Genomic DNA, 57535 nt, shown 5'->3' with positions numbered 1-57535 from the left:
GGGAAGTTTGGCATAAGCGCGAAGTGATTCAAATTATGATCTGCGGTCTGTTTTTAATTTTAAACTGGGTCTATCTCTTTAAAACGATCGAATATTCAGGCGTCACCATCGCCATTTCGCTCTACCATCTTGCGCCGGTCATCGTGCTCTTTTTGGGGGCATTTATCTATAAAGAATCGCTCACTCTGCCCGTTGTGCTCGCGATGCTCTTCTGTTTTATCGGCATTATTGCGATCGCTCTTGATAAACCAAGTGGCGGCGTTCAGACAGAATTTTTGTCAAAAGGGATTATCTGGGGTATTCTCTCAGCTGTTTTTTATGCGCTTTTAACCTTGACGGGAAAAGGCATTCATAAGATGAGCGCCTATGCCACAACGCTTCTGCAAGTGATGCTTGGCGTTGCAATTCTTAGCCCTTTTGTGGATTTTTCCGCTTTTCATGATCTCACTGCAAGCAATTGGGCCTACATTACCGTCACCGGCTTTTTGCATACCGGCATTGTGTTTTACCTCTTCTTTGCGAGCATTCGTGAATTATCAACGCAAACCATCTCAATTCTCGTCTTTTTAGATCCACTCGTGGCGATCTTTATGGATCTCTTTATTACCGGATTTATGCCCTCTTTCTACCAGTGGATCGGCGTATTACTGATCTTTGGCGGAATGGCGCTTACCCTACTTCCGAAACGCTACGGGCAATAAAATCATAAATTTAAGAACTTAAGAATTTCAGACAAACAAAAAGCTATTCTCTCTAATAGATGAATAGCTTTTTTCATTCGCGCCGTTATTATTTCGATTGACCTGTCCTAAAGAGGATTTACAGGGACTCTTAAATCTCAAAATAATAGAGAAGATACGCGATCACAATCACGGTAAGCACAGCGCCTAATACCACAGCTGTATACTTTAAAAATTGCATTCTACACTCCCTACAATGCAAGGTGCCGCTTTATACCATGCGCACGCTTGCTGATTTAATGTCTAAATTTATTGAGACCCTATTGTACCCTGCTCTTCCTCGTTTTTAAAGGAAAAATCGTTTCTAAATGAAAGCGATTCCCATTTATTCATTGACTCTTTGCCCTGCCCAAACTACAATTACTCCATAAAACGACATCTGTAGTCATACTGTAAAAGGAGTGCTTATGGCCGCCGATCTAAAAATCGACATTACCGATTCTGAATGGGAAATTATGCGCGTGCTCTGGACACAAAAAGAGTGCACCAGCAACGATGTGATCCGCATTTTAAAAGAGAAGATGAACTGGCAACCAACCACCATTAAAACCCTGCTCGCCCGCCTGGTAAAAAAGGATCTCGTCGGCACTGAAAAAGAGGGAAATCGCTATCGTTATCGCCCGCTTGTGTCAGAATCTGAATCGTGGGAAGCGGCAACGGATTCGCTGTTTGAGCATATTTGCGCGCAGAAAATGGGCCGGAAAATTGCCTCGATGATTCGCGCCTCAAAACTCTCGTTTGCCGATATTGAGATGCTTGAAGAGACGCTTAAAAAGAAACGCCAAAGCGCCGTTGCCGCCATTGATTGCGATTGTACGCCAGGGCAATGCGGCTGCGAGCCCGGAACCTGTAGCGCAACGCAGACGATCGAGCCCCCTAAATCCATTAATTAAGGAGACCCCATGAGCCAAACAACGACTCCCCAAAAAACCGTCAGCGCGGATGAGCGTATTCGTCTCAACGTGATCGGTATGACCTGCACCAACTGCTCTGCCGGCGTTGAACGTGTCCTCAATCGTGATAAAGGCGTAGAAAAAGCCTCGGTCAGCTTTGCCAATAAACGCGCCATGGTCTCGTTTGATTCCACTAAAACCGACATCGACACCCTGATTAAACGCATTCAACGGGCAGGATTTGACGCCATTGTCGATGATGAGTTTCACCGTGAAGAGATGGAAGCGGCGCAAAAAGCCTCCCTCCAAAAACTGCAAAATAGACTCATTATCAGTGCCCTTTTAAGCGCACCAATGCTTCTTGGGATGATCTTCCAAATGCTCGGCAGTAACGCGGGCTGGGTCAATTTCGTCCACACGCCTTGGGTTCAATTGCTCCTCACAACGCCCGTTCAATTTTGGATCGGTTCGCGTTTTTATAAAGGCGCCTACACCTCCCTTAAAAATCGCTCGCCCAATATGGATGTACTCGTTGCCCTTGGCACCACCGCCGCGTTTCTCTACAGTTTTTATAATGGGTTTCTCGGCGGCAATCCGCACCATCTCTACTTTGAAAGTTCCGCGGTCATTATCACCCTAATTTTACTCGGGAATTTCTTTGAAGAGCGAGCCAAAAGTCGCACTGGCGCGGCCATTAAAGAGCTGATGGAGCTCCAAGCAAAAACGGCGATTCGTATTGATGCAGAGGGGAATGAGAGCGAGATCGCCATTGAAGAAGTGGTAATTGGTGATCTTCTGCTAGTTCATCCGGGAAAAAATATTCCCGTCGATGGCGTTGTGGTCAAAGGTCACTCCACCATTGATGAAAGCATGCTAACCGGCGAATCAATCCCGGTTGAAAAAGGGGTTGAGAGCGAGGTGTTTAGCGGAACGATCAACCAGAGCGGCATTATCACGCTTCGCGCCACCAAACTTGGCCATGAAAGTACGCTCGCGCGCATTATTAAGATGGTAGAAGAAGCGCAAGGAAGCCAAGCGCCCATTCAAAAAATCGCCGATCGCGTTTCAGCAATCTTTGTCCCGACCGTAGTCACTATCGCACTCTTAACGCTCGTTATAACATGGTTTATCACGCACGATTCCGCTAAAGCGATTATGCATAGCGTTGCGGTATTAGTGATTGCTTGCCCTTGCGCGCTCGGTCTTGCGACGCCGACCGCCATTATGGTAGGAACGGGGCTTGGCGCTCGCAACGGGATTTTAATTAAAAATGGCGAAGCCCTTGAGCGAGTCTCAAAAACTAATGCGCTCATCTTAGATAAAACCGGCACCATTACCGAAGGCCAGCCTGAAGTGACCGATTTTATCGCACTTAATACAACCTCCGAGCAAGAAGCGTTAACCATTTTAACCGCGCTTGAGCGTAACTCAGAGCACCCCCTTGGGAAAGCGATCTATCGCTACGGATCGGCTCAATGTGACTCCCTTCCGGAGGTGAGTAATTTTAATGCGCTCGTCGGATCGGGCATTGAGGGAACTATTGACGGAAAACGCTACTTTGTCGGCTCGCCTCGCTTTATGGCCGAACAGTCGATCAATCTTAACGCACACGAAATGGCGCAAAATGAGCTTGAAGCGATGGGAAAAACCGTCATGCTGTTAAGCAGTGAAACCGAATTAATCGCAATGGTTGCTGTGGCTGACCAAGTCAAAGCCCGCTCAAAAGAGGCGATTGCTTCTCTTATGGCTCGAGGAATCGAGGTCTATATGATGACCGGCGATAACAAGCGCACCGCAGAGAAAATTGGCGCCGATGTTGGGCTCGATTCCAGCCATATTTTTGCCGAAGTATTGCCGGAAGATAAAGCGGCGCACGTTGAAGCTCTGCAAGCAGCGGGGAAAAACGTGGCCATGGTGGGCGATGGGATGAATGACGCGCCTGCGCTAGCGCAAGCCGATACCGGCATTGCCATGGGAACCGGAACAGATATTGCGATCGAAAGCGCCGACATCACCATTATGAATGGCGATCTTATTAATCTCAATCGCATGCTCAATCTCTCCCATCTCACCATGCAAAAGATTAAGCAAAATCTCTTCTGGGCGTTTATCTATAACTCCATTGGGATTCCCTTTGCGGCGCTCGGGTTCTTAAGCCCGATTGTCGCCGGTGCTGCGATGGCCTTTAGCTCGGTCTCCGTGGTCACCAATAGTCTTCTCCTCAATCGAAAAAAGATTTAGCCTAGAAATCGTAAAATTATTTAAACGCCCTCATCATGAGGGCTTTTTTGCTCAAAAAGCATGCGGTATTTTTTAACGAAAATCTTATAATAAATGTGAATAGCGTTTAGCGTTAATGACAATAAAAATCCATACAAATAATAATACACCTTGAGAGCTTCATTATGACTGATACCAAAACGTACTTACAAACCCTACTCAATCATGAAATTCCGTTAACCCATGCCCTTGGAATCGAAGTGGAATCGTGGCGCGACAGCCGTCTTACCCTGAATCTCCCCCTTAAACCGAATATGAATCACATGAGCACTGCCTTCGGTGGAAGCATCTACTGCGCAGGCGTTATTGCCGGCTGGAGCTGGGTGCATCTCTATCTAAAATCCCATGACATTACCGAGCCACATATCGTCGTGCATCACGCTCATATCGATTACCATCTCCCCGTTAAAGCCAATGCGCTTGCAGTCTGTAATCCCCCTGAGAGTAAAACACTTGAGAAGTTTACCAAGGTATTTAAACGCTATCAAAAGGGACGTTTAGAGCTTGTTACCACCATCGAGGTAGATGGCGAGATTGCCGCGACCTTTACCGGACAATTTGCCGTTTATTGTGATTAATAAGTGATTCAATTATTGCGGGCATAAAAAAAGACACCCCGGAGGGTGTCAAATAACGATCGTTAAATTGAACGATCGGGGAGGAAAATAATCTCCTATAGTGTAGGAGAGTTTCATCATTTATTTGTGAAAATTTTCAACAGCCCCGATATTTATCGTAAATGACGCATCAATTGATGCCATCAATTAGTCATTCGTTAAGCCGTCACCTCAAAATAATCGACGATCATTTGAAAGTTTCTCCGACCCATCCATTCGTTCACATCAAGCTTAAAGGCACAATGAACACGCCTTGCATTATCGACGATTTGATGAGCTTGGAAAAAGGCGATCGCATCGAAAATCTCACCAAATTGCGGGTGTTTCAACGTCATTTTAATGTGCTGATCTTTTAAAATGCGATAGTTCATCAATTCAAATTCCGCATCAAAACAGGGCTCGGGAAATTCTTGTCCCCACGGAAATGCAAGCCGAAGCTGATCGGCAATCCGCGTGCTATAGGCTTCTATCGGAAGCTCGCCATCACTGTAGATCACCTGGTTAAAGGTCTCATCGCTCACAAAGCGCGACACCTCCTCCTCAAGTGATTCACGAAACTCATCAAAATGGCGCTCAAGGAGCGATAATCCCGCCGCCATCGCATGCCCACCAAAACTTAAAATCATACCCTGATGTTTTTGTGCCACATTGCTTAAAATATCGCGAATATGGAGACCTTTAATGGAGCGCCCCGAGCCTTTTAAAACGCCCTCATCATCATAGGCAAAGATAAAGGTCGGACGGAAATATTGCTCTTTAATGCGCGAGGCAACAATCCCGGTAACGCCCTGATGCCAGCTCTCATCATAGAGTGCGATACTATTGGGAAGCGTCTCTTCTTTGAGTTTCAATGTCGATAAAATCACATCGGCCCGTTCGCGGGTCTCCCCTTCAATCTGCCGGCGCGCTTGGTTTAATTCATAGAGCTCAAAGGCATATTTTCGCGCAGTGGGATAGTCATTGGCGAGCAGACATTCAATGCCGATCGTCATATCATCAAGACGCCCTGCCGCATTTAAAAGTGGCGCAAGCCCAAATCCGATATCACTCGTTGAGAGCGAATCACGATCTTTCGAGGAGGCTTCAATCAGCGCATTAATCCCATGAATCGTGCGACCATGACGAATCCGCGCGAGTCCCTGCTGGACAAGGCGTCGATTATTGGCATCCAGTGGCACCAGGTCCGCAACGGTGCCGAGCGCGACAATATCGAGATATTTACCTAAATTGGGCGGATTTTCACCAAAATACCCCTCTTCATGAAGCCGTGCCCGCACACTTAACAGGAGATAATAGATCACCCCAACGCCCGCAAGCGCTTTACTTTCAAAGGGGTCGCCCTCTAAATTGGGATTCACAATCGCGTCTGCCTCGGGAAGCGTTTCTGGAGGTAAATGGTGATCGGTAACAATCACCTTCATTCCAAGGGATTTCGCAAGCGCCACCCCTTCAATATTCGAGATCCCGTTATCAACCGTAATTAAAAGATCCGGAACCTTATCATAGGCGAGTTTATTGACGATACTGCGGGATAAGCCATACCCATCAAATACGCGATGCGGCACTACATAACGGATATTTCGGTGCCCAAATTCATGGAAAATCCGCATCGATAACGCAATGCTCGTCGCACCATCGACATCATAATCGCCCACCATCACAATCTCTTGATTCTCTTTAATCGCAGTGACCACGAGATCGGTGGCTTTTTCAATATTTAAGAGTGAATGGAACGGTAAAAGATGGCGAAGCCCGAGATCAAAATCCTCTTTTGAGGTGAGTGGACGGCGCTGTAAGATGGTGTTAATAAAATCAGGATAGAGCTCGGATTGAAGCGAATGCTTCGGCTCACGACGAATAATTTTCATAGATACGATTTAAATGGAGGTCAAAATAGAAGTCAAAATATTAACGATGAGTAAAATGATAGCTGACTTTAGGACGGCGCAGGCTAAATCTAAAATTAAATCTCCGCTCATATTGGTATCGGCATCCTAATCCATCATCAATAATGAGGCGCCCTACGGTTTTATTTTCAACTGCCCGCATCACTGGTTCAAGATATTTCGCAATTAGGCGCTCACGGGCCGCTTCCCACAGCGAAAAACGCTCATAGGAGAGCTCGTGCAGGAGCGTATCATCAATAATGCAGATATGTTTATGATTTTCAATCATCTGATCGATATCGGCAAGCCCAACGTCCAGATCAAAATAGGCCAACCCTAAATGCTCCGCAAGTCCGCGATAGATCGGGTTTTGCGCAAAGATTGCCGTGTAGTGATAATCTTTTACGAGCGGGATCGTGCCGCGATTTCCCCAAGGCCAAATGTATTGAATCGGTTCTTTTTGGTGCTGATTGAGCGGTAAATTTTGGAGCCAATTGCGCGCTTCTTTAAAACGCAATTGCCATAACGGCGCATCACTGCCTGATAGGCCAATTGTCCGTAAACTACGATCTTGAATCAACCAAGGAACCGTTGACGAAACGTCCGCATAATCCCCAAGTGAGAGATACCAGTCCCCCTCTTTGGTAATGATGGAATCTTCCGCAAAGGAGAACTCAGCCGCAAACGCACCAGCGATTTCGTGGACAATTTTAGGGTTAAAGTTAATCCGATTATGCCGATTAAGCAGGCTTAATTTAAACCAATCAGTGGTTTTAGAGCGAAACCCAATCCCACGAATTCCATACCATGCCCACGGCACCTGATCAGAGATGCTAAAAAGCTCCGTTAACGTCGCTTGAAATGATGCAAATGGAATCGTTTCATTGAATGGCTTAACCGTTTTCGATGAACGACTAATAATCTTATCGAGTGATGAGTTCGAACTGTAATTTTCCAGCAACGGCTTCCAGTCAGCATCTAAAATTCCGCTAAATCCTGGCAATAAGAAAAAAAGAGTCGGCTTCATACTTATTTTTCAATAATAAAAGTGTAGATTCCATTTACTTCAGACAGCTCTACAAGTGTGGAAGTTGTACGACTCAAATACGCTTTGAAATCGATCTCGGCATGAGCATCGGTTGCGAGAACTTTAATGCGCTCGCCCTCCGCCATATCACGCAGTGCTTGTTTGGTTTTCAAGATCGGCATTGGACAATTTAAGCCTGTTAAATCAAGTTCTTTCACGCTTGTATTTGCTCCATTAAAATCACCCCTGCATTTTTCGGCAGCGGATGAGGTCATCTGTCGTCAATTTATATAATGTAATTAAAATAATTGAGTCATCGTATCATAAAAAGTGTACGCCATCACGATTGCATCTTCCCGCTTTTCTGTTTCCGTCGGATAATAATTTTTCCGTAAACCTATCTCATTAAAGCCACGTTTTTCATAGAGTTTTATCGCTGGAATATTGGATTTTCGCACCTCTAAGATCATCATCGAGATCGGCGCATTTTTTGCGCTTTGTAAGAGATAATCGAGCAAAAAGCCACCATAGCCACGCCCCTGAAAAACGGGGTCTACTGCAATATTAAGCAGGTGTAATTCATCGGCAATCTGCGATAAGAGCGCAAACCCCACGATTCCCTCTGTATGACTTTTCAAGACAACTTTCGCCCCTTGAAAATGCATCGCAGCATCAAATGTTTTCTGATCCCACGGCACTACATGCGCCGCCTGCTCAATGCGATAAATTTGATCGAGATCATCTTTATTAATAGCAAACACTTGAAGTGCACCATCGTCACTTTCAAAGAGCAGCTCCTCTTTGTTTGATTCTCTCGCTGCATCACTTGAGTCCATCATGCGAGTGCTCCTTTAATGCGTTTTAATTGTCGCCAACTCGCCGCTTTTAGACGAATATTTTGCGAAATAAGTTCAGGTCTTGAAAGTAAATATGTTGGATACTGCTTACCGCCTAATTCAAGTGCTTGAGGGCGTGAGGCGAGCTGATCATAGGGAATCTCTTTAGAGAGTAAATTCCGCGCAACATCGCGCCCAACGAGCACAATCACTTGCGGATTAATTGTTTCAAGCTCTGCAATTAGATGCGTTTGGCAGCGCTCTTTTTCGCCCTCACTTACCGGCGACAGTTGCGCAGGCATGCATTTTACAAAGGGCGTGATATAGAGCGATTCAAGTGGCAGATCAATGGCTGAAAACAGCTTGGCAAAAAATGCACGATCCTGCTTAATAATCACTTCCCCCGCCACCGCTTCACTTCGAAGGGGCGCATCGGTAATGATAAAAACTCCGCCCTCGCCACTGCCAAAACCCACCACCGGTTGTGGGCGCGTTAAATGAAGCTCACACGCGGTGCAATCATGAATTGCTTGTTCAAGATCCGATAAGTTCTCTTTTGGTGGCAGAATAAACCGTTTAGGCGGATCGATCAACGCCTCTAATGAGACCGTTACCACCGAATCATCTCCCTCCTCGATCACTTGATTAGAGAGTACATGCGCCTTACCAATCTCTACTTTCATCTGCTCCGCAATAGAATATTGAGGCTGCGCGTTAGACTGAGATTGCGACGATAACGCCGACGGCTCCACTGCTGGCTCATTATTTCCCAAAGAGGCCATAATTGCGCGTACACTTTGCGGTGCGCCTCTTGATTCACTCGGACTATATGACGAACCCTGCGATTCACCAAGCTGACCATGCTCACCATACTGACCATAGGGATCTTGCAATTGCTTGGCACTTTGACGCATCTCACGATATTCCACCGCAAGCGTTTCAGCTTCTTCACGGCCATACCAAAGCGGTATCCCCATCGCATTAAGATAACGATATTGCTCTAACGGATCGTAAGGTGTCATCTCAATCTCATCCATCTCATCCATCTCGCTCTGCTCAGCTAAATAATCAGGCATTATGACCGATTACGACGCTTTAATTGCGCACGACGATAACAACGGCACCCCATATAAACAGGGCCTGAAAATCCATAAATCAACATAGTTAAAAAGAGTGTTTTTGCTGGAGATGCCAATAAAAATCCGCTATAGACGACAACGGGGATCAGTGCAAAAAACTTCACCTGTTTATTCATATTGATGGTTTTAAAGCTGTAAAACTTCACATTAGAAACCATCATCAGCGCCGTATATACCGTTAAAATAAGCGCTACATATTCCATCTGTTCGCCGGTTAATCCCACCGCCATAGAAAACCATACAAGGCCCACCACGATCGCTGCCGCCGTTGGACTTGGCATCCCGACAAAGAAACGTTTATCAACGCTCCCAATCTGCACATTAAAGCGCGCTAAACGTAACGCCGCACAGGCAAGATAGAGATAGACCGCAAACCAGGAAAAATTCGCCACAATCTTAATTGTCGCATCATTCATTAACCCTTTAAGCGACCATTCATAGATAATAATCGCCGGCGCAACGCCAAAGGAGATCAAGTCCGAGAGCGAATCATACTGCTCGCCAAAGGCACTTGAGGTATTTGTCCAGCGTGCAACGCGTCCATCCATTCCATCGAAAATCATAGCGATAAAGACCAGCATCGACGCTTTAATATAGTATCCATCCAGCGCTAATAAAATCGCCGAGAAGCCTGATAAAAGCGCTGCTGTGGTAATTAAATTAGGTAAAATATAGATAGCATTACCTTTGGGTTTATTTGTGTGTTCTGACATAATAAATCGTACTGAAATTCCGAAAATGGGAGGAGTGATTAGTATAAGGGCTCTCGCTTGATATTTAAAGCGCGAACCTTTATCTTACTACACTTCGGCCTCTTCTTTACTACTTGCGAGTCAAACTTTATGTCAAAACCGATCGTCTCTTTAATTTTAGCCATGTCTGAAAATCGCACCATTGGGGATAATAATGCACTTCCTTGGCATCTTCCCGATGATCTTAAGTTTTTTAAAGCGCACACTACCGGCAAAACCGTCATTATGGGGCGTAAAACCTTCGACTCGATCGGCAAACCGCTTCCCAAACGCACCAATATTGTGCTCTCTCGCAATGAAAAACGTGAGATTCCCGGCACGATCTGGGTCTCCTCGATTGAGGAAGCCCTTGAATATGCAAAAAATGATGACGAGGTGATGATTATGGGCGGCGCGAATCTCTATAAGCAGGCGCTTCCCTATATGGATCGCCTCTACTTAACGCGCGTTGATGCGGTGATTGAGGGCGATACGCAGATGCCCGAAATTGATCTAACCGGGGCAACCCTCACCTTTGAAGAGCATCATCAGAAAGATGAGCGCCATGCCCATGAATTTACCTTCCAAATTTGGGATTTTAATCGTGCTTAAATTTAAGTAAATATTAAAACATTAATCCATCAGACAATACAAAAAAGCTCCAACTCGATCATGATCCGTTGGAGCTTTTTGTATCAATTCAATAATTACATACTAATGCATTACATCAAACGCGCTTAGTCGATCGCTTTTGCGAGCTTCTCAGCTAAACCGGTGTATGTGCCAGGCGTTAACGCTTTGAGTTCTTTTTTCGCATCGGCAGAGAGTTCGAGTGAATCGATAAATTCATCTAATTGTGGTTTGGTGATGCGTTTACCACGCGTGAATTTTTTGAGACGCTCGTATGGACGATCGATTCCGTCACGGCGCATGACCGTTTGAACTGCTTCACCCAATACTTCGACGTTTGCGTTTAAGTCTGCCATAAGCGCTTCTTCGTTCACTTCAAGTTTTGAGTGACCGCGGAGTAAGCTCTTATAACCAATGAGTGAATAGCCAAATGCTGAGCCTAAGCTACGTAGCACCGTTGAGTCACTTAAGTCACGTTGCATACGTGAAATAGGAAGTTTTTCCGCAAAGTGATTGAAAAGTGCATTGGCAACGCCTAAGTTTCCTTCTGCGTTTTCAAAGTCGATCGGGTTAACTTTGTGAGGCATTGTAGATGATCCCACTTCATCGGCGATCATTTTTTGGGTGAAGAAATGATGGCTAATGTAGTTCCATGCGTCACGCGCCCAGTCGATGTAGATGGTGTTGATGCGCGCCATAATGTCACAAAATTCTGCGATATAGTCGTGGCATTCGATCTGCGTTGAGTATGGGTTAAAAGTTAAGCCTAAATCGTTTTCGATAAAGTCTTGAGCAAAGCCTTCCCAATTAAAATCAGGATAGACCACTTTGTGCGCGTTATAGTTACCCACCGCACCGTTGATTTTACCTAGGTATTCTTGCGCTGCGAGCTGCTTCATTTGACGGCGAAGGCGATAGATTACGTTGGCGATCTCTTTACCTAATGTGGTTGGCGTTGCAGCTTGTCCGTGTGTGCGTGAAAGCATTGGGACAGAGGCATTGTCGTGCGCCATTTTTTTAAGTGAATCGATCACTTCTTCAAGCTCAGGAAGCACGATTTCATTGATCGTTTCTTTAAACATTAAGCCGTATGAAAGGTTGTTAATGTCTTCTGAGGTACAGGTAAAGTGAACAAATTCTGATGATGCCGTTAACTCATCATTACCGTGCGCTTTAACGCGATTTTTGATCCAGTATTCAACCGCTTTCACGTCGTGGTTTGTTTCGCGCTCGATCTCTTTAACTTCCATCGCATCATTTGGTGAAAAGTTTTTCGCAAGATCGATTAAGAATGCTTTTGCATCATCACTAAAGTTAGGAATCTCTTTGAAATGGGGCTCTTCAGCGAGTTTGATGAGCCATTTGATCTCAACAAATACGCGGAATTTGATTAAACCATACTCGCTCACCTCGAGGGCTAACGCTTTTGTACGGTTCGCATATCGCCCATCAAGAGGTGATACAGCTAAAATTGAATTGATACTCATTACATCTCCTTTACTTATGACTCAAAATGTCCACTTTAGACGTGAGCACAGCTGACAAAAATAATCCCCAACCAATAATAAAGAGTAGACCACCTATGGGGGTAATGTAACCTACGTTTTTAACTTGAATTAGACCGATCGTATAGAGGCTTCCCGAAAAACAGAGCGTCCCTAGAATAAAGGCGATCCCCGCCATTTTCAGCAGGCGACGATTCGATAAAAAGACCATCAACATGCCCGTTAAAATGATCGCAATCCCATGAAACATCTGATATTGAACGCCGGTATGCCACACTGGCAGTTTCGCCCCTAAATGTGGCGCTAACGCGTGCGCGCCAAACGCCCCTAAAATAACGGCAAGGAGTGAAAAAATTGCTCCGATTGAGATTAAACCTTTCATAGCCTTCCTTCTGTTTTTCTTCTCTATTAACGTGCTTTCTGCCTTAACCGGCCCAAAACTAATCAATTAATGCTGCGATCAAATCCGCCGTTGGGCGCGCAATTACGGCCTTTTTACCATTAGACACGATCGGACGCTGTAAAACGCGCGGATTTTCCGCAATAAAGATAAATTTCTCCGGCGCCGAAAGCGAATGCCATGAGCCTTCAATCACTTTAAATTCATCTTCACCCATGCGCACCATCGCATCAAGATCGCCCCCAATTAAGGTATAGAGCGCTTGAATATCGTCTGCCGTGAGCGTTCCTTCGAGATAATTGACCGTTGTAAATTCAATCCCATTTGAAATTAAAAACTCACGCGCCGCACGCGATTTTGAGCAATCACCGTTGTAATAGATCGTCCACATGATCGAGATTCCTTCTAATATTTGATTCTATTTACTAAATTAACAATTATTTAATCTATCTTTAAATTATAACGTATTTTGCTGGCCAATTTCAGCCTATGCAACGGTTTTAGGTGGCGGCGCATGATAAAGCCAACCGCGCCCTGCTTGGCACGATGCCTTAATTGCCGTTTCTTCTGCTTCATTACTGATGGAGAGCCCAAATCCGGCATTTAAATCCGCATCTTGTAGAGGCCATTTTGTGCCTGTAAGCGTAACGCCCGTTAAATCTTGCAGTGGCAAAATACTGATGAGATCACCTTTTTGAGCAGGAAAAGTATGGGAAGAATCGGTAAGCGTTTCTAGAAATTGAATGCCGTCAGAATAGATAAAATGCGTGGCTGAATATTGGAGCGGCAGCATTAAGAGCGCCATTTGATGATCGAGCCGCCCGCCCATACCGCCGAGCATAATAATGGAGTTAAATCCGCGCCGAATCGCTTCGCTTATGGCAAGTTCAGTATCAACTTCCGACTTTTCTCGCGGATGCACAATGTGCGGAATCGAGTGATAAAAGGTTTGATCATCATGGCTTGAGGAATCAAAATCCCCAATCCAAAGATCGGGAGTCATATTGAGCGTTTTAGCATGTTCAATCCCCCCATCCACTGCAATAACTAGCGCTCGATCTTTAATAAAATGAGCGATTCGCTCGGTCATCACCAGCGTCCCTGGAAGCAGTAAAATCGCGGGGGAATGAGTCATATATTACGCCTCGACCTCTCTATTTTTCTGCTCGCCCGCCTCTTGCATGGCGAGTTTCAAATCATCGAGATTTGGCAGCGCTTTAATCACCCGATCGGGTTCAATGTCCGCCACATGATGGCGTCGTTTTTCATTAAAAATGACGATACTATTTTTAAGATCGATCGGCACCCACTCCGGCGTTTTAAGACGCATTAGCGCAATCACCGGTACTTTCACCGCGTTCGCAAGATGCATAACCGCCGTTTCAACCGAAATAATAAGATCCATCACGCCAAGCATCGCCGGCAATTGGAAAAAGTTCTCCGTCGCGCTAAAGAGATGGACATTTTGAATATTGGCCGCATCGAGCTCCGCTTTTGTCGCCGCAAAGGCCTCGGGAACCGAGTTCACCACAAAGAGCGTATCGCGCCACTCCGGCATCTCATTCATTTTTTGGGTCAATTCGATCACATGGGTCATTGGCCAGCAACGTTTTTTATTTTTCGCAAATGAGTTGATAAAGACGCGCCGTTTTTGCACAGCATCCAAACGAATCATCTCATCACTGGCCCAGGTTTTCCACGTCTCGGGAATCTCAATAAAGGGATATTTCTCTTTTTTTGTGAGCTCAATATTGCCGATCTGCTTAAACCAGTGACCATATTCATCGCTCACGTGATGTTCAGGGCCGCGTTCAGCCGGTTTTACCTCAATGCACGCATCGAGCGATTTACGAATCTTTTTCGCACTTAGCTGGAAAAGTCCCGGCTCAAAATCCATCGCACAAGCAAATCCTCTATCGCCAGCAATTTTTCGCGCAAGCGCTGCATAATGAGAGGGGGATAATGTCGCAAGAGAGACCACCGCATCATACTGCTCCGTGCGTGCTAAATTAATCGCCGCTTCATAAAGATCGGGACGATAATTTTCGCAATAGACCGTATTGTAAAACGGTGTTGCTTTGATCCAGTCGTAGAGAGAATAATTTTTTAATGCCTCCCATTTGGTCTCATCGGAGGTACGGCGACGATCATCAATAAAGAGATCAATCTTAATGTGTGGATAGGCCTCGTGAAATGCCTTAAAGCAATTTTGTAGATAGGTGTAATCACCGATGGCGAGATGCACAATAAAGAGGATTTTATCGGCGTTTTGAAGACGTTCGAGCGGGATAATTGGGTTTATTTCAGCTGTCATAACATTCATTTAATCGATTTACGGAGCCAAGCTCCTATTTATACCACTAAAGAGCGATCGCTTGGGGATTTATGCTAGCAATTGTACAGTTTTTATAGATTAAATGTGTTTTTAATTTTTAGCAGGTATAATTAAAAGTCTCAAATTGAGCAACCAAATTCATTCAACCATATGAGGTTTTATAAAGATATGAGTTTTAACAACGTTCCTGCAGCGAATGATTTAGATAAAATTACCCAAGATTTCAACTGCATCATTGAGATCCCTGCTGAGTCTGATCCTGTTAAATATGAAGTCGATCACGATACAGACCTAATCTGGGTTGACCGTTTTGTCGGCACCAACATGCGTTATCCCGCCAACTACGGCTACATTCCACAAACATTATGTGATGATGGCGACCCGCTTGATGTATTAGTGATCACCCCATTCCCATTAATTCACGGTTCAGTCGTTCGTTGTCGCCCACTTGGCGTTTTAAACATGACTGACGAATCAGGCGGCGATGCGAAACTTGTGGCAGTGCCAATCAGCAAGCTTTGCCCTATGTATAACAACATCCAATCGTTTGATGACCTGCCAAAACTTCTTGTAGATCAGATCGAATTCTATTTCGCAAACTACAAAGGACTTGAAAAAGGCAAGTGGGTAAAACTTGATGGTTTTAGCGATAAAGCAGCGGCTGAAGCTGAAATTATGAACTCACTTAAACTCTTTAACGAGAAAAACCAATAAACGTTTCCCGTTTAAATAAAAGTGATAGAAATGAAAAACCTCTTAAGTGTTATTCACGCCTAAGAGGTTTTTTTAATACATCATGTTTACTGCATCAATTTGTGTCACAACAGCCATTAAACTTAATACTCAATTTCGTTATTTAAGATGAGATCTTCATCTTCAATCTCATGGTGAGCTTCTTCGCGGATCTTCTTATATTGTTCAAAAAATTGATGCTGAAAAATGCACATGCGGATCGCGTTACGATATTCCCCATCGCTGAAGAATTCATGTTTTAGTACGCCCTCCACCTCAAATCCAAGTTTTGAGTAGATATGTTTTGCTTTTTCATTCGCCTCATCGACAACAAGATAGAGCTTGTAGAGATTGAGCGCTGAAAATGCATAATCCATCGCGAGCATCGTGGCAATTGAAGCATACCCATGTCCCTGATGATTTGGCGCGATAATAATCTGAAATTCTGCCCGGCGGTGCGCGTAATCGATCTCCATCAATTCAACGAGTCCAACCTTACTCTCGCCCAGCACTTTTTCAAGCACAAAACGGCGCTCACTCTTGTCGTGAATGTGTTTATGATATAGATCGGATAGCTCTAAAAACGACTCATATGGCTCTTCAAACCAATAACGCATAATCATCGCATTATTATCGAGCTGATGAACAAATCGTAAATCTTCCCGCTCAAGCGGTCTAAGCTTTAAATAACTATCACGAATCATGGTTTACTCTCTTAATCACACAAAATGACAGATAAACAACGGGAGTCGGCGCTCTATTTGACCTTTGATAATTGATCGTTTGAATCTCAATTATTTCTCTTGAGTCGCGTTATCGTCCGCATCTTTTTCGCCCAACTCGGGCTGGCAGAAAAGCTCATACATACATTGCAGTAACGTCAGTACTTTCGGACTTTTGATGGAGTAGAAAATACGTTTTCCATCGCGACGGGTATCCACTAAATCTTCATTGCGCAAAACGCCAAGCTGTTGGGAAAGCGTCGGTTGCATGATGCCAGTTTTTTCTTCGAGCTCACTGACAGAGTATTCCCCTTGGCTCAAATAGCAAAGAAGCATTAAACGGTCTTCATTGCTCATACTTTTTAAAAATTGTGACGCATCACACGCTGCTACGCGCATTTCACCAATATCCATATTGTCTCCTTAACTAAACACTTTACCCTTTGCCAATAGTATCAATCGATTAACCAATTGTCACAATATAGGGTGATAAAATGTCGTTATATTACTTATTAAATCAATCAATAGCCAACTACACAATCGTTTAACTTATTTAAAATACTCCAGATATTCGCCATACCCTTCGCGCTCAAGATCGGCTTTGGCAATAAAGCGAAGCGCTGCGGAATTGATGCAGTAACGCAATCCGCCAAGCGCCTCCGGCCCATCATTAAAAACGTGACCTAAATGCGAATCAGAATCATCACTTCGCACTTCGGTACGATGATACCCATAGGAAAGATCATCATGCTCGGTGATTTGCGAGTCTTCCACAGGCTTTGCAAACGCGGGCCAACCACAGCCTGCGTCAAATTTATCATGGGAGAGAAAGAGCGGTTTACCGGAGACAATATCCACATAAAGCCCCTCTTCAAAATGGTCATGATACTCATTTTGAAACGGTGGCTCAGTGCCATTTTCTTGTGTGACGTGATATTGCATTGCCGTTAACTTGTTTTTTAAATCACTCATCTCAATCTCCTAACCTGCCCTCTATTGAACCTACTCTATGAAATTTGCAATGATTCGATATCAATCTGAATTAAACCTGCCACTCCAACCCTAGATAAAGCGCTAAGGGGCAAGTCATTTGCGTTAAACGATAACGATTCTCTATTATTATATCCAACTTTTATTTTTTCGGGAAACTATTGCCCATGAAAAAACCCTGTAAGGAGATTTAGGCCTCCTTCAGGGCTAATTTAACCATCAAAATCGATATAATATCGTGCGGTATTCCTATTTAATCAATTGAATTGATTAATCTTACATCTAACAATTAAGACAATTCAGATACAAGAACGCTTTCATCAATGATTTTCATACCTAAACACTTCTTTACACAAAAGTGACCATAAAAGCGATGAAAATCGTGATGTGGATAAACCTACCACCAGCGATAGAAATGATGCGTCGGACCAATGCCTTTCCCCACCTCTAAACGATCGGCATGCTCAAGCGCGCCGGTAATATATTCTTTTGCTAAACGGACTGCTTCGACTAAGCCATGCTCAGGATAGAGCGCTGCGATTGCTGCCGATAAAGTGCACCCCGTCCCATGGCAATTTTTCGTTTTCACACGTTTTGCATCAAAACGGATGACCTCATCGGCAGTGACGAGCACATCAGGACTCTCATCACACGCTAAATGCCCGCCCTTCATCAAGACCGATTTTGGCCCAAGTTTAAGGAGCGCTTGTCCCTGCTCGACCATCTCTTCATAATTTTGCGCCTCGCGCGTTTCTAAAAGCGCCGCCGCTTCCGGTAAATTGGGCGTAATAATGCTTGAAAGAGGCAACATTTCATCGCGAATGGTATCCACCGCTTCTTGTACTAAAAGGGGATGCCCACCTTTTGCAATCATCACCGTATCAAGCACCACAAACAGTTGTGGATGATCACGCAATAATTTTGCTACAAGCGCTACAATCTCAGGATTCACGAGCGCCCCAACCTTGACACTATCGACGCGCACATCATCAATCACTGAAAAGAACTGTTTTTCCAGAAAATCGAGTGGCGTAGGTAAAACCGCCTGTACCCCTTGCGTATTTTGCGCAACTTGCGCGGTAATCACCGACATTCCATACGCTCCAAGCGCCGAAAACGTCTTAAGATCCGCATGAATCCCCGCACCGCCGGAAGGGTCAGTCCCTGCAATGGTTAATGCATTAATCATTCTTCTCTCCTTACGTATATGGGTTTTATCTGTTTAATACTTATCTACTGAACTGTGATCTAGTTAACACGATGATTCCTCAAGTACACGATCGATTGCTGTGCGTAATATTCTTGTTGCCGCCTCGACATCTTGTTGACCACAAATTGCTGACACTACCGATACACCCGAAACACCCGCTCGCATCACCGATTCAACATTACTTGTTTGAATTCCCCCAATCCCAACCAATGGAAGCGGACTCAGTTCAACTAATTCTACAAGTTTCTCAGGCCCGAGCATCGCGCGCGCATCAAGCTTCGTACTTGTTGTAAAGACAGGGCCGACGCCAAGATAATCCACCACATTTTGATCGGCCGCTAAAATCTCAGACGCATTGCCCGCTGAAAGTCCGACAATTTTATCCTCACCTAAGAGCTCACGCACCACATTTGGCGGCAGATCCGACTGCCCAACGTGCACTCCATCGGCATCCACCGCAATCGCCACATCCACCTCATCATTAATAATCAGCGGCACGTTATACGGTTTTAACAGCGCTTTTAGACGGAGCGCTGCATCGTACCAAATTCCTTTATCGGTCTTTTCTTCAAAACGGAGTTGCACCATCGTCACCCCCGCTTTCACCGCTTGCTGTGTGGTCGTAAGCATTCCATCAATGCCGCCGCACAGTGTGGGTTCAAGTACCAAATAGAGACGTAAGTCATCGGCGTTAAATTTTTCGCGACTTGATAATTCGCTTTCGTTTTGAATGGTTTTATTTAATTCATCCATGCTCAATCTATCAGCCGAAAGCGTTGATAATTCATCAAGTAGCGCTACTGAAAATGATCCCATGCCGCCCGCCATCGACATCTGCTTCATCACCGTCAGCTGATCTGCCTTCATTCCAGAATAGGCCATCATAAAGCAAGCACTCGTCGCGGCTTCTAACGGTGCGATTCCTGCCCCCACAAATCCGGCGACTAATGCTGAAAGCGAACACCCCGCCCCGGTCACTCGCGTCAGTTTTTCGCTCCCAACATTGATGGAATAGGTTGTTTCGCCGTCGGTGATGTAATCAATATCGCCCGTCATCGCCACAACAGTATTAAGCTTTTTCGCAAGAGATTGGGCGGTTTTTAAGGCGCTAAGTGGATCATCCATTCCATCGGGGCCTTTCGCGCTCGATTTTTCACCGGCAAGGGCTAAAATCTCCGACGGATTTCCGCGAATAATCGTTGGTTTATAGGCAAGAAGCTCATCACAAAAAACGGTACGAAATGGCAAAACTGGGCCAATCGCCACCGGATCAAGCACCCACGGAATCCCTTTTTGATGCGCAGTTTTAACCGCGATCGTCATCGCCTGCATAAATTCTTCGGTAATGGTGCCGACGTTAATGAGAAGCGCATTTGAGACCGAGACAAATTCCGCCGCCTCCTCTTTTGCGATCACCATTGCGGGAATGGCGCCGGAGGCTAAGAGCACATTGGCGGTAAAATTTTGCACGACATCGTTGGTCATACAGTGAACTAAAGGACGTTTGGCATGAAACTGCGCAAGATGGGGAGCCATTTCGCGGGCTCCAAAGGGAATGATATTGGGCATGATTTTCTCTCACATAACATGTAGGAAACCCGATTTTGATGGCCCAACGTGATGCGTTGTTATGTCAGAAAAAGGACTTCCTACGCTGGTTTTAACCAGATCAGGTTCTACGGGTAACTCTCAGCCAAGATGCGATAAATGATCGCATCCTCGGGCACCCCGGTCATGTCTTAGCGTATCAAAACGCCCCTCTTTTTTCAATCACTCCCGCCTCTTTCCCCATCTCTTTCACTCACGGATAAGCATCATAATCTCACATCAATTTCACCGATGGATCGCGCCGATAAAATGATGGTTAAAAACTCACTAATCGCTCGGTAAATTTGCTATAGTTAAGGGCTTATTCACCTTAAAATCCACCCAAAACATTTGGTTAAAAGAGTGCATTATGAGTTACGTTGATTCCGTCATCACCCCGCAAGAAAAAATCATTATTGTGGCGAAAACCCACTGGTTTATCTATATCAATCCGGCCATTTGGTGCATCATGGGGCTTCTCATTTTAGGTGGCCTTTATAAGATCGACGAGCTCTATAATCTTAATCTCTACGGAAAACTCTGGTATCTCTCCCTCCCGATATTTGCGATTGCACTCTACTTTTTTCTGCGTGCTTGGATCTATTCGATTTCAACGGAACTGGCCGTCACTGATCGCCGTGTCATTGCGAAATTTGGTTTTATTCGCCGCAATACCACTGAACTCAAACATTCAAAAGTTGAGAGTTTGCAGGTTAAACAGAGTTTAGTTGGACGCATTTTTGACTTTGGCACGCTGACCATTATCGGTTCCGGCGGTACGAGCGCCCCAATTCCCTATATCCGCGACCCGCTCTCCTTTAGAAGTGCCGCACTCACGCAAGATGAAGCGCAAAAAGAAGATGACGATTAATCAATAAACGTCTATTTAAGCTGATAAAGAGATTAAATCAGGCAGCAAGAGTCGCCGTGCTATGATTCTTTTCTCTCGATTCCTTCTATTTTGCCCACGATTTTACTAAAGCAAGGAGCCCTATATGCTGATCATTGATGTGCGCACACCGGATGAATTTAATGCCGGACATTTAGCCGATGCGATTCATATTGAATATCAATATATTTTAATGATGATCGATCAATATGCGCCGGATAAAACTGCTGAAATTGGGCTCTATTGCCACGCCGGCATTCGCTCAGCCTATGCGCAATATGCGCTTTTAGATGCAGGCTATGTCAATGCCATCAATCTTGGCGGATTTGATCAGTTAAAACGGCATTATCCCTTTGTCTAACCCTTAAAAAAGTCCGTTTAATCCTCACTATTATTCACAAAAAACTTTCCTTTAAAAACAACACCAAGCCCGCTTTAAGTGTCGCTTTTCCCTTGAATCAACCTCATAATGCGCTAAACTGAGTCAAATTCCTTCTTTCCCACAGCATAAGGTTTCGCTATGGACGTTTTACTCACGGTCTTACTGCTCATTTTAATGGCAGCCTCTTCCAGCATTATCCAGACATTTATTCCGATCAAAACCCCGCTTCCGATCTTGCAAATTGTAATCGGTTGCGCCGTTGCGCTCATCGGGTTTGAAGTAGAACTCCGCCCTGACCTTTTTCTCATTCTCTTTATCCCGCCGCTTTTATTTGAAGATGCGCGGAAAATGCCGATTTATGAATTTGTGCGCTCGGGAAGGGAGATTCTCAGCCTTGCGCTCACCCTTGTCTTTATTACCGTGATCGGGCTTGGATTTTTGATCCACTGGATCTTGCCTGAGATGCCGATCTACGTCGCTATTGCGCTTGCGGCGGTTCTCTCCCCAACGGATGCGGTGGCGCTTTCAGGCATTGTCGGGAAAGGCCGTCTATCGAAAAAGATGATGCGGATTTTAGAAGGTGAAGCGCTTATGAATGATGCCTCGGCACTGGTCTCCCTTAAATTTGCGATTTTAGCGGCGATCGGGACAATTTCCATTGCTACCACCAAGGATGTCGCTACGATTGGGCTCGATTTTTTAAAGCTTTCCGTCGGCGGATTGATAATCGGTGCTGGCGCCACTTGGATCTACCTCAAACTCGTCCAGCTCTTTAGTAAAACAAAAGATGATGATCCGGCGGTACAAACGATCTTTTTAATGCTGGTGCCCTTCTTTATTTATGTAATTGCCGAAGAGGCCGGTGTATCGGGAATTTTGGCCGCGGTGGCCTCCGGGATGCTTGTGGGGCACTCAGGGCTTATGACCCGCGCGCCGATTCAGATGCGATTTCGCGCCAATAGCGCTTGGTCGCTCCTTGAATATGTTTTAAACGGCGTCGTATTTATTCTGCTAGGCCTGCAAATCCCGGGCATTATTGAATACTCGATGGAGCGGGCAAATGCGGAAGTAACGATCAATTTTATGACGCTCTTTATCGATGTTTTTTGGATCTACGCATTTTTAATGCTGCTTCGTTTTAGTTGGCTGTTGACGATGAAGCTCTTTAGCCAATTTGTGTTTAAACGCTTTCCCATGCAATTTCGCGATTTTAGCGTGCGCGAGCTCCTCATTCTCACCTTTTCCGGCGTTCGTGGTGCGGTCACGCTTGCGGCAGCGCTTTCAATTCCCCTTATTATTGGCACCCGCTATCAAGTGATTTTTTTAGCGGCCGGCGTGATTGTTCTCTCGTTAATTGTTGGGGTGATTATTTTGCCGATTCTACTTAAAGGGTTTACCCTCGATCTCGCCTTTCAAGTGGAAGAGGAGACGAAAGCCAAAGAGCTGATGACCGTTGCGGCGACCCACGGCGTGCAGACTCTGCAAGAAAGACTCTGCAACAATACCGAGAGTGAAGAAGAGCAACAACATATTAAGCAAGTCGTTGGGCAAGTGCTCCATGAGGTTGAGCGTTATAACGGACAAACCGATTACAGCCCCGAGGCGCAAGAGCTCGAGCTTCGTATTCGTCTTACCGCCCTTCAATCACAGCGCGGGGAGGTTTACCGGTTAAAAGCTGCAAAAGCGATCAGTTTAGAGACTGCCGATAAGCTCATTTATGAGATCGATCTTGCGGAAACGTGGCTCCAAGGCAAACGTCGTAAAGGGGAAAAACCGTCCCACTAATCGCGCCGCTTTAAGAAATAATCAACCAATTATTAGGCGATTCGTCGCTAAATTGAGTGGCGCAACCTATAATAAACGTTTTCAAAGCCGTTAAAAGCATCAAAATTATGGAACATACGCTTCGTTTTATTCAGGATCAAACTAGCCTCGACAAATGGTGTCGGGCGCAATATAACACTATTTCGCTACTCGCGGTCGATACCGAGTTTATGCGGGTAAAGACCTATTTCCCGAAATTGTGTCTGATCCAATTAGCAACCGAAACGGAGCTTGTCTGCGTCGATCCGCTCGCCATTGATGATTTATCGAGTTTAAGCAATCTGTTAACGGCGCCGAATATCTTAAAAATTCTCCACGCCGCAAGCCAAGACATTGAAGCGATTGTCCACGAGCTCGACATTCTCCCCGCGCCCATTTTTGATACGCAGATCGCCATCAATGTGATGGGAGAACACGATAATTTGATGAGTTATCAAGAGATGATCGATCGTTATCAAGGCATTCATCTTGAAAAGGATCAAGCGCGCACGCAGTGGGATCATCGCCCGCTCTCGCCCCGTCAAATTGAATATGCGTACGACGATGTGCGCTATCTCATCAATTGCTATGAGATTCTTGAGTATCAAATTGCCGATAAAGGCCTTGGGTCCAATCTTAAAAATGCGCATAAAGTCTTTGAAGATCGTGCTCATTATGAACCTGATTGTGAAAATGCGTGGAAAAAGGTGAAAGGGTATAAGCGCCTCCGCCGTATTGAAAAACAGCTCTTAATGAAACTCGCAAAAGCACGGGAAATTATGGCCGTACGCCGCAATCTTCCAAAACGCTGGATTATTAAAGATCAAGAGCTCACCGAACTTTCCAAGCGGTTTTCATCACAGAATAATAATCTCGACACCGATGAGATCTTAAATAAATTTAATCCCGATATTAAAAAGACACTCGAAGAGGCGATCACCAATTTTTGGGATCTCGGTCGCGACAGCTCGACCTCACTTTAAAATGCGTGGCATAAAAAAGGATCTCTATCTATAAGAGATCCTTTTTTGTTACCGCAATCCTATATAGGAAAATTATTTTCCGGCAACGATCACACGCTCGTCGTCATCCATAAATGTTTTTTCTGCGGCGGGCGATTCAATCGAGCCAAACGGCATCTGCGCGCGAAGTGACCAAGTTTTTGGAATATCCCACGCTTTACGCACTTCTTCATCAATAAGAGGATTGTAATGCTGTAACGATGCGCCGATTCCCGCTTCACTAAAGGCCAGCCATAACGCTAATTGTGCCATACCGCTCGCCTGCTCTGACCAAATTGGGAAATTATCCGCATAGAGCGCAAACTGTTCCTGAAGCCCTTCGACCACGGCTTGATCTTCAAAAAAGAGCACTGTTCCAAAGCCTGCCGCAAAGCTATTGAGTTTCGTTTCCGTCGCCGTAAACGCTTCTGCCGGCACCATTTGACGTAAAATCTCTTTAGCAATATCCCACACGCGTTGATGCTCTTCACCAAGTAAGACTAACGCACGCGAACTTTGTGAATTAAACGCCGAAGGGGATTCCCGTAAAACCTTTTTCACCAATGCTTCAATCGCATCGGGCGCCATGGTTACATTTTTTCCTAAATGATAGATCGAGCGACGGGTTTTCAATAATTGTGTAAAGCTCATATAGCACTCCTTATATTGTCTATTTTGCAAAGGCGTTTTCATTTAACATCACGCTCTGCCTACCCGCCTATCATACAAAACTTTGCTTTTTTGATAAATAGCGACACGCCAAACGCACTGTTTCACTCATAGAACAATCGTTTTCGGCAAAAACCATCCCATAAAACAATGAGCACAAATCTTTTTATCGATTTGACTAAAATTTGCCTAATTTGGGGCTTTACATTTAACGAAAAAACCGTAGAATAGTCCTCGTTGATTCGGTTTCACCTCTCAAAATTTGAGAGCAAAACAAAATCCTAAAATGATTAAAATTTAGGTTTGACGAAACTGAAAAAGTCTGTATAATTTACAGCTTATTGCGAGTGTGGCGAAATTGGTATACGCGCTAGACTTAGGATCTAGTGGTTCATCCGTGAGAGTTCGAGTCTCTCCACTCGCACCATACAAGTTTATGGTGATGAATATTCACCTTAATAAAAGAAAAGGTGCTTATATGGCGCCTTTTTTTTTGTTTATACACAACCATAATTAAATTTCAGGTATAAAAGATATGTCAACCATTGAAACATTAGAAGGACTTAAACGTCACACCGTTATCGAGCTTGACCAAGCTGCTGTTCAAGCTGAAGTTAAAACACGTTTAAAAGATCTATCTAAACGCATTCGTTTAGACGGCTTCCGCCCTGGTAAAGTGCCAGTAAGCGTTGTGCAAAAAATGCACGGTGATCAAGTGAAATACGAAGTTATCAATGATCAAATTGGTCAGGCATACCGCGCATTCCTAGAAGAAAACAAAGATCTTAAAACTGCAGGCTATCCTGAAATTTCAGTGGTCGAAGGCGAAGAGTACAAATTCAACGTTAACTTTGAAGTAATGCCAGAATTTGAACTTCAAGGGTTAGACGGTCTTAAAGCAACGAAAATCGAAGCTGAAGTAAAAGATGAAGATCTTGACCTTATGCTTGAGCGTTTACAAAAACAACAATCTAAATGGAACGTTGTTGAGCGCGCAGCTGCAAACGATGACCGCGTTAAAATCGATTTCGTAGGCCGCGTTGATGGCGAAGAATTCGAAGGTGGTAAAGGTACAGACGTTCCTTTAGTGCTTGGTTCAGGTTCAATGATCCCAGGTTTTGAAGACCAAATCGTAGGTCTTTCAACCGGCGATACCAAAACCATCGAAGTGACCTTCCCTGAAGAGTATCATTCAGAAAACTTAAAAGGCAAAGCCGCTGAGTTTGACATCACTGTGAATGAAGTTGCTGAAATGGAACTTCCTGCCATTGATGAAGAATTCGCGAAAAACTTAGGCATCGAGGATGGTAAAGTTGAATCACTTCGTGCAGAGCTTAAGAAAAACATGGAGCGCGAGCTTAAATCAGCGCTACAAAACAGCTTCAAAAACTCAATGATGGAATCACTTGCTGCGGCAAATGAGATCGAAGTTCCAAATGCGTTAGTGAATGCTGAAGTTCAAAACATGGCACGCCAATCAAACTTCCCAGAAGCGCAAAACCAAGAGCAAGCGGCTCAATTAATGGAAATTGCTATGAGCTCATTTGGTGAAGAAGCGAAAAAACGCGCACGCCTTGGTCTTTTAATCGCGAAAGTGATCGAAGATAACAAAATTGAACTCGACGATAAATACGTTGAAGCACGCCTAAACATGCTTGCTGAAACCTATGAAGATCCTGAAGAAGTACTTGCTTACTTCCGCTCTAACGAAGAGAACATGCGCCAAATTCAAAACATCGCGCTAGAAGATCAAATCGTTGACGTTCTTGCTGAAAAAGCCGAGATCGTTACTGAAGAAAAAGCATTCCAAGACGTAATGAACGCAAGCTTCCAGTAAGCAGCAACACTTTCGCCCTACGCGAAATGTAAATTTGACAATAAAAGCCTTTTGAACTTTACAAAAGGCTTTTATTTTGTGTATAATAGTCAATTCGAGTTCTTTTAAATAAGAACATTTTTATTTAAATTATTATTAATTGAGGTGATATAGATGCCTTCCGTCAAGATTCGTGAAAATGAACCATTTGACGTCGCTATGCGTCGTTTCAGACGTTCTTGTGAAAAAGCTGGTATTGTTTCAGAAGTTCGTGCACGTGAATTCTATGAAAAACCAACGCAAGAAAGAAAGCGTAAGGCAGCGGCGGCAAAAAAACGTCATTATAAACGTATAATGCGTGAATCAAACCGTCGTATTCGTTACTACTAGTAGTTATCGAATTCAAATCAAATGATTTCAAAGCTCTAACATTGTTAGAGCTTTTTTGTTATCTAAAAGAAACCGCTTAGTCACTTGGTAAAGTACTCAGTAAATCGGGAGCATAAAAAACCTCTTAAGAGACGGGCTCACTAAGAGGTTTTGAGACTTTACTATGTTTTGCTTATTTAATTCTACTTATTTAAGTTTCTCTAAACGCGTTACATCACGTACAGCACCAAATGCCGCAGAGGTTGCAAGCGCACCATACACTTTAAGTGCAGGGCTGATTTTACGCTCACGTTTTTCCGCAGGAACAAAGCCTTTTTCACGTTGCGCTGCTAGACGCTTTTCAATCTCGCTCGCGTCAACCTTTAAGTTAATTGAACGATTCGGGATATCGATCTCAATCAGATCGCCCGTTTCAACTACGGCAATCACCCCGCCATCGGCTGCCTCGGGGGATGCATGCCCAATTGATAAACCTGAAGTACCGCCTGAGAAGCGTCCGTCTGTAAGTAGCGCACAAGCCGCACCTAACCCTTTTGATTTAAGGTATGAGGTGGGATAGAGCATCTCTTGCATTCCCGGACCGCCTTTAGGGCCTTCGTAACGAATGATCACCACTTCGCCCGCTTTCACTTCATCATTTAAAATTCCACGAACCGCTGAATCTTGGCTCTCAAATACGCGCGCTTTCCCGGTAAATTTAAGAATCGATTCATCAACCCCAGCGGTTTTTACAATGCAGCCATCTTCTGCAAGATTCCCGTAGAGAACAGCAATACCACCATCTTGACTAAAGGCGTGCTCAATATCACGAATACACCCTGAGACACGATCAGTATCGAGTGAATCAAAATATCGGTCTTGGCTAAATGCTTCAGTCGTGCGAACGCCGCCAGGAGCTGCGCGATAGAAATCACCTGAAGCATCACTTCGCATTACATCCCATTTCTCAAGCGCCTCTTTAAATGAAGCACTGTGAATGGTCGGAAGATCGCTATGGAAGAGCCCTGCACGATCGAGCTCCCCTAAAATTCCGAAGATTCCTCCGGCACGGTGCACATCTTCCATATGATATTGGCTGGTCGATGGAGAGACTTTACAGAGATGCGGAACTTTACGGGATAAACGATCGATATCCTGCATAGTAAAATCAACGCCCGCTTCCTGCGCCGCCGCTAATAAGTGAAGAACGGTGTTACTTGAGCCACCCATGGCAATATCAAGCATCATCGCATTTTCAAACGCTTTGAAACTTGCAATCGAACGTGGAAGTACTGCTTCATTGCCCTTCTCGTAATACTCTTTCGTTACCGTCACAATGCGACGTGCCGCTTCTAAAAAGAGCTCTTTACGGCGCGCATGCGTTGCTAACATCGAGCCATTTCCCGGAAGTGAAAGACCGAGCGCTTCGGTTAAACAGTTCATCGAGTTTGCGGTAAACATTCCTGAACACGAACCACAGGTTGGACACGCAGCCGATTCAATCGCATTCACCTTATCATCGCTCTCTGAATCATCGGCCGCCATCACCATCGCATCAACAAGGTCAAGACGGAGATTTTCCCCATCCCAAACGACTTTTCCGGATTCCATCGGCCCACCCGAAACAAAGATCGTCGGGATATTAAGACGCATTGACGCCATTAACATGCCCGGGGTAATTTTGTCACAGTTTGAGATACAGATCATCGCATCGGCGCAGTGCGCATTGACCATATATTCAACGGAATCGGCGATCAAATCACGGCTTGGAAGCGAATAGAGCATACCATCGTGCCCCATGGCAATTCCGTCATCTACCGCGATTGTATTAAATTCTTTCGCCACCCCGCCCGCTTTCTCAATCTCACGCGCGACCATTTGCCCGAGATCCTTCAGGTGAACGTGCCCTGGAACGAACTGAGTAAATGAGTTGACCACCGCAATAATCGGTTTTTTAAAGTCTTCATCTTTCATGCCCGTTGCGCGCCAAAGTGCACGTGCCCCAGCCATATTGCGACCTTGGGTGGATGTGTGAGAACGATATTTAGGATAGTTTGGCATTGCCGACCTCTTATTATTGTTGTGTAGATAAATGGCTATAAGATCCGCTCAAATAGCCATCGTTGACCTTTTGCTCCCCCGATCGAGTATTTCTCGACAATTAAAGAGCCCATCAACGATAATAGCCAAATTATCCCTCCTCTTTCAAGCATTCAGGCGGATAAATCTTTTATCTTGTAAAACGGATCCCAACTTATGCGTCAAAAATCTCGCCATCAACATAGCGCCACGCCCCCTCTTCGATTAAAAATCGGCTCAGTTCAATCAATTTATGGGCTTTTCCGTGAATGCTATATCGCGCTTCATAACGCACAAAAGCCTCATTTTCAGATTCTCCCAGATAATGCTCTCGCACAATCAGGCGAAGCCATTTGGTCTCCTCGTCAAAAGAAATTGACTCGGGACGGGTCGTCGAATGCCAGCTCATTTTGAGATAGGCCTCATCTTCAAGCACAAAGGCACTATAGCGGGAGCGCATTAATGCTTCAGCCGATTCTGCTTTTCCACCTTGATGGAGCACCCCGCAACAGGTTTGATAGGTTCGATTCGATCCACACGGGCAATTTTTCGCCTCGTCGATCGCCCCACTTAATCCTTCCTTTTTTCTGCTTTGCATGCGCTTTTTCCCCACGCTCAATCCTTTTTATAATCATCTACAATAAAACAGACAGACAAAAAAATACCACCTCGCTCTTATCAAACGAGATGGTTAGTATATCAAATCTGCTCTGCGCTATTTTCAGCGCTACGGCTTAATTTACGCTTTTTTAGTCGCTAAAATTACGTGCGGTGCTTTAAAGAGTGCTTTAATGTTTTCACCAACGAAAAGATCTAAATTTTTCACACTTTCGTTCGTGATGATCGCCACAAGCTCCACCTCATCATTAACGCGAATGAAGACTTCACTATTGACCGCTCCTTCTTTAAGATCGACGATTTCACCAACAAAGAGGTTGCGAGTTGAAAACTCATAATCCGCTGAGTGACGCGCGAGGATGATCCACGGCGCTTTTACAAACGCTAAAACTTCTTTACCCTCTTCGAGGCCTAAGCGTTTTGTGCTCGATTGGGTAATGCCTGCAACGACTTCTAAACCGCCGCCAATATCAACAATCACTTCGTCATTAGTCGCGCCCGAATGAATGGATTTTACTACGCCATGAAATTGGTTACGTGCTGTTGTTTTCATTTTATTTTCCTTTTCAATTGCCTAATGTATTCGCCTATCACGAGGCAAACGTCTCAGACTGAGACAAATCGCTTACAATTCTTTATCCTTATAAAATAGTCTATTTCCAGCCAACGAGACGCTAAATTTTCAGACTAAATCTGGATGAATATCAATCAAACGATAAACGATCCCAAACTCAAAAAATTCGACAATTTACATTATTAAATTAATCAAAGAGAGTTAAGTGGCTTCATTCTACCACTCTCAAAATTAAAACAAATAGTTACTAAGGACTGCCTCCCTAATCCCTCTGAATTAGGCCGATCGCCTTACAGTTCAAAAATCTTCTTAACCATTTTCTTTGTTGCACTTTTTCCTTACAATTTCCTCTATAAAGTACACCTAAATGATCTGTTTTCTGATGGGGACAATAACACCACTTTCGGCTAACAATACAAAAACTGATAGTGAATTGAGGCAAGAGACGAATCTGTGTGGGCTATCGGTGAAACCTCCCTATTTTATCCACTTCATTGCGAGGATTCATACATGACTCAAGTCAGAAAAACGGGAACTATCTCACACTTTTTCATCACAGCACTCTAGAATGAATTTGAGCTCCGAGGAAAGCTCATTGAACGACTTAACAAAAGATAACATATTATGAAAATGCAAATCACCACGCCCCAGAAGGCAGAAACCATCTATCAATATGTCGGTAAGACAAATGATTTTACCTCGCTTGAGATATTTGATTTGTCCTGCCCTGCGCTCGTCTATCCGGATAAGTTGTTGCCTGAAAGCTGTTTTACCATCTATAACGAACGCATCGACGCGCTCGATGAATACTCGATCGATGAAATTTTAGCCATGCGTCTCAGCCTTTATACCGAACAAGAAGAATATTTAACCACAACGCTTCACGACCTTTGTTTAGATGAACGCGCGGTTAATCTTTCCGATGAGATGATCTGCAATTATCTGCGCAATACACTCGATTATGTCATCTATAAAAAATCCACTGAAACCTCGAAAGATCACGTTAACAATTTTCATCATCTAAAAGAACATCTCTTTATTAATGAGGATTATCGCGATCAACTTGAGCTTTTTATGGAGATTCGTCAGCCGTATGTGATGCGCGATGATAGTTTGCAAGAAAATCTTGAAAAAGAGTATTCGTTTATCTCAAGTTACACTGAACAAATTTTAAAACTCTACGAGCTTGCACTCAATTACTTTGATAAAACACCGGAGGTGGCCAATGGTTGATCGATCAGACGACCCGTATCCCCCTTCAGGCACACCTCGTATGCTACACTAACCATCCATCAATTTTGATCCGGATGGTTTTTTATGTCTGATACCTCCAACAGCGCGGAAACACCGCACCACTACGTCTATATTGTTAAGTGCGCCGATAATAGCTATTACACCGGCTACACTAACGATCTCCTCGCTCGCGTTGCGACGCACAATGCCAAAAAAGGCGCTAAATATACCCAAGGACGCACCCCTGTCACGCTGATCTATCATGAGATCTTTCCTACCAAACAGAGCGCAATGCAACGGGAATATGCCATCAAAAAACTAAACCGAGCACAAAAAGAACGCTTGATTTATGCTAAAAAAATTGGCTCATAGCGTGCAGTTTTGTCGCTTTTTGCCAAAATTCGTTATACTATACAGATCGCTAACTGCTTTAGCAGGTTGTTTAAAGGAGCACTTGATGCGTTTTTTAGCTGTTTCCATGGTTACCATCGCTGTATTTTCACCACTTTTTTCCCCGCTCTTTGCGGATCAATCGGTGAGCCCTTCATCAAGTCCGAAACAGACTGCTAAAACACCAAGCACGCCCCAAAATTCCACCCAAATTGATCTAATCGCCACCGCCGAAGCCCCTTGGTTACTCGGATCGGTCGTTGCAAAAGGCGATTATAATGGCCCCATCTATCGTAAATTCTTAGGGATCACCACCGAAGGATTCTATCTCGTACAAGATCACTATGCCGATCACGTTGGGCAAACGCGCACTGAACCCTTTCTCTTAATGCGGAAAACCGATCTCCATGATTTTTGCTACGCCATCGATGATGAAGCGCGCTATCAGAAATATTGTCAAAAAACCGGATTTACCGGCCCGCTCATCACCTACTATCAAAATGGAAAGCTCCATGTGATGGGCGATTATCAAAATGGCACGCGCGTCAATCTTTGGCGCTCATGGTATCCTTCCGGCGAATTAAAACGTCTCGCCAATTTTGATGAAAAGGGCCATAAAGAGGGGGAATACCGCGAGTATTATCAAAATGGAAAGCTCTCCGCAAAAGGGGTTTATCGCGCTGATCAAAAAACCGGCTTTTGGGTAACTTGGTATCAAACCGGCCAACTAAAAACGGAAAAACAGTATCAAAATGGCGTACCTAATGGACAGTGGCTTGAACGCTACCCAAGTGGCGAGCTAGCAAAACGCGCGACCTATCAAAACGGTACGCTCGTTGAGCCGATCGAATATTGGAGTGAAACGGGCGAAAAGACGCTATCAGACCCAGCAGAAACGGAGCTCGATGCGCTTAAAGAGCAAGCGCCTCATACGCTTCCCCTAGCGGTTAAAACATCCTTTCGCCGCTGGTAATCAACCTAAATCCAGAGTTTATTTAACATCGCCTTACGAATTACGGCGGCTTACGGCTTAATATAAGCAAACCCATCCGCTTGATATTGAGCAATCGCCACAACGCCCGCTTGAATCGTCTTAATCCCCGTATCATGAGAAAGCTCGATATCATTGCCTTTAAGGGAATTAGCGCACGCGCAGACTAACACTTGGCTCAGTAATCCATCGAGCTTATCGATCACTTCCGGATAGACAAAGCCCTTCACCGCATCGCCATTTACCACTAATACAAGTGTTGCGCTCGGTTCGGCTTTTAGGAAATTTTGAATATTGTTGATCGCACGATTCCAACGTGGCAGATCACTTAGATGAAAAACAACTTGATACATCGCTCCTCCATTCGTTTATTTTTATATTTCCCTTATAATAATCAAATTAACGCCTCCGCGCGATCTTTTTAATTTTGAAGGAGTCACCATGGCAACATTGCATACTTTACCCTACTGGATTTTCGATATGGACGGCACGTTAACCGTGCAAAATCATAATTTCGATGAGATGAAACGCGCCCTTGAAGTCCCGGAGGAAGAGGCCCATGACATGCTCCGTTATATTCGTTCCTTACCCGAAAAAGAAGCCAAAGAGAAGCATGCGTGGCTGTTAAATTACGGGCTCACTAAAGCCGCCGACTCAAAACCCAATCGCGGCGCCATTGAGCTACTTGATTATCTCACCCACGAAAAGGGGGCAAAGCTCGGGTTATTAACCCGCAATAATCGGAACGTCGCACTTAAAACATTAGAAGCCATTGACGCGCTTAAATATTTTGAAATGGACGATATTTTAGGCCGTGATGAAGCTGCGCCAAAACCCGATCCTGATGGGATTTTACATCTCTTAAATCGCTGGAATGGAACACCTCAAAAAGCGGTGATGGTAGGCGATTTTACCTTTGATCTTAACTGTGGGCGCAATGCAGGAACGTCTACAATCTTAGTCAATCAACCGGAGAACTTCTGGCCGGAGATCACTGATTTTTACTTCGCCGATTGTGCCGCAATCTTAGAACATTTAACGAATTCATAGCCTATTTGTGCAATAAATTGTGAGTATTTTTGCAAAATCCATCTAATTAATGCTCGAAGCGCAACAATTATGCAGCCTCGTTATTGAATGCCCGTTCAAAAGAGGCTGTGTTGATTAAACCCATTGGTAATTCACACTTCTTAACACTTCCGAGCACCGAAAATACCCCCTTTTAAATGAAGGACGTGAGTAATAAATTCTATTAATAGCGCTTTTTTTACATCAAATTAATTTATTCATTGATAATATGTTTTTTATGCAAGCTTGAAGATTCTTGTAGATCTCATTACAATTATTAGAGCCTTATAAAGTCGCTAAAATTGTTCTATATCGCGACACTCACCTCTATAAGGCTTATAATTTCAATAGATTAATGTAATTAAAATTAATATATAGAATTTTCTGCAAAAGGAACGCTTTTAGTTTTGCAGACCCACTCGTTTATTTAAAGTTAAAGGCATTGTCAAATGACAGATCAAAAAGAGAAAGATGTCCAATCTCCGGAAGCTGCTCACAATCCAAGCCGCCGCGATGCATTACGCTATCTTGGGGCTGCTGGAGCAGGTTCTGTCGTACTTGGAGCTGCAGGTACGGGCGCAACCGTTCTATTAAGCAAACCTTCCGTTAAAAAAGTTAAAACCAGCGTTAATATCGTAATCGCTGGAGCCGGTGCTGCAGGATTAGCGACAGCATCACGTTTAGCTGACCGTTTAGAAGGCGCGAAAATCACCATCATTGATGCCCGTAAAGAGCATTACTATCAACCTGGTTTTACCCTCGTTGCAGCAGGCATTAAGCCCGGTGATTACCCGGTTTCAAAAACTAAAGATTACCTTCCAAAAGGCATCGATTTAATCGAAGAGCGTGTGGCTGAAATCGATCCTGATGCGAACAAAGTCGTCACTGAAAGCGGGAAAACCGTTGCCTATGACTATCTCTTTGTTGCCATGGGATTAAAACTCGATTACGCAGCGATCGAAGGAATGGATGAGTCCTTAATCGGTCAAAACGGGATGGGCAGTATCTATCACGGCCCTGAGTCGGCAAAACGCACCTGGGAACAGATGTCTAAATTTGCAGACAATGGCGGCGTGGGTATCTTCCATCGCCCCAATACTGAGATGAAGTGTGCCGGCGCACCGCTTAAATATACCTTCATCACCGAAGATTATTTAACCCGTCGCGGCAACCGCAGCAAAGCGGAAATCATCTATAACTCAAACAATAAAGCCCTCTTCAGTGTGCCGATTGTTTCTGAGAAAGTCAGAATGCTCTTTGAAGAGCGTGATATTCATATCAACCACGACCGCGATCTGATTGCGATCGACCCGGGTAAGCGCATTGCAACGTTTGCAAAGCCTGAAGGGACCGAAGAATATCAATACGATTTTATCAACGTGATTCCACCAATGCGTGCGCCTGATCCTGTGCGTTATAGCCCGCTTGCGTGGAAAGATGGCATCTGGGCCTTTGATGGCTGGATGGAAGTTGAAAAATCAACGCTTCGTCACGTTCGCTATCGCAACGTATTTGGTGTGGGTGATATCGCAGGGGTTCCGAAAGGGAAAACTGCGGCATCGGTTAAATGGCAGGTGCCCGTTGCAGTGGATCATTTAGTGGCAGAGCTTGAAGGAAAAACCTCCGACGCTCATTACGATGGTTATACCTCGTGCCCAATGATTACCCGTCTTGGTCAAGCAATGCTCGTTGAGTTCGATTATCACAACAACTTAACCCCATCATTCCCGGGCATTATCGCACCGCTCGAAGAGCTGTGGATTAGCTGGGTAATGAAAACCATGGCGCTTAAACCCACCTACATTAGTATGTTACGCGGTCGCGCATAAGGAGAACAGCATGCAAGAATTTGATCTATTAACGATTGTTTCCGTCTTCCAAGAGATGCTTGGCCCACTTTTATGGGTATTAATGGCGATCATTATTTTTGGAACCTTAGCGTTTATCGCGCTTATCATGTTTGAAAAAGGCATCGTATCAACGCGCATGGTTCGCTCACAAGCAGCAGGTCTTTTGGGCGGTGTGGTTGCCCTTATCATCATGGCAAAGGTCTCCTCATCAGGCTTTACTGACGCAGGTGGCCCGGCAGACTGGTTCTTAATCGCGCTTGTCTACGGTCTTGGCTTTATCGGCGCAACAATCGTGTTATATACACTCTTTGGCTGGATTTCAGCACTGAAAACAGCTAAATAATACAATAATTCGTTTAAAACGAACCATTAAAAAGCGAACTTAGGAATCATTTGTTCAACCTAAGTTCGCTTTTTTATTGCCTCAATGAATTCAGCAACTTTGGCTATTTACTGTTCTTGTAATAATTGCTGACAACGAAGTGGCATCGGTGGACGGGGTTTTGCTTTCCCGCTTCCTGGCTTTGGCCCATTAATTGCGTAATCGGATTGATCCCGAATCCAATTATCCAGATCGGCCGTACAACCTGAGGTTTTAGGAATCGGCGCTTGTGGCAAGCAGCTTGCCTCCCCTTTCGGACATTTTAAGCGCACGTGAAAGTGAGAATCATGCCCAAACCACGGGCGGATTTTATATTGCCACGGCGCATTGGGGTCGATTTTACAGAGCTCTTTTTTGATCACCGGATTGATAAAAATTCGGTCCACCTCAGGAAAGCTCGCCGCTTCCCCAACAAACTCAAAAATCTCATCGCGCCAATCGGAATTAACGATGCCTTTAACTTTATCTACCACAGAGGGCGATCCGATCTTTTCAATATAAGCGGGTTTAAAGGCACTTGGCTTCATCGTGTATAACCAAATATCCACATCGAGCCCAATTTGATGACTTGCATGAGAGGAATTCATCAATCCACCGCGCGGTTGGCTCATATCCCCAACAAAAAGCAGCACACCCTTTTTCTCACGAATTTTCGCGAGTTTTTCAATATAGTCAATGAGCGCCGGATGCCCAAAATGGCGATTTCGACTCTGGCGCATGGTTTGGTAGCCGGGGCCCTTATCCGCGAGCTTTTCAGCTCCTAATAGACAGCCATTTGCATAACTTCCAATCACTTCTGTCTCATGAAGCGTCGGTGTTTTAAACTCATTAAAGGCGCGCCCTTCAGCCACGCTAAGGCAAAAAATTGCACCCAGTGCAATCGCCATCGCTCGTTTCATCTGCCCCATCTCTTACTCCTCTATTTTTAATCATTAGAATCCAAGATCTAAACTTGCTATCACTCAAGATGCTCTGACCGCTCTGCCTCTTTCCGCTCCTCTTTTTTAGCCAATAATCGAATGGTAATTAACGCCATTACCAGTAATAAAAGCGCTCCCATAAACACCACAGGATCGATAAAAAATGCGAGCAATAAAATAATTAAGATGGCAAAAAACAGCATGAAGCCTCCTCTTCTAACCTGTCAACACGGTATAAACTCTCGCTATCATAGCATTTTATTGTGTAGAAAATCGCGCATTCCGTAGCATCAATTTTGCGCCACCTTCTTCTGTCAATCTACTCTTTAATAGTTAAAACAATTAAGTACTGTTTGCAACGGTTAAAAAGCTATGCTATTTGTTAAGAGGTAACTTCCTTTATATCGTTGAGAAACTTTTTTGAGACCCTCATGACAACTGCGACATTCATTCATCACCACGCCCTCTCCACCACGGTTTGCAATAAATCGATGGCGTGCTGTTGTTGTCGTTTCTCACACGCATAATTTTTTCAATCGAACAGAGTTTTTATCTTAAGCCTCTCTTTACGAGGGCTTAATGGGCATGCGCTGACAATCGATTAGATCGTCCCCGTTTAAATTCATATTTAACTTTTCATTAAACTCAAACCATTCACAACCTCTTTATTCACTGCCTAACTAGGAGATTTTCCCATGGCTATTTTTTATCGCGCGCCAAAAGGTGCGCTTCGTTTACGTCCTTTATTTAACTTAACCTCAAAAGCCATCTTTAAAGGGCTATTGTTACTCATCGCAAGCGTTGTTTTAATCAGCTGTGGCAATCAAAATTCAGCCGAATCAGAGCTCACTAAAATGACCCTTCGTGTGGGCGTATCGCCTGGGCCTTATAACGATCTATTTAATGACGCGGTAAAACCCATTTTAGAGCGTGAAGGGTATACGATAAAACTCGTTAACTTTTCCAATCTCTTGGAATCGAACATAGGCACGATCGAAAAAGGCGTTGACCTAACCGTCGCGCAACATTCCGCCTATATGAAGGTGTTTAATAAAGAGCGTAATGCTCATCTAAAGCCGGTGGTTGCCGTCCCCTCGGTGCCTGCAGCGATCTTTTCCGATAAATACAGCTCCCTTGATGCTATTACCCCTAAGATGAAAATCGCCATCCCGCAAGATCCATCAAATGCGGCGCGGGCCTATAATTTGCTTGCAAAAGCCGGTTGGATCACTTTAAAAGAGTCCGATTCGCCACTACTTGTAACCCACAATGACATCACCTCTAACCCGCTTAATTTAGAGATTATTGAGGTGGATTCCGCGACCATTCCACGCATTATGATCGATATCGATTACGCTGTGATTCCGGGGAGCATTGTCTATTCAGCGGGGATTCCTTCTGAAAGAGGATTGCTTCAAGAAAATATCATTCCAGAGCTTGAGATTTTAGTGGTCGTCAATGAGGGGATGGAACAGAGTGATTGGGCTAAGGCAATAAAACGCATCTATCAATCTGAGGAATTTTTCGCTTATATGGACGCACACAATCAAAATCATTATTGGGTGCTCGCTCAAACCGATCACGGTAGCGAAGAGTAATAAAAACTGAAAATTAAAAAACCGCACGGAACGTTCGCTCGGTGCGGTTTTAAATCGTTTTTAAGTTGTTAGCAATATTTTTTATGCTCGTGTCGAGACCTAACTATGCTGACTCAAAACGGAGTGTCTTTCTCTTCAAAGAAATATAAAACTTAAACTAAAATTCACGCTCACGCAGTGCTGGAATGCTTTTGCCTTGAACCCGTTTACGATAGAGTAAAAATCCTAAGTAAACTGCCCCAAGCGCCGCCCATGAGAGCCCCCATTTTAGGGATTCTGCACTTAAATAGTACCAGAGCACTCCGATCGAAATCGCGCCGTAGAGCGGTAATACGAGATAGAGCAAGTGATCTTTCATGGTCACGCGTCTGCCATCTTTAATGTAGTATTGGAAGATCACCGAGAGGTTTACAAAGGTAAACGCGGTGAGCGCTCCAAAGTTCACTAAATGCAGAGCAATCTCAAGATTAAAGAAGCATGCAGAGAGTGAAATAATGCCCACTAAAATAACGTTAAACGATGGCGTTCTCCATTTTGGGTGGATGTATGCAAATCCTTTTTTCGGAAATGCGCCATCACGGCCCATTACATACATTAAGCGTGAAACACCTGTGTGCGCCGCAAGTCCTGACGCAAACACCGTAATGATTGAAAAGGTGAGTGCAAAGGATTGGAACGCTTTTCCAGCAACATAGAGTAAAATCTCTGGCTGGCTTTCATCAGGTTGCTTAAAGATGCTCGCATCCGGGAAGAAAATCTGCAAGAAATAAGTCGTGATAATAAAGACAACGCCCCCAATTAATGTGGTGAGGAGAATCGCTTTTGGAATCACATTTTCAGCATCTTTCGTCTCTTCTGAGAGGGAGCTTAAGCCATCAAATCCTAAAAACGAGAAGCAGAGAATCGTCGCGCCCATTAAGATGGGAGAGATTTTCATATCTTCTGAAATAAAGGGCTGAAGACTAAACAGACTCATTGGCTCTGGACGCGGTTGTACGATACCATCGACAACGATTTGCTGATCTGCCACGATTCCTTGAATCACAAGGAAGAGGAAAACCGCCATTAAAAGCATCTGGAAAAATACAATTAACCCATTAAAATTCGCCACTAATTCCACGCCTTTTAAGTTAATCACCGTCATCATTAACGATAATCCCACTACAAAATAGGGCACCGGAATATTGGGGAACAATGCATGGAGATAAATTGTCGCCAATAAGATGTTAATCATGGGATTAAAGAGGTAGTCAAGGAGCGAACACCAGCCCACCATAAACCCAAGGTTTTTGTTAATCGAACGCTGCGTATAGGTATAAGCAGACCCCGCCGATGGATATCGACGCACCATTTTTCCGTAACTCAATGCGGTAAAAAGCATCGCAATCAATGCGACGATATACGAGGTAGGCACGTGCCCACCACTATCTTTGCTCACAATACCAAAGGTATCGTAAACGGTCATCGGTTGCATATACGCAAGGCCAATCATGACCACTTGCCATAACACCAATGTTTTTTTCAGGGTTGAAGAAGAATCAGTAGAAACTGTTGCCTGGGGGAGTCTTGCAGTATATTCCATCACGCACTCCTTTAAAGTCAGGGTTTAAAGGGAGCAATAACCATTTTTTATAATCGAATTGAATACCTACAATGGGATTATGGTATTGCCAACAACATTTTTCTTTTTCGAAGAAAGACCGGAGAATTTTAGAGCATTTTGCCCAAAAGGCTAGCTTTATTTACCCCATCTTTATATTTTTTTTAAATAATTGCGATAGATTTTATAAATAATCAGTAATGGGGCGGTTTTTCATCGACGGCGGAATATTGTGTGCCCTCTTCCGCCGGTAAATTCTTCAGTTTTTCGAGCAATAATTGATGCGCGCGCGTTAACAATTCGATCTGTTTTGCCTGTTCAATTAGCGTCTCGTTTAAGATCTCAATAGTATGCTCATGAAAGCCTTCACGACTTTCTAATTCAATGATGCGCTCTTCAAGCTCATTCACTCTGCTCTCAATACTCATCGTTTTTCCTTTTCATGTTAATTCATTGTATTCAAAAGGGATTCTTAAAATCGTAAGAAATCTCCAAACGGCAGGCATATTATAACGCGCGAAAGAGGGATTGATAGAGCTTTTTCCGTGCGTTTTTACGAGCTTTAGCGGACTTCCCATTCATTTCAGGGGCGTAATGCAGACGCTCAAATTCTTGAAAGAGATCCTCAAGCACCGCTCTTTCAGGCGCATCTAAAACGCCCTCAAGTTTCGCTAAAATCTCTTTATGGGAATCGGAACGTAAAATCTCTACCCCACCCCTTTTTTCTGTCCGCTGATTGAGTTTATCGATCAATTTCTGGTAGCTTCGCCCTTCATCAAAACGCATCATTTGCCACGGTTTTAAGATCATCAGCGTAATGCCGCCAAATAAAATCCCAAAGAATCCCGCCAAGAGTAGCAACAATTTTCGTAACGATAATACGCCAAATAGATCGCTTAATCCTTCCATCAATTGCGAAGGCTTGTAGCCTAAAATAGTTTTTGCCCAAAAATATTCAAGTTGCTCTTTAAAGGCAGTGAACGAATAAGATATCTGACCAAATAGCCCTAAATCAACGCGATTCCGATCGCCTAAATCCCCTTGCAAGCCTTCAATCCCATCTTCAATTCGGCTCGGATGAATCGCGCCGGTTGGATCAACGCGCACCCAACCCCGCCCTTCGAGCCAATACTCAACCCACGCATGGGCATGAGATCCGCGTACCTGAATGCGCCGTTTTTCCGCATCGATCAAACCGCCGTGATAGCCCATCACAATCCGCGAGGGAATATCGGCAACGCGGAGCATAAACGCAAGCGAGCTCGCATAGTGCTCACAAAACCCGCGTTTCGAATCGATAAAAAACTGATCGATCACATTCCCCGTCAATCGCCCAGGCTTTAAGGTATAGACATATTCTTCATTATGAATATGAGTCAAAATGCGATTAACGAGCGCTTCAGGGGAGGAGACTTTGAGCTTTTCACCTAAGACCCACGCCGCCGTTTCCGGATTACTCCACGCTTCCACCTCACGATACCTCTCTAAACGGGGATGATTTGGCGGAAGATCCCGATCGAGCGAGGCCATCGGGAAGGCCACAAGCTCATAACGAATTTTACTGGTGACCGGATACGGCGCCTCAAATCGATAATCAAAATGCTGGCGATAACGCTCCCCTTGAGGATTCATCGAAATATCGAGCGCCACCACATCTTTACGGTGCGTCGGTTCATACAAAATAAAATAAGCATATTGCGGCCCACGGGGAATCACTCGGGCGGGCATATTCGAATGCTCAAATTGCGGAGAACGCGACCACCCTTTTCCATCAAAATGATCGAGCGTTAAAACGCGCCAATAGAGATCTTCTCGGCGAGGCATCATGCCATCAAATTCAGCCCAAAACATCAGCTCATCATTCTCGGCAAGCTCTGAAATATCACCGGGATTGAGCCGATCGCCCACCCCCATTTTACTCGCAATCTCCGTCTTATCTTGATTGAGCGATAAAAGAGACGGAAAACGAGGAAAGACAAAAAAGAGCGCAATCATTAAGGGAAGCGCGGCAAAAAGCGCGATCGTCACCTCTTTAAACATAAACCTATTTTTAAAGGGCGCATCATCGCTCTGCTCAAACCCCAATAGTGCCATTGTCGTTGCCCAAAGAGGAATGAGGCTAAAGAGTGCCATCCACATCGAGGTATCGAAAATAAATCCCACCGCAAGGGTAAAATAGGCAAGCAACACAAGCACCCACCCATCGCGAAGCGTCCGCGCCTCGACAAACTTAAGGGAAAAGAGCGCAACTAAAAGAACGCTGCTTCCAATCGTATTAAAAAAGTTTCCATACACCCCGCCCATCACTGCTAAAAGTGCAACAACCACCAACGTTTTGACAAGGCCACTGGGATAGGTGCGGCGCATGCGATAGATCTCATAACGCCAATAAAATGCCGCAAGTGCAATGGGAAGAATCCAAAGCGGTAGATAGAGAATAAAGTGCGGAATCACTACCGCAATATAGGCCACCAAGAGCCAGGTCAGACTGCTGCGTGGAATCGGCTTTTCTGTTTTCGGGCGTTTTGAGCGTTTCGGCACTGTTTTTCCCCAAGGAAAACGTCCTATGCTGTGATTATCTCGACTCATCGTCTCCATCATTCATTCCTTATCAAGCGGTTTAATAGAGCGCGAGCGCCGTTAAAATTTGGGTTAAATGCGCCTCGCCACGACTTGGCAAAATCACCTCTTTACCGATCACCGCGCCATATTGCTCTCCTCTCTCTTCCGCCTTTAAAATGTGATAACACAATTTGGAAAGCGCCGCTTCCGTCCCGCCGGAATAATCGGCCAAATGATACCAATTTGGGGTTCCCTCTTCGGCAACAAAGGATTTCACATAGAGCCCCTGTCCTTTTGCATAAGCCTGCCAATCAATGCGGCGTAATGAATGTCCCGGCGTATAGCGCACAAGCTCGTCAAAATCATCGATGCCCTCTTTTTCGGTTGCCCGTTGCCCACTCTCTTTTTCATCGAGAAAGTTCAGCGCTCTAAGGGGCGGTTTTTCAGACTCCACTGGCATGGGATAACAGAGCACCGATTCATCGAGCCAGACATAGCTCCACACCTTAAAAAACCCAAACGGATAGTGACTCTCAATGCGTAAACGGGGCATCTCAAGCAGGCCTCGTTCCGGCGCTTCTAAGAAAAGAGATAACTCTCGGCGCTCGCCCTTTTTAAGATCCGTTTTTACGAAAATCGATCGTCCAAATCCAAGCCCAATGGCCATATGATGGCGCTCTCGCCCCTCAAGCACGACATTAAATTTAGCATTATCGCCGGCGAAAATAGCACTTGCTGCACTTGAAAAGAGTCGTAATCCTAAAATATTACGCCAACTAAAAATCATGCTCACCCCTAAAAGGCTTAAGAGCCAAAAAAGGAGCAGATGCACCAGCGGATTTTGGAAGTTAATGGCCAGAATCAGTAAAAGCAGAATAAAGCCTAAAAAGAGAAAACCTTGCCGACGCGGCACAATGTAAATTTCACGATGCCCAAGCCGTTTTTCCGTCACCCCTTTAGGCGCTCGGCGCGCATAAAACGCCTCCATTTTTTTCTGAAACCACCCGCTCATTTTGCTTTTCTCGCCTCTTTTTTCTCGGGGTTAAACCCGTCACCCACCACTATAAAATATTGACATCCGTTAAAATTCGCTCGACTAACCGATGCTCCTCACCGCTTCGATGTTGATCGCGCAAACGATGGGTACAGACCGATGGCATCACCATCTTCACATCTTCCGGAATCACATAATCGCGCCCTGAAAGATAAGCATAGGCACGGCTCGCACCCAGGAGCGCTTGCGTTCCCCTCGGGGAAAGGCCAATCGAAAACTCAGAGTGCGTACGCGTGTATTGAGCAATATTTAAAATGTAATGAATGATCTCATCGGAGGCATGAATCGTGGCAACCGCTGCTTGCGCTGTCTGTAGCGCTTCCCGAGAAAAACGCTCCGGTAAAGCACTCGAGGCGGCGCGATTTTCCCCTTTTAAGATCGATTTTTCCGCCTCAAATGAGGGATATCCGAGCGAGATGCGCATTAAAAATCGGTCAAGCTGAGAATCCGGAAGCGGATAGGTTCCCGCGGCGTACGATACGGGATTTTGCGTTGCAATCACAAAGAAACTTTCGGGCAGATCATAGCTATGATTCCCAATCGTCACTTGACGCTCTTCCATAGCCTCAAGGAGCGCACTCTGGCTTTTTGGCGTAGTACGATTAATCTCATCGGCGAGGAGCACTTCGGTAAAGATCGGCCCTTTATGGAGGGTAAATTCTTGGGTCTGCGGATTAAAGACCTCACCGCCCAAAATATCGCCCGGCAGAAGATCGGAGGTAAATTGAATGCGCTGATAGGTGAGCCCGAGCACTTTGGCAAGCGCGTGAGAGAGCGTTGTTTTCCCCATACCGGGAAGATCCTCCAGGAGCAAGTGTCCGCGGGCTAAAAGGCACGCAAGACTCAATTTAATCTCGCGCCGCTTCCCTAATAACACCTCTTCAAGGAGATCAATCACTCCTGCTAACTCCGCCTGACTCATATGTTGCCCCTCTCTCAATTTGTTTCCGATATGCTTGTAAATAATCTCTGATAGTGTAGCCTTTTCGCTCAATTTCTTCTATTAATTGTCCGTGAAAATTACGATTTGGTACATAAACTCTGGCAATCTTTATGCTGTTCTTCACGTTAAAACAGGTTACAATAGTGCCCTAATTTGACACAATTTAATGAGTCTTTCACAAGGAGAATCGAGTGAATAAGCAACAAATGTGGCTACGCGGATTGCGTATTTTCGGGCTAATTATCTTCGCCTTTGGCGGGTATTTAACCTATGAACTGCGCAACTTTATTAAAGAATCAGAAACAGCGCGCGCAACGGTCGATAGCGTTGAACTCTCCGATTCGAGCAATGCACTCTATGTCCATTTTAAAGATCAACTCGATCGCCGGCACTTTGTCAAACTCGATTACGGCAAACAGACGCCACCCTTTGAAAAAGGGGAAGAATTTATCGTTCACTACCCCATTGATGCGCCCGATAATGCGCGTATTCAATCCTTTTTAGCGACATGGCAAGGCACCATTTTCGGCGGTCTTGGACTCATTATCTTTATCGGTGGCTCGCTTCCGCTCTTTATCGAGCGCCGCAGGCAAAACCGAGCGAAAAAAGTGTCATAATTTTGGAACAGATAGGTGATCTTGATAATACTTGAATCACCTATTTTTATTCTCGTAGATGTAGCCCTTTGGCGCTTATAACGACAACAAATTGGCTACGCTGCATCTACCCGATCCATTGTTACATTAGGAACCAACCACCTATGAGAAAACAGATTCTTACGACGATTGGGACGCTCCTGATCCTCTTTTTAACCACGCTAACCGCACAGGCGCAGCTTTTTCAATCGCCAAGTAATAGTGGCTTTGGTGGGCAATCGCTCACCGGAAAAATTCGTCAAAATGATGAACTATTACCGCCCGATCGCGCTTTTGTCCCGACACTGACACGCTTTGATGATGGGCGCATTAATCTCCATTTTGAGATTCATCCCGATTACTATCTCTATCGGGATCGCATTAAAATCCGAGTATTAAATGAGGTACTCACACTCGATGAAGTGGCACTTCCTGAAGGCGTTTGGCATGAGGATGAATTTTTTGGTCGTCAAATGATCTATGATTTCCCCATTGTGATTCCTATCAATCCCAAGGGCGATTTTGCTCAGGTTAAAAATTTACATCTTTTTATTGAAGCGCAAGGGTGCGCCAAAAAAGGGCTCTGTTTTCCCCCACACCGCTGGGAAGAGACACTTTCGATCAATCCAAATTTAAAGATTGATGATGCGCTCATCTCCCTTGAAGAGACGCTCGCGCTCGATATTCCAATGGCAGAACACGATCGCCTCACCCAATATCTGCTTGATAAAAAATATATGGCGATCCCGCTCTTTTTTATCTTTGGGCTACTTCTCACCTTTACCCCTTGCGTCTTGCCGATGCTCCCTATTTTATCGGGCATTTTAACAAGTCGTGGCGTAGAAACCGCTAAAAATGGCTTTGTGGTTTCGCTCATTTATGTGCTCTCCATGGCGTCAATCTATGTACTGCTTGGCCTCCTTGCCGCCTTCTTTGGTAAAGGCTTTGCCGCCTATCTACAGCACCCTTATGTCCTAATCGGCTTTGCCGCCATCTTCGTGCTGCTCGCGCTGAGTATGTTTGGGCTTTACGAACTGCAAATGCCTGCAAAAGTGCAAAATTACCTCAATCGCATTAGCCAAAATCAAGAAGGCAAAAGTGGCTATGCGGGCGTTATTATTATGGGAATGCTCTCGGCGCTCATTGTGGGCCCTTGCGTCACTGCACCGCTCATTGGTGTGATTGGCCTTGTGGCGCAATCGCAAGATTATCTCTTAGGGGGCACGATTTTATTTAGCATGAGCATGGGAATGGGCGTACCGCTGCTGATTCTAGGGGCCTCGTCAGGCCATCTATTGCCAAAAGCTGGTGGCTGGATGACGCAGGTAAAAATCCTCTTTGGGTTTATTTTGCTCGGCATTGCGGCCTACTTTATCGGGCGCATTGTTCCCTTTAAATGGGAGCAGTGGCTCTATGCCCTTGTCGCACTGTCCGCGGCAACTTGGCTCTTTATCTATGTGAAAAAATCAAAAGCCTATCTCTCCTTTTTCTCGCTTGTTGCGATTGCGTCCCTGATCTTCGGGCTCTATTCCATTAAAGAATCGACCCGCGTCATTGAAACGATCGACTTTACCGAAATTAAAGGGATTGAAGGTTTAAATAGCGCGCTTGCAGAGAATACGCTACCGCTAACGATGCTCGAATTTAACGCTGACTGGTGCGTTGCCTGTAAAGAGATGGAGAAATATGTCTTTAGCCATGATTCGGTAAAAACACTGCTTAAACCGATTCAGCTCTTAAGCAGCGATGTGACCGCCAATGATGCGCTCGATCAGCAGCTGCAAAAGCACTTTTCAATCTATGGACCGCCGGCGATTCTCTTTTTCGATCATCAAGGCAATGAGTTAGAACCCTACCGCATTATGGGATCGGTTTCAAAAGAGAGTTTTACCGCGCACATCACCCTACTGTATGAGAACATGGGCGTGCCAGTTCCGCTTGAGCTCCTCGATGAAAATCCTGAGCTCACACCACAAGAAACGCCTTAATCGGACTTTATAAATAACGCCGATAAATAGCACGCAATAAAAAAGGAATCGTCTCATTAAAAAGCGATTCCTTTTTTTATCTCTTGTTTATCTAAATCTTAATTAGACCTCAACGGATCCAATTACCGATTAAAGAGGTGATGCCTCATCGAGGGTAATCCGTTCGATTTTCGCACCAATTCCGGTGAGCTTTCTCTCAATGCCATCATAGCCGCGATCAAGGTGATGCAGTCCATCGATAGTCGTGGTTCCATCGGCGACTAATCCCGCTAAAATAAGCGCCGCTGACGCGCGAAGGTCCGTTGCCGTCACTTCCGTTCCGGAGAGTTTTTCAACCCCTTGAATCACCGCCATGCGCTCTTCCACATGAATGTCCGCGCCCATACGCATCAATTCATTGGCATGCATAAAGCGATTTTCAAAGATCGTTTCCACAATCGTTGATGTGCCTTGTGAGATCGCTGCCATCGCCATAAATTGCGCCTGCATATCCGTTGCAAAGAGCGGATAAGGTGCTGTGCGAATATCGAGCGGTTTTAAAATGGAGGTACCGGGAAAAACGCGCACAAAATCAGCGCCCGTCTCGATCTGACACCCTGCTTCAATCAATTTATGATTGACCGCCTCAAGATGCGCGGGAATACAGCGTTCGACAGTGATGTCACCAAAGGTCATCGCACCGGCAACTAAGTACGTTCCGATCTCGATTCGGTCCGGCATAATGGTATATTCACCGCCCGAGAGTTTTTCAACCCCGGTAATGGTGAGTCGATCCGTGCCAACGCCTTCAATTTTAGCGCCAAGCGAGATCAGCATCTCCACAAGATCGGTCACTTCGGGCTCTTTCGCGCAGTTATCTAAAATGGTGACACCGTCCGCTAATACCGCCGCCATAATGACGTTTTCAACGCCCGTTACCGTGACCATATCAAACGCGTAGTGCCCCCCTTTTAGGCGAGCATTGGGCGTTTTTGCAAAGACGTAGCCATTTTTAAGGGTAATATTGGCGCCAAGCGCTTCCATCCCTTTTAGATGTTGATCCACCGGACGACTGCCAATCGCGCAGCCCCCCGGAAGCGATACTTCCGCCTCACCAAAACGGGCAAGGAGCGGCCCAAGCACTAAGATCGACGCACGCATCAATTTCACTAAATCGTGACTTGCGCGAATTTCAGTAATCCCGCGGGGATCAATCTCAATGGAGTTTTCACCCACTTCACTAACCGTTGCGCCAAAACTCTCTAGCAAACTTTCCAAAATTAGCACATCTTGCAGTTTCGGAACATTGTGAAGCGTTACCGGCTCGGAGGCTAAAATGGTTGCCGCTAAAATCGGCAATACCGCATTTTTCGCACCGCTTGCTTGAATGGTGCCCGATAATGGGCCATTTCCCACAACGAGGAGGCGTTCATTATCTGTTTTCATCATTATTTATCCCATTGGGCTGGTGTATAGGTTTTAAGCGCAAGCGCATGGATCTCTTCTGTTTCAAGGCGATCCCCTAAGGTGGCATAAACCATTTTATGCTGTTTTAACATCGAAATACCTTCAAAAGCAGGACTCACAACAATCGCTTCAAAATGCGTGCCGTCGTCGCCTTTTACTTCAATAAAAGTGCACTCTAGGCTGCTTGTAATTAATTTTTGAATGGCTTCTTTCGTCATCATAATGGGTCAACTCCTATAGTCATAAACCTAGATCAATAAAATGAATTCGTTAATGTTTGAGCGCTATTATATCGGATACCGGTGCGCTCGTATTCCAATGATTACAACTTGGACAATTCCAGTGGAGTGTCTTGCTGGTAAACCCGCAATTTTCGCACTGGAAGTTTGAATATCGGTCAATCACGCTGTTGAGCGTTTTTTTGTAAATTATGAGACTTTCATTGCTCGTTTCGGCGTAAGATAACAGCTCGTTTAACAGGAGCAAGCCTCGCAGATTATTCTCGGCACTTAAGACCGATTTAAGATAATCAATCGCCTCATGGATCGATTCGGAACGCACCAAATAGTGGGCCTTCCACAAGACTAAAATAAAATGGCGATCACTCTCAGCAAGCAGGCGATCAAGCCAATGGATAAAGAAATGCGGCCGTTCTAAACGAAAGGCTAAATCACAGATCATCGGCGCAGTTATTGGAACGAGTGCATGCTTTTGCTTTTCAATATGGAGGAGCGCTTCAAGCGCTGCGGCGTAATTTTTCTCTTTAAGGTAGATAAATGCCGTAATAAGACTGACGCGCGCGCAATTTTCATCGCATTCAAGGGCTTTGGTTAACCACACAAAAATCCGCTCACGCTCCCCTTTAAGATCTTTCGCGAGATCCTCTTCGGCGAGCTCACAATAAAGGTGCGCCATCTCTTCCAAAATAAGCGGATCTTTATCGCTGATTTTTTCAAGCATGGAGAGCGATTGCAGCCAGTCCCGCTGCTGCTTATAAAGATGGGCAAGCTTAATCAGCGCCTTATTTTTATGCTGTGCTTCAAATTCACCATCAACCACAAGGCGCAGCGTCTCTTCGGCATGATTTAAAATCCCGGCACTTAAATAATCTTTTGCAAGGGATAAGTAAGCACTTGCGCGTAAATCCGGCGTTTGGGCTTGGCGAATTAGGGTTTCATGGAGATTAATCGCTTTATCAATCTCACCACGCTTACGAAACGCATCGCCGAGCAACAATGAGAATTTAAGGGCTTCAACGTCCGAATCGAGCGGCATCTCAAGCGCAAGATTTTCATAATCTTTCTGCGTCTGATCCTCGAGCAGATAGCGCAAATTGAGATAATGCAAAATCCGCTGTTTCTTCGCAATATCTTTCTTCGCTGCAAACCACCCGATCAAAAGGCCGATCGGAAGTAAAATCCATATATATTCAAACATTGTTGATTTAATGCCTCACCTCAATTAAAGCGATTTCGATCCGGATCGAGCGCTTTAATCATCGTGCAATTAAAGACGATTGAGTTCACGCTCTAAACGTTCGTTTTCGTCCGTGAGTTCTTTAACGCGCGCTTCTAAAATCATTTTATTATAGCCTTTACGCACGTTCGTTAAAAAGAGTTGTGCCAGCGTAAAAATCGCGCCGAGGGCAAACGATAGGAAGAGGAGCGTTGTCAGTTGGATCTCGCCTTTACCCGCTAAATAATTGAAAACAATGGCGGTATCACGGTTTTGAAAAAAGAGCATTAATAATGCTAAGAGAAAGAGAAGACTTAAAACAATTTTGGCCCAAAAAGCGATCTTTTTCATAATACTGCATACTCTCCTAAAGCATCTGGTGTCGATGAAACTCATTTAATAAATAAGATATATTTTGGCATTTTACCTGCTTCATGGTAAATTATAAAGGAAATTTAGCGGAACGGATGCCCTAACCCTCATATTATCGAGCTATGCGCCTTGCAACGAAGCCGAAGTGACTCTTATTATGGTGAGCTTTGCTCCCACTTCTACATAATTAAAAAAATTAGACTCTTATACTTCGTCAATCCGCATTATTTGGGCGCTCGTTAACGATTACACCGGTCAATTGCCGGTCACTATTAGCCATATACAATGTCGAAGAAAACTTACCCATTAACTTCTATTGTGAAATTAAATATATAATCTATGAATCAATCGACTCTCTCTCACCTCCCTAAATCGTGGGAGGACCTCTCGGCTCATGTTAAAAAAATTATCGACACGAAACGAGTCCAGCAGGAAAAACTGATCGCGCTCACCATTGAGCACACCCTTCTCTTTCTCTCAAGCGCCCTAAAAACGCTGAAAGAGCACCCGGAGCAAAAAGCGCTCATGGTTACCGATTCGGTCAGCGATGCGATCACACTGCGCTATTTAATTGAAGCGATGATGCCGAGTCTTGAGATCGATTATCTGTTACCGCACCAAGAGATTGAGATTAAAAAGAGCGTTCAGCTCCTGCTCTATCCCGCCATCAATGCGCAGCTCACTACGCACGAATCCTTCGATTTAAGCGCTTTCAATTGCCTCTTCTTTAATACCTTCCCCCGCCTCTCACTCTCAACGTCTAAATTATTAAGCGATCTTCATGAAGACAAACGCCTGAGCGATTTTTGCCTCGTGCCGCTTAATTACCATACGTTAACCGAGACCGAGGAAGTGCCGGTACCAGCGAAAAAGATCTCACTCAATCGTAAAGAGACTCTTGATGCTGAACCTGTGAAAAAAGAGGTTATTGAAGAACCCGCATCCGAAAAGACAAAAATCAGCATTAAATCAAAAGCGAAGAAAACACTTGCGCCTGATGCGATCGAAAGCAAAGTAGCCGATACTGCCGTAGCGGAAGCTCCAAAAGCCTCACTCGAAGAGACTCAAAAAGAACCCTCTAAAGAAGCAACCAGCGAAAAACTCGAAGGGAAAAAACCGGCTCCGAAAGAACTTCCTGCCGATGATTCCCATGAAGTTGCCTTTGTGAAGAAGAACTTTGAGCGCCAATATATCCGCGATCTCATCCGTTCAGAATCCTTAACCCGCGTTGTGGTCATCAGCCACTCACGCCAACATTCAAAACAGCTCGGCAATTATCTCTATCGTGCGCGCATTCAATCACGCATTTTGCACGAGCGCCTCAAAGAAGATGCCCGCGAGAATTTTATCGAGCGTTTTAATCATGGCAATATCGCCGTCTTAATCCTCAATCAGCGTGATATCAATCTAATTGAAGGGAAAGTGGAAGGCGTTAACAAAGTTATTTTCTATCAGCTTCCGGTGGCGTATGTGGAATTTACCGATCGATTAAGCGATGCCATGGATCGCCTTACCCCAAAAACAACGCTATCTCTTGCGAGCGAAAATGAAGAGGTTTGGGTCACCTCTTTAAAAGAGGAATGTCCTGATCTCAAGCTCACGATCACCCCACTTTCCGCTCGTAAAGAACGTGAACCACGGGAAAATCGTGAGCGCCGTGAACGCCCCGAGCAAAATCGCTCGCAACAACGCCGTCAATCCGCTGATAATCAAGCACGAACAGAGAGTCAATCAGAGAATGCGCAAGATGCGGATGCTCAGACACCAACAAGGGAACGCGAACAGCGCGATAACCGCCGTAGACCGCAACAAAATCGAGGCCGTCGCCAAGATCGAAATGATCGTAACGACCAACAACAAGATCGTCGGGAGAGCCGAGATAATAGAGACAATCGAGATAATCGCGACAATAAACGCACCTCGCGCAATCAAACTCGTAGACCACGCCGTGAGCAACACGATTATCAAGATGAACCGAACTTCAACCGCATTGATGAAGGCAATGAGCAACTCAATATCGTGAATAAAAATCGCCTCCCCTTTGAGAGCGGTTCGTTTGAAGCGAACATTGCAAAAGTGAATAAAAATCGCATGCGTCAAGTATTTTCAAATCAGCAGCGCAATATTCAAAATCATGGCAATCTCTTTACTCAAGAGAGTAGCCCAAATCATAATCCCAATAGCCATCACAATTCGAACTCAAATAATCAGCGCCGCCGCAATCAACGCAACCCGCGCCGAAATAATAATCCCAACAATAATAAAGGGAATCATTAATCGCGCAACGATCGCGCGCAACTGCTGCATGAAAGGACGACGATGAATTACATTACGAAACACGGATTTCAGAAACTTTCGGATGAACTCAATTATCTCTGGAAAGATAAACGCCCTAAAGTAACACAAGCGGTGAGTGAAGCCGCAGCGCTAGGCGATCGCTCGGAGAACGCTGAGTATATCTACGGAAAAAAGATGCTCCGCGAGATCGATCGTCGCGTGCGTTTTTTAAGTAAGCGTTTAGATGAACTCACCATTGTTGATGCCCTTCCCGCAAACCAAGATAAGATCTTCTTTGGGGCTTATATCACCCTCGAAGATGAGGTAGGAAAAGAGCGCGTAGTGCGCATTGTGGGAAGTGATGAGTTTGATAATGATCCGTGCTATATTTCCATCAATTCGCCCTTAGCGAGAGCGCTAATTGGAAAGACGTTCGATGATGAGATTTTGCTAAAACTCGAAATGGGGCCGGTACGCTATTTTGTGATTGATATTGAATATAAACCGCTCTAAATTTCTAACCGTATCCGCTTACAGCAATCTGTAATTAAATTAATAATGGTTAATAACGCCCGTACAGTCGCGCCTCACGCTCTTGCTTGAGGTAGCGATAATAGTACGCCATCACCCGCGGGACATAGTTTTGCGTCTCTTTAAAGGGCGGAATTTTATTGCCATAGCGCATCACCGCGCCCTCACCTGCGTTATAGCCCGCAAGCGCAAGTTCCACATCTTCAAATTTCTCTAATAAAAACTTCAAGTAAGTGGTGCCCCCGCGAATATTTTGGAGCGGATCATACGCATCGACGACGCCAAACCGTTTTGCCGTCATCGGCATCAATTGCATGAGCCCTTGCGCCCCAACGTGTGAACGAGCTTTGGGATTATAAGCGGACTCAACGGAGATCACCGCATGCACAAGCGCCGGCGGAACCCCAATCTCTTTGGCGATCTGATCAATAAAAGGCGTATAGATGGAGCGATTGGCAAAGTTCGCACTCACAAGCTCACTTTTCGCTTTATGATTTTGAGTGAAGTTCTCTAAATAAGCTGGTTTACGCTCGGGCCCTAAGAGATAACGATTGGGGAAATTTCCTTGAAAACTGCTCACCTGCTGATCTTGCACCGACGGCGTGCGATTAAAACGGGGCATCTCTAACAGCGTCTGCGTATCAGAACCATGCTGATCGTCACTTGCGATAATGGGCGACACTTTTTTAACGAGCTCCGCATTTTGCACATAGTGATTCACAAAATGTTTACCGCCTTCATCGTCGATATACATATAGATATCCGCAAACGCAAAAAGCGCTGACGAAAGCGTAATAACCCCCGTAGCGACCCATCGTTTACGTCTCTTTTGTGACTGCGTTTTATCCATAGATTTAAATGTATAACCGATCAAACAAAAATATGCAATGTGTGCTCCCATCATACGGGATTTTACCGAGATTATTTTGACGGGCGTCCGAGAATGAGCTCTTTATAGCGTTTATTGAGTTTATCGTAGGCAGAAACGGCTTTCGTCAGTTTAAGCGTAAGATCCACATTCTCTTCCTCTTTTTGATTGATTTTTACGCTGATCTTTTCATTCTCAATCATCAGTTCTTTAATGCGCTTTAAGAGATCCGAATCGGTATTTTCTTGGATCGACATCAGGCTGATTTTAGTCTCAAGCTCGATCACTTTATCCTGCCATTCAGCCACTGCATCGGCGATCCTTTTTGAGGTGACCACATCATTAGGGCGATAACTTAAATTATCGACATCGCCCACAACATTTTCTTCTAAAAAGTGCACACGCGCTGAAAGATCACGATTTTCGTCAATGTACTTCTCATTTTCAATGAGGGCAATATTAAGACGATCCCGCAGTTTTTCACTCTCAGCCTTAAGCTCATCAATCCGTTTTTTCGATTTGATCACCAGCACTTTAATGCGATCAATCTGTAGCTCGTCGGGTGCTGCATTGGGCACAACTTCGACTTTAGGGGCTTTTCCGCGGGAGACCAATAATAAAACAATCACAAGAATGAGGAGCACGATGATCCCACTCCCTGCAATTAATACCCAATTACCCATCTCTTTACCTTTCTTTAACTACATTAACACTTATTTAAGACTGCCTAAGATTAGCGCGTTTTTTTGGATTTATTGTATCTTTTTAAAAATCAGATCCCAGACACCATGCCCAAGACGAATGCCACGACGCTCAAATTTAGTGGTCGGGCGATGATTACTATCGGGCGCAAATCCGTTACCAAACGTATTTTCAAGCGCATCGATCTCATTCATCACTTCCATCATATGCTCCGCATAGGGCTCCCAGTCGGTTGCCATGCAGATTCGGCCATTGTGTTGCAAGACGCGCAATAATTTATTCACAAAGGGCACTTGCACTAAACGGCGCTTATTATGACGCTTTTTATGCCAAGGATCGGGAAAGAAAATTTGCACACATTCAAGCGATTCCACTGGCAGACATTTGTCGATAATATGAACAGCATCATAATCGATTGCGCGAAGATTTGTCAGTCCTTTTTCTTCCACGGCGAGCAAAAGATGACCAACACCCGGGCGATGCACTTCCACGCCTAAAAAGTCCCGCTCAGGATGCATTTCTGCCATTTCAACGAGCGACGCACCATTACCAAAGCCAATCTCTAAGGTACGCTCACGATTTTCACGCCCAAAGAGCGCATCAAGATCCCACTCGTTTTCCACCATTTCATGGGGAATTAAGTAAGGACTCTCTTCCAAAATTCGCTCTTGGCCTTTCGTTAGGCGCCCTTCACGTTTAACGAACGAACGGATCGTCCGGAGGTGCTTCTTTTCCTCTTCCATGCTCACTTCTTTACTGTTTTCCATAACGTTTAATGACATACTCTTCTACAATCGTTTTAAATTCATCGGCAAGCCCATCCCCTTTCAAGGTAACAAGGCGCTCACCATCAACATAAACTGGCGCAACCGGACGCTCACCACTTCCCGGGAGACTGATACCGATATCGGCCAATTTCGATTCACCCGGCCCGTTTACAACGCACCCCATAACGGCAACCACCATGGTTTCAACGCCGGGATATTGTTCTTTCCAGATCGGCATATTATCGTCCAAATACCCCTGCACTTCTTGCGCAAGATGTTGGAAATAATCACTGCTCGTTCGCCCACATCCTGGGCATGCCACCACTTTCGGGGAGAAATTGCGAATCTGCAAACTCTGGAGAATCTCTTTTCCAACGAGCACCTCTTCAATGCGCGATGCGCCCGGCTCTGGCGTTAAGGAGATGCGAATGGTATCGCCAAGCCCTTGCTGAAGCAGCACCGAAAGTGCCGCCGTTGAAGCAACCGCCCCCTTCATTCCCATACCTGCTTCGGTAAGCCCTAAGTGCAGCGGGAGATTGGTTTGCGTTGCGATATCTTGGTAGACCTTAATCAGCTGTTGTGATTGACTCACTTTGACGGAAAGGATCATCTTTTCATCAGTCATTCCAAGGCTTTTCGCAAATTTCACGCTCTCAAGAGCCGAGACAATCATCGCCTCACACATAAGTTCATCATTGGTTAGCGGATTGGTACGGGTTAAATTCTCATCCATCAAACGTTTTAAAACGCTCTGGTCAAGCGAGCCCCAATTGACGCCAATTCGTACCGGCTTATCATATTTTAACGCCTCATTAATGATCGCGCTAAACTGCTCATCTTTACGCTCACCACGACCGACGTTACCGGGATTAATCCGAAGTTTTGCCAGCATTTTCGCACATTCCGGTTCCGCCGCTAATAGACGGTGTCCATTAAAGTGAAAATCGCCCACAACCGGTGTTTGGTAGCCCCGTTTATCGAGCCCCTCAACAATATGGGGAACCGCTTTCGCCGCTTTTTCCGTATTGACCGTCACGCGCACAAGCTCAGAGCCCGCATCGGCAAGCTCGATAATCTGCTCAATGGTCGCATCGATCTCTTCGGTATTGGTATTGGTCATCGATTGGACGCGAATGGGATGATCAGAGCCGATTCCCACATTGCCCACCATGACTTGACTGGTTTCTCTACGTTTTATGGAGTACACCATGAATAAATCCTTTCCCTATTCATTCGTCATAATAAAGTTAACGTGTCATTATAGCATTAAGCGATCTAATAAGAAGCGTTATCACCGAAGCCCGTTGCTGTGCATATCATTTAGCCGTTCTTTGTGGTAAATTAAGGGAATATTCATTTTATATAATCCGATAAGGAGCGGTGTCATGATATACGAAATTGAAATTTACAAAGCGTTTCATATCATCTTTATGGTGACCTGGT

General features: G+C 44.9%; 59 protein-coding genes, 1 tRNA gene, 1 pseudogene and 1 riboswitch (2 of these 62 only partly in view). Of the genes and pseudogenes, 25 read left to right on the top strand and 36 right to left on the bottom strand.

Features of this window, described 5'->3' with window-relative positions:
• The 4 genes and pseudogenes from OXI21_RS07585 to OXI21_RS07570 form a co-directional block, all read left to right on the top strand.
• Positions 1-764: pseudogene (locus OXI21_RS07585) on the top strand (EamA family transporter); it begins 208 nt to the left of the window's first position.
• A 383-nt stretch (positions 765-1147) separates the two neighbouring features.
• Positions 1148-1633 (top strand): CopY/TcrY family copper transport repressor, encoded by a 486-nt coding sequence (locus OXI21_RS07580; RefSeq protein WP_279618958.1) that lies wholly within the window; start codon positions 1148-1150, stop codon positions 1631-1633.
• Positions 1634-1642: 9 nt separating this feature from the next.
• On the top strand, positions 1643-3874 hold the full coding sequence (locus tag OXI21_RS07575) for a heavy metal translocating P-type ATPase (RefSeq protein ID WP_279618957.1): 2232 nt from the start codon (positions 1643-1645) through the stop codon (positions 3872-3874).
• Between the two features lie 164 nt (positions 3875-4038).
• Positions 4039-4491: a YiiD C-terminal domain-containing protein gene (locus tag OXI21_RS07570; RefSeq protein ID WP_279618956.1), complete on the top strand. Its 453-nt coding sequence runs from the start codon at positions 4039-4041 to the stop codon at positions 4489-4491.
• A 197-nt stretch (positions 4492-4688) separates the two neighbouring features.
• Here the strand turns inward: OXI21_RS07570 and recJ are convergent, their stop codons facing one another.
• The 6 genes from recJ to pssA form a co-directional block, all read right to left on the bottom strand.
• Positions 4689-6398 (bottom strand): single-stranded-DNA-specific exonuclease RecJ, encoded by a 1710-nt coding sequence (gene recJ / locus OXI21_RS07565; RefSeq protein WP_279618955.1) that lies wholly within the window; start codon positions 6396-6398, stop codon positions 4689-4691.
• Between the two features lie 40 nt (positions 6399-6438).
• The gene (locus OXI21_RS07560; protein ID WP_279618954.1) at positions 6439-7443 is read right to left on the bottom strand and encodes a hypothetical protein; all 1005 of its coding nucleotides are present in this window, start codon (positions 7441-7443) and stop codon (positions 6439-6441) included.
• Between the two features lie 2 nt (positions 7444-7445).
• Entirely contained in the window at positions 7446-7661 is a 216-nt protein-coding gene (locus OXI21_RS07555; protein ID WP_279618953.1) for a sulfurtransferase TusA family protein, read from the bottom strand.
• Between the two features lie 81 nt (positions 7662-7742).
• Entirely contained in the window at positions 7743-8282 is a 540-nt protein-coding gene (gene rimI / locus OXI21_RS07550) for a ribosomal protein S18-alanine N-acetyltransferase (RefSeq protein ID WP_279618952.1), read from the bottom strand.
• On the bottom strand, positions 8279-9355 hold the full coding sequence (locus OXI21_RS07545) for a uracil-DNA glycosylase (RefSeq protein ID WP_279618951.1): 1077 nt from the start codon (positions 9353-9355) through the stop codon (positions 8279-8281). The genes rimI and OXI21_RS07545 overlap by 4 nt, the downstream gene beginning before the upstream one ends.
• Positions 9355-10131 (bottom strand): CDP-diacylglycerol--serine O-phosphatidyltransferase, encoded by a 777-nt coding sequence (gene pssA / locus OXI21_RS07540; protein ID WP_279618950.1) that lies wholly within the window; start codon positions 10129-10131, stop codon positions 9355-9357. The genes OXI21_RS07545 and pssA overlap by 1 nt, the downstream gene beginning before the upstream one ends.
• A gap of 129 nt (positions 10132-10260) precedes the next feature.
• Here pssA and folA point away from each other — a divergent pair, with 129 nt between their 5' ends.
• Positions 10261-10761 (top strand): type 3 dihydrofolate reductase, encoded by a 501-nt coding sequence (folA, locus tag OXI21_RS07535; RefSeq protein ID WP_279618949.1) that lies wholly within the window; start codon positions 10261-10263, stop codon positions 10759-10761.
• Between the two features lie 125 nt (positions 10762-10886).
• Here folA and purB read toward each other — a convergent pair whose 3' ends face one another.
• The 5 genes from purB to OXI21_RS07510 form a co-directional block, all read right to left on the bottom strand.
• On the bottom strand, positions 10887-12266 hold the full coding sequence (purB, locus tag OXI21_RS07530) for an adenylosuccinate lyase (RefSeq protein ID WP_279618948.1): 1380 nt from the start codon (positions 12264-12266) through the stop codon (positions 10887-10889).
• Between the two features lie 10 nt (positions 12267-12276).
• Positions 12277-12666 (bottom strand): DUF423 domain-containing protein, encoded by a 390-nt coding sequence (locus tag OXI21_RS07525; RefSeq protein WP_279618947.1) that lies wholly within the window; start codon positions 12664-12666, stop codon positions 12277-12279.
• A gap of 58 nt (positions 12667-12724) precedes the next feature.
• A complete protein-coding gene (locus OXI21_RS07520; RefSeq protein WP_279618946.1) occupies positions 12725-13075 on the bottom strand; it encodes an ArsC/Spx/MgsR family protein in 351 nt (116 codons plus the stop codon).
• 96 nt (positions 13076-13171) lie between these two features.
• Positions 13172-13819: a thiamine diphosphokinase gene (locus OXI21_RS07515; protein WP_279618945.1), complete on the bottom strand. Its 648-nt coding sequence runs from the start codon at positions 13817-13819 to the stop codon at positions 13172-13174.
• 3 nt (positions 13820-13822) lie between these two features.
• Positions 13823-14998, bottom strand: a complete 1176-nt coding sequence (locus OXI21_RS07510) for a glycosyltransferase family 9 protein (protein ID WP_279618944.1) — start codon at positions 14996-14998, stop codon at positions 13823-13825.
• A 189-nt stretch (positions 14999-15187) separates the two neighbouring features.
• On the opposite strand from OXI21_RS07510, the gene ppa reads away from it, so the two are divergent.
• Entirely contained in the window at positions 15188-15733 is a 546-nt protein-coding gene (ppa, locus tag OXI21_RS07505; protein WP_279618943.1) for an inorganic diphosphatase, read from the top strand.
• A gap of 122 nt (positions 15734-15855) precedes the next feature.
• Here the strand turns inward: ppa and speG are convergent, their stop codons facing one another.
• From speG to thiM, 5 genes are all read right to left on the bottom strand, one after another.
• On the bottom strand, positions 15856-16455 hold the full coding sequence (gene speG, locus OXI21_RS07500; protein WP_279618942.1) for a spermidine N1-acetyltransferase: 600 nt from the start codon (positions 16453-16455) through the stop codon (positions 15856-15858).
• A 90-nt stretch (positions 16456-16545) separates the two neighbouring features.
• Positions 16546-16887 (bottom strand): metalloregulator ArsR/SmtB family transcription factor, encoded by a 342-nt coding sequence (locus OXI21_RS07495; RefSeq protein WP_279618941.1) that lies wholly within the window; start codon positions 16885-16887, stop codon positions 16546-16548.
• 135 nt (positions 16888-17022) lie between these two features.
• Positions 17023-17445 (bottom strand): peptide-methionine (R)-S-oxide reductase MsrB, encoded by a 423-nt coding sequence (gene msrB / locus OXI21_RS07490; RefSeq protein WP_279618940.1) that lies wholly within the window; start codon positions 17443-17445, stop codon positions 17023-17025.
• 415 nt (positions 17446-17860) lie between these two features.
• Positions 17861-18652: a bifunctional hydroxymethylpyrimidine kinase/phosphomethylpyrimidine kinase gene (gene thiD, locus OXI21_RS07485; protein ID WP_279618939.1), complete on the bottom strand. Its 792-nt coding sequence runs from the start codon at positions 18650-18652 to the stop codon at positions 17861-17863.
• Between the two features lie 63 nt (positions 18653-18715).
• The gene (gene thiM, locus OXI21_RS07480; RefSeq protein ID WP_279618938.1) at positions 18716-20242 is read right to left on the bottom strand and encodes a hydroxyethylthiazole kinase; all 1527 of its coding nucleotides are present in this window, start codon (positions 20240-20242) and stop codon (positions 18716-18718) included.
• A 60-nt stretch (positions 20243-20302) separates the two neighbouring features.
• Positions 20303-20414: riboswitch (TPP riboswitch) on the bottom strand.
• 216 nt (positions 20415-20630) lie between these two features.
• Here thiM and OXI21_RS07475 point away from each other — a divergent pair.
• From OXI21_RS07475 to OXI21_RS07460, 4 genes are all read left to right on the top strand, one after another.
• Positions 20631-21131 carry a PH domain-containing protein gene (locus OXI21_RS07475; protein ID WP_279618937.1) on the top strand — a complete coding sequence of 167 codons (501 nt, stop codon included), beginning with the start codon at positions 20631-20633 and terminating at the stop codon, positions 21129-21131.
• Positions 21132-21255: 124 nt separating this feature from the next.
• A complete protein-coding gene (locus OXI21_RS07470) occupies positions 21256-21510 on the top strand; it encodes a rhodanese-like domain-containing protein (RefSeq protein ID WP_279618936.1) in 255 nt (84 codons plus the stop codon).
• A 159-nt stretch (positions 21511-21669) separates the two neighbouring features.
• Entirely contained in the window at positions 21670-23316 is a 1647-nt protein-coding gene (locus OXI21_RS07465; RefSeq protein WP_279618935.1) for a Na+/H+ antiporter, read from the top strand.
• Positions 23317-23423: 107 nt separating this feature from the next.
• Positions 23424-24317 (top strand): ribonuclease D, encoded by an 894-nt coding sequence (locus tag OXI21_RS07460; RefSeq protein ID WP_279618934.1) that lies wholly within the window; start codon positions 23424-23426, stop codon positions 24315-24317.
• A gap of 72 nt (positions 24318-24389) precedes the next feature.
• Here the strand turns inward: OXI21_RS07460 and OXI21_RS07455 are convergent, their stop codons facing one another.
• Positions 24390-24986 carry a nitroreductase family protein gene (locus OXI21_RS07455; protein WP_279618933.1) on the bottom strand — a complete coding sequence of 199 codons (597 nt, stop codon included), beginning with the start codon at positions 24984-24986 and terminating at the stop codon, positions 24390-24392.
• Positions 24987-25347: 361 nt separating this feature from the next.
• Between OXI21_RS07455 and OXI21_RS07450 the strand changes: the two genes are divergently transcribed.
• The 3 genes from OXI21_RS07450 (at position 25348) to rpsU (ending at position 27210) form a co-directional block, all read left to right on the top strand.
• Positions 25348-25431: transfer RNA gene (locus OXI21_RS07450), tRNA-Leu, on the top strand.
• Positions 25432-25539: 108 nt separating this feature from the next.
• Positions 25540-26841: a trigger factor gene (gene tig / locus OXI21_RS07445; RefSeq protein ID WP_279618932.1), complete on the top strand. Its 1302-nt coding sequence runs from the start codon at positions 25540-25542 to the stop codon at positions 26839-26841.
• Between the two features lie 153 nt (positions 26842-26994).
• On the top strand, positions 26995-27210 hold the full coding sequence (gene rpsU, locus OXI21_RS07440) for a 30S ribosomal protein S21 (protein ID WP_279618931.1): 216 nt from the start codon (positions 26995-26997) through the stop codon (positions 27208-27210).
• A gap of 186 nt (positions 27211-27396) precedes the next feature.
• Here rpsU and ilvD read toward each other — a convergent pair whose 3' ends face one another.
• The 3 genes from ilvD to OXI21_RS07425 form a co-directional block, all read right to left on the bottom strand.
• Positions 27397-29250 carry a dihydroxy-acid dehydratase gene (ilvD, locus tag OXI21_RS07435; RefSeq protein WP_279618930.1) on the bottom strand — a complete coding sequence of 618 codons (1854 nt, stop codon included), beginning with the start codon at positions 29248-29250 and terminating at the stop codon, positions 27397-27399.
• Positions 29251-29443: 193 nt separating this feature from the next.
• Positions 29444-29866, bottom strand: a complete 423-nt coding sequence (locus OXI21_RS07430; RefSeq protein WP_279618929.1) for a YchJ family metal-binding protein — start codon at positions 29864-29866, stop codon at positions 29444-29446.
• A 141-nt stretch (positions 29867-30007) separates the two neighbouring features.
• Positions 30008-30439 carry a TOBE domain-containing protein gene (locus OXI21_RS07425; protein WP_279618928.1) on the bottom strand — a complete coding sequence of 144 codons (432 nt, stop codon included), beginning with the start codon at positions 30437-30439 and terminating at the stop codon, positions 30008-30010.
• A gap of 645 nt (positions 30440-31084) precedes the next feature.
• On the opposite strand from OXI21_RS07425, the gene OXI21_RS07420 reads away from it, so the two are divergent.
• The 3 genes from OXI21_RS07420 to OXI21_RS07410 all read left to right on the top strand — a co-directional run bounded on the left by OXI21_RS07420 (position 31085) and on the right by OXI21_RS07410 (position 33056).
• Entirely contained in the window at positions 31085-31693 is a 609-nt protein-coding gene (locus tag OXI21_RS07420; protein WP_279618927.1) for a hypothetical protein, read from the top strand.
• 84 nt (positions 31694-31777) lie between these two features.
• On the top strand, positions 31778-32065 hold the full coding sequence (locus tag OXI21_RS07415; protein WP_279618926.1) for a GIY-YIG nuclease family protein: 288 nt from the start codon (positions 31778-31780) through the stop codon (positions 32063-32065).
• 85 nt (positions 32066-32150) lie between these two features.
• Positions 32151-33056: a toxin-antitoxin system YwqK family antitoxin gene (locus tag OXI21_RS07410; protein WP_279618925.1), complete on the top strand. Its 906-nt coding sequence runs from the start codon at positions 32151-32153 to the stop codon at positions 33054-33056.
• A 50-nt stretch (positions 33057-33106) separates the two neighbouring features.
• On the opposite strand, the gene OXI21_RS07405 is transcribed toward OXI21_RS07410, so the two are convergent.
• Positions 33107-33427, bottom strand: a complete 321-nt coding sequence (locus tag OXI21_RS07405; protein ID WP_279618924.1) for a hypothetical protein — start codon at positions 33425-33427, stop codon at positions 33107-33109.
• A gap of 88 nt (positions 33428-33515) precedes the next feature.
• On the opposite strand from OXI21_RS07405, the gene OXI21_RS07400 reads away from it, so the two are divergent.
• From OXI21_RS07400 to OXI21_RS07390, 3 genes are all read left to right on the top strand, one after another.
• Positions 33516-34124 carry an HAD family hydrolase gene (locus OXI21_RS07400; protein ID WP_279618923.1) on the top strand — a complete coding sequence of 203 codons (609 nt, stop codon included), beginning with the start codon at positions 33516-33518 and terminating at the stop codon, positions 34122-34124.
• Between the two features lie 467 nt (positions 34125-34591).
• Complete coding sequence (locus OXI21_RS07395) at positions 34592-35971, top strand: FAD/NAD(P)-binding oxidoreductase (protein WP_279618922.1); 1380 nt, start codon at positions 34592-34594, stop codon at positions 35969-35971.
• A gap of 10 nt (positions 35972-35981) precedes the next feature.
• Positions 35982-36335 carry a DUF5368 domain-containing protein gene (locus OXI21_RS07390; RefSeq protein WP_279618921.1) on the top strand — a complete coding sequence of 118 codons (354 nt, stop codon included), beginning with the start codon at positions 35982-35984 and terminating at the stop codon, positions 36333-36335.
• Between the two features lie 107 nt (positions 36336-36442).
• Here the strand turns inward: OXI21_RS07390 and mepA are convergent, their stop codons facing one another.
• A complete protein-coding gene (gene mepA / locus OXI21_RS07385) occupies positions 36443-37282 on the bottom strand; it encodes a penicillin-insensitive murein endopeptidase (RefSeq protein WP_279618920.1) in 840 nt (279 codons plus the stop codon).
• Between the two features lie 50 nt (positions 37283-37332).
• Positions 37333-37497, bottom strand: coding sequence for a hypothetical protein (locus OXI21_RS07380; RefSeq protein ID WP_279618919.1), 165 nt, complete (start codon positions 37495-37497; stop codon positions 37333-37335).
• Positions 37498-37989: 492 nt separating this feature from the next.
• On the opposite strand from OXI21_RS07380, the gene OXI21_RS07375 reads away from it, so the two are divergent.
• On the top strand, positions 37990-38892 hold the full coding sequence (locus tag OXI21_RS07375; RefSeq protein WP_279618918.1) for a MetQ/NlpA family ABC transporter substrate-binding protein: 903 nt from the start codon (positions 37990-37992) through the stop codon (positions 38890-38892).
• Between the two features lie 157 nt (positions 38893-39049).
• Here OXI21_RS07375 and OXI21_RS07370 read toward each other — a convergent pair whose 3' ends face one another.
• The 5 genes from OXI21_RS07370 to OXI21_RS07350 form a co-directional block, all read right to left on the bottom strand.
• Complete coding sequence (locus OXI21_RS07370; protein ID WP_279618917.1) at positions 39050-40474, bottom strand: APC family permease; 1425 nt, start codon at positions 40472-40474, stop codon at positions 39050-39052.
• A 212-nt stretch (positions 40475-40686) separates the two neighbouring features.
• On the bottom strand, positions 40687-40920 hold the full coding sequence (locus OXI21_RS07365) for a SlyX family protein (RefSeq protein ID WP_279618916.1): 234 nt from the start codon (positions 40918-40920) through the stop codon (positions 40687-40689).
• A gap of 79 nt (positions 40921-40999) precedes the next feature.
• Positions 41000-43081, bottom strand: coding sequence for a transglutaminaseTgpA domain-containing protein (locus OXI21_RS07360; protein ID WP_279618915.1), 2082 nt, complete (start codon positions 43079-43081; stop codon positions 41000-41002).
• 31 nt (positions 43082-43112) lie between these two features.
• Entirely contained in the window at positions 43113-44066 is a 954-nt protein-coding gene (locus OXI21_RS07355; RefSeq protein ID WP_279618914.1) for a DUF58 domain-containing protein, read from the bottom strand.
• A gap of 49 nt (positions 44067-44115) precedes the next feature.
• Entirely contained in the window at positions 44116-45030 is a 915-nt protein-coding gene (locus OXI21_RS07350) for a MoxR family ATPase (protein ID WP_279618913.1), read from the bottom strand.
• A gap of 212 nt (positions 45031-45242) precedes the next feature.
• On the opposite strand from OXI21_RS07350, the gene OXI21_RS07345 reads away from it, so the two are divergent.
• A complete protein-coding gene (locus OXI21_RS07345; protein ID WP_279618912.1) occupies positions 45243-45668 on the top strand; it encodes a DUF3592 domain-containing protein in 426 nt (141 codons plus the stop codon).
• Between the two features lie 143 nt (positions 45669-45811).
• Positions 45812-47674, top strand: coding sequence for a protein-disulfide reductase DsbD (dsbD, locus tag OXI21_RS07340; RefSeq protein WP_279618911.1), 1863 nt, complete (start codon positions 45812-45814; stop codon positions 47672-47674).
• A gap of 129 nt (positions 47675-47803) precedes the next feature.
• Here the strand turns inward: dsbD and murA are convergent, their stop codons facing one another.
• The 4 genes from murA to OXI21_RS07320 all read right to left on the bottom strand — a co-directional run bounded on the left by murA (position 47804) and on the right by OXI21_RS07320 (position 50926).
• The gene (gene murA / locus OXI21_RS07335; RefSeq protein WP_347815525.1) at positions 47804-49099 is read right to left on the bottom strand and encodes a UDP-N-acetylglucosamine 1-carboxyvinyltransferase; all 1296 of its coding nucleotides are present in this window, start codon (positions 49097-49099) and stop codon (positions 47804-47806) included.
• 2 nt (positions 49100-49101) lie between these two features.
• The gene (locus OXI21_RS07330) at positions 49102-49341 is read right to left on the bottom strand and encodes a BolA/IbaG family iron-sulfur metabolism protein (protein WP_279618909.1); all 240 of its coding nucleotides are present in this window, start codon (positions 49339-49341) and stop codon (positions 49102-49104) included.
• Positions 49342-49390: 49 nt separating this feature from the next.
• The gene (locus OXI21_RS07325; RefSeq protein ID WP_279618908.1) at positions 49391-50557 is read right to left on the bottom strand and encodes a hypothetical protein; all 1167 of its coding nucleotides are present in this window, start codon (positions 50555-50557) and stop codon (positions 49391-49393) included.
• A 69-nt stretch (positions 50558-50626) separates the two neighbouring features.
• Positions 50627-50926, bottom strand: coding sequence for a LapA family protein (locus OXI21_RS07320; protein ID WP_279618907.1), 300 nt, complete (start codon positions 50924-50926; stop codon positions 50627-50629).
• A 360-nt stretch (positions 50927-51286) separates the two neighbouring features.
• On the opposite strand from OXI21_RS07320, the gene OXI21_RS07315 reads away from it, so the two are divergent.
• Complete coding sequence (locus OXI21_RS07315; RefSeq protein ID WP_279618906.1) at positions 51287-53224, top strand: hypothetical protein; 1938 nt, start codon at positions 51287-51289, stop codon at positions 53222-53224.
• A gap of 42 nt (positions 53225-53266) precedes the next feature.
• A complete protein-coding gene (gene greB / locus OXI21_RS07310) occupies positions 53267-53737 on the top strand; it encodes a transcription elongation factor GreB (protein WP_279618905.1) in 471 nt (156 codons plus the stop codon).
• A gap of 49 nt (positions 53738-53786) precedes the next feature.
• Here greB and OXI21_RS07305 read toward each other — a convergent pair whose 3' ends face one another.
• From OXI21_RS07305 to ispG, 4 genes are all read right to left on the bottom strand, one after another.
• Positions 53787-54605, bottom strand: a complete 819-nt coding sequence (locus OXI21_RS07305) for a lytic transglycosylase domain-containing protein (RefSeq protein WP_279618904.1) — start codon at positions 54603-54605, stop codon at positions 53787-53789.
• A gap of 71 nt (positions 54606-54676) precedes the next feature.
• Positions 54677-55306: a hypothetical protein gene (locus OXI21_RS07300; protein WP_279618903.1), complete on the bottom strand. Its 630-nt coding sequence runs from the start codon at positions 55304-55306 to the stop codon at positions 54677-54679.
• Positions 55307-55375: 69 nt separating this feature from the next.
• Positions 55376-56092: a tRNA (guanosine(46)-N7)-methyltransferase TrmB gene (gene trmB / locus OXI21_RS07295; RefSeq protein WP_347815524.1), complete on the bottom strand. Its 717-nt coding sequence runs from the start codon at positions 56090-56092 to the stop codon at positions 55376-55378.
• The gene (ispG, locus tag OXI21_RS07290; RefSeq protein ID WP_279618901.1) at positions 56079-57302 is read right to left on the bottom strand and encodes a flavodoxin-dependent (E)-4-hydroxy-3-methylbut-2-enyl-diphosphate synthase; all 1224 of its coding nucleotides are present in this window, start codon (positions 57300-57302) and stop codon (positions 56079-56081) included. The genes trmB and ispG overlap by 14 nt, the downstream gene beginning before the upstream one ends.
• Positions 57303-57477: 175 nt before the next feature.
• Here ispG and OXI21_RS07285 point away from each other — a divergent pair, with 175 nt between their 5' ends.
• On the top strand, positions 57478-57535 hold the start of the coding sequence (locus OXI21_RS07285) for a CopD family protein (RefSeq protein ID WP_279618900.1). Its footprint extends 383 nt past the window's final position; 58 of the gene's 441 nt are visible here — the first part of the coding sequence; the start codon lies at positions 57478-57480; its stop codon lies beyond the right edge, outside the window.

The organism is Ignatzschineria sp. RMDPL8A (assembly GCF_029815055.1).
Taxonomy (GTDB): domain Bacteria; phylum Pseudomonadota; class Gammaproteobacteria; order Cardiobacteriales; family Wohlfahrtiimonadaceae; genus CALZBJ01.
This window is presented reverse-complemented; position numbering and strand designations above follow the sequence as displayed.

Excerpts from the sequence above, each read along its gene's own strand:
- OXI21_RS07515 (WP_279618945.1), bottom strand. The coding sequence starts at position 13,819 with ATGACTCATTCCCCCGCGATTTTACTGCTTCCAGGGACGCTGGTGATG.
- speG (WP_279618942.1), bottom strand. The coding sequence starts at position 16,455 with ATGATTCGTGATAGTTATTTAAAGCTTAGACCGCTTGAGCGGGAAGAT.
- OXI21_RS07455 (WP_279618933.1), bottom strand. The coding sequence starts at position 24,986 with ATGAGCTTTACACAATTATTGAAAACCCGTCGCTCGATCTATCATTTA.
- OXI21_RS07405 (WP_279618924.1), bottom strand. The coding sequence starts at position 33,427 with ATGTATCAAGTTGTTTTTCATCTAAGTGATCTGCCACGTTGGAATCGT.
- OXI21_RS07575 (WP_279618957.1), top strand. The coding sequence starts at position 1,643 with ATGAGCCAAACAACGACTCCCCAAAAAACCGTCAGCGCGGATGAGCGT.
- pssA (WP_279618950.1), bottom strand. The coding sequence starts at position 10,131 with ATGTCAGAACACACAAATAAACCCAAAGGTAATGCTATCTATATTTTA.
- OXI21_RS07315 (WP_279618906.1), top strand. The coding sequence starts at position 51,287 with ATGAATCAATCGACTCTCTCTCACCTCCCTAAATCGTGGGAGGACCTC.
- OXI21_RS07460 (WP_279618934.1), top strand. The coding sequence starts at position 23,424 with ATGGAACATACGCTTCGTTTTATTCAGGATCAAACTAGCCTCGACAAA.
- OXI21_RS07510 (WP_279618944.1), bottom strand. The coding sequence starts at position 14,998 with ATGACAGCTGAAATAAACCCAATTATCCCGCTCGAACGTCTTCAAAAC.
- OXI21_RS07400 (WP_279618923.1), top strand. The coding sequence starts at position 33,516 with ATGGCAACATTGCATACTTTACCCTACTGGATTTTCGATATGGACGGC.
- OXI21_RS07300 (WP_279618903.1), bottom strand. The coding sequence starts at position 55,306 with ATGGGTAATTGGGTATTAATTGCAGGGAGTGGGATCATCGTGCTCCTC.
- msrB (WP_279618940.1), bottom strand. The coding sequence starts at position 17,445 with ATGAGTGATTTAAAAAACAAGTTAACGGCAATGCAATATCACGTCACA.
- OXI21_RS07425 (WP_279618928.1), bottom strand. The coding sequence starts at position 30,439 with ATGAAAACAACAGCACGTAACCAATTTCATGGCGTAGTAAAATCCATT.
- trmB (WP_347815524.1), bottom strand. The coding sequence starts at position 56,092 with ATGGAAAACAGTAAAGAAGTGAGCATGGAAGAGGAAAAGAAGCACCTC.
- OXI21_RS07325 (WP_279618908.1), bottom strand. The coding sequence starts at position 50,557 with ATGTTTGAATATATATGGATTTTACTTCCGATCGGCCTTTTGATCGGG.
- purB (WP_279618948.1), bottom strand. The coding sequence starts at position 12,266 with ATGAGTATCAATTCAATTTTAGCTGTATCACCTCTTGATGGGCGATAT.
- thiM (WP_279618938.1), bottom strand. The coding sequence starts at position 20,242 with ATGCCCAATATCATTCCCTTTGGAGCCCGCGAAATGGCTCCCCATCTT.
- OXI21_RS07380 (WP_279618919.1), bottom strand. The coding sequence starts at position 37,497 with ATGCTGTTTTTTGCCATCTTAATTATTTTATTGCTCGCATTTTTTATC.
- OXI21_RS07520 (WP_279618946.1), bottom strand. The coding sequence starts at position 13,075 with ATGTGGACGATCTATTACAACGGTGATTGCTCAAAATCGCGTGCGGCG.
- mepA (WP_279618920.1), bottom strand. The coding sequence starts at position 37,282 with ATGGGGCAGATGAAACGAGCGATGGCGATTGCACTGGGTGCAATTTTT.
- OXI21_RS07375 (WP_279618918.1), top strand. The coding sequence starts at position 37,990 with ATGGCTATTTTTTATCGCGCGCCAAAAGGTGCGCTTCGTTTACGTCCT.
- OXI21_RS07390 (WP_279618921.1), top strand. The coding sequence starts at position 35,982 with ATGCAAGAATTTGATCTATTAACGATTGTTTCCGTCTTCCAAGAGATG.
- OXI21_RS07415 (WP_279618926.1), top strand. The coding sequence starts at position 31,778 with ATGTCTGATACCTCCAACAGCGCGGAAACACCGCACCACTACGTCTAT.
- OXI21_RS07430 (WP_279618929.1), bottom strand. The coding sequence starts at position 29,866 with ATGCAAAGCAGAAAAAAGGAAGGATTAAGTGGGGCGATCGACGAGGCG.
- OXI21_RS07365 (WP_279618916.1), bottom strand. The coding sequence starts at position 40,920 with ATGAGTATTGAGAGCAGAGTGAATGAGCTTGAAGAGCGCATCATTGAA.
- OXI21_RS07475 (WP_279618937.1), top strand. The coding sequence starts at position 20,631 with ATGAGTTACGTTGATTCCGTCATCACCCCGCAAGAAAAAATCATTATT.
- OXI21_RS07355 (WP_279618914.1), bottom strand. The coding sequence starts at position 44,066 with ATGAGCGGGTGGTTTCAGAAAAAAATGGAGGCGTTTTATGCGCGCCGA.
- thiD (WP_279618939.1), bottom strand. The coding sequence starts at position 18,652 with ATGATTAATGCATTAACCATTGCAGGGACTGACCCTTCCGGCGGTGCG.
- ispG (WP_279618901.1), bottom strand. The coding sequence starts at position 57,302 with ATGGTGTACTCCATAAAACGTAGAGAAACCAGTCAAGTCATGGTGGGC.
- ilvD (WP_279618930.1), bottom strand. The coding sequence starts at position 29,250 with ATGCCAAACTATCCTAAATATCGTTCTCACACATCCACCCAAGGTCGC.
- OXI21_RS07320 (WP_279618907.1), bottom strand. The coding sequence starts at position 50,926 with ATGAAAAAGATCGCTTTTTGGGCCAAAATTGTTTTAAGTCTTCTCTTT.
- OXI21_RS07525 (WP_279618947.1), bottom strand. The coding sequence starts at position 12,666 with ATGAAAGGTTTAATCTCAATCGGAGCAATTTTTTCACTCCTTGCCGTT.
- OXI21_RS07495 (WP_279618941.1), bottom strand. The coding sequence starts at position 16,887 with ATGGATATTGGTGAAATGCGCGTAGCAGCGTGTGATGCGTCACAATTT.
- greB (WP_279618905.1), top strand. The coding sequence starts at position 53,267 with ATGAATTACATTACGAAACACGGATTTCAGAAACTTTCGGATGAACTC.
- OXI21_RS07350 (WP_279618913.1), bottom strand. The coding sequence starts at position 45,030 with ATGAGTCAGGCGGAGTTAGCAGGAGTGATTGATCTCCTTGAAGAGGTG.
- OXI21_RS07395 (WP_279618922.1), top strand. The coding sequence starts at position 34,592 with ATGACAGATCAAAAAGAGAAAGATGTCCAATCTCCGGAAGCTGCTCAC.
- OXI21_RS07360 (WP_279618915.1), bottom strand. The coding sequence starts at position 43,081 with ATGAGTCGAGATAATCACAGCATAGGACGTTTTCCTTGGGGAAAAACA.
- OXI21_RS07470 (WP_279618936.1), top strand. The coding sequence starts at position 21,256 with ATGCTGATCATTGATGTGCGCACACCGGATGAATTTAATGCCGGACAT.
- OXI21_RS07465 (WP_279618935.1), top strand. The coding sequence starts at position 21,670 with ATGGACGTTTTACTCACGGTCTTACTGCTCATTTTAATGGCAGCCTCT.
- OXI21_RS07330 (WP_279618909.1), bottom strand. The coding sequence starts at position 49,341 with ATGATGACGAAAGAAGCCATTCAAAAATTAATTACAAGCAGCCTAGAG.
- rpsU (WP_279618931.1), top strand. The coding sequence starts at position 26,995 with ATGCCTTCCGTCAAGATTCGTGAAAATGAACCATTTGACGTCGCTATG.
- OXI21_RS07305 (WP_279618904.1), bottom strand. The coding sequence starts at position 54,605 with ATGGATAAAACGCAGTCACAAAAGAGACGTAAACGATGGGTCGCTACG.
- OXI21_RS07570 (WP_279618956.1), top strand. The coding sequence starts at position 4,039 with ATGACTGATACCAAAACGTACTTACAAACCCTACTCAATCATGAAATT.
- murA (WP_347815525.1), bottom strand. The coding sequence starts at position 49,099 with ATGAAAACAGATAATGAACGCCTCCTCGTTGTGGGAAATGGCCCATTA.
- OXI21_RS07545 (WP_279618951.1), bottom strand. The coding sequence starts at position 9,355 with ATGCCTGATTATTTAGCTGAGCAGAGCGAGATGGATGAGATGGATGAG.
- ppa (WP_279618943.1), top strand. The coding sequence starts at position 15,188 with ATGAGTTTTAACAACGTTCCTGCAGCGAATGATTTAGATAAAATTACC.
- OXI21_RS07580 (WP_279618958.1), top strand. The coding sequence starts at position 1,148 with ATGGCCGCCGATCTAAAAATCGACATTACCGATTCTGAATGGGAAATT.
- OXI21_RS07560 (WP_279618954.1), bottom strand. The coding sequence starts at position 7,443 with ATGAAGCCGACTCTTTTTTTCTTATTGCCAGGATTTAGCGGAATTTTA.
- OXI21_RS07410 (WP_279618925.1), top strand. The coding sequence starts at position 32,151 with ATGCGTTTTTTAGCTGTTTCCATGGTTACCATCGCTGTATTTTCACCA.
- dsbD (WP_279618911.1), top strand. The coding sequence starts at position 45,812 with ATGAGAAAACAGATTCTTACGACGATTGGGACGCTCCTGATCCTCTTT.
- OXI21_RS07370 (WP_279618917.1), bottom strand. The coding sequence starts at position 40,474 with ATGGAATATACTGCAAGACTCCCCCAGGCAACAGTTTCTACTGATTCT.
- rimI (WP_279618952.1), bottom strand. The coding sequence starts at position 8,282 with ATGATGGACTCAAGTGATGCAGCGAGAGAATCAAACAAAGAGGAGCTG.
- folA (WP_279618949.1), top strand. The coding sequence starts at position 10,261 with ATGTCAAAACCGATCGTCTCTTTAATTTTAGCCATGTCTGAAAATCGC.
- tig (WP_279618932.1), top strand. The coding sequence starts at position 25,540 with ATGTCAACCATTGAAACATTAGAAGGACTTAAACGTCACACCGTTATC.
- recJ (WP_279618955.1), bottom strand. The coding sequence starts at position 6,398 with ATGAAAATTATTCGTCGTGAGCCGAAGCATTCGCTTCAATCCGAGCTC.
- OXI21_RS07420 (WP_279618927.1), top strand. The coding sequence starts at position 31,085 with ATGAAAATGCAAATCACCACGCCCCAGAAGGCAGAAACCATCTATCAA.